The organism is Campylobacter concisus (genome assembly GCF_902460595.1).
GTDB classification, from domain to species: Bacteria; Campylobacterota; Campylobacteria; order Campylobacterales; family Campylobacteraceae; genus Campylobacter_A; species Campylobacter_A concisus_BL.
Genome location: NZ_CABPVA010000001.1, coordinates 892,009 through 941,014, shown reverse-complemented (window position 1 = coordinate 941,014; position 49,006 = coordinate 892,009). Strand labels below are relative to the sequence as shown.

At 40.5% G+C, this 49,006-nt stretch carries 47 protein-coding genes and 3 pseudogenes; 42 read left to right on the top strand and 8 right to left on the bottom strand.

The genetic code is table 11. The features are described from left to right. Positions 1–208: 208 nt before the first annotated feature. From F3G86_RS04560 to F3G86_RS04445, 24 genes are all read left to right on the top strand, one after another. Positions 209–778 carry a 4Fe-4S dicluster domain-containing protein gene (locus tag F3G86_RS04560; protein ID WP_009294859.1) on the top strand — a complete coding sequence of 190 codons (570 nt, stop codon included), beginning with the start codon at positions 209–211 and terminating at the stop codon, positions 776–778. Position 779: 1 nt separating this feature from the next. Then, positions 780–2,747: a proton-conducting transporter transmembrane domain-containing protein gene (locus tag F3G86_RS04555; protein WP_087581729.1), complete on the top strand. Its 1,968-nt coding sequence runs from the start codon at positions 780–782 to the stop codon at positions 2,745–2,747. 9 nt (positions 2,748–2,756) lie between these two features. Next, entirely contained in the window at positions 2,757–3,677 is a 921-nt protein-coding gene (locus F3G86_RS04550) for a respiratory chain complex I subunit 1 family protein (protein ID WP_002939300.1), read from the top strand. 1 nt (position 3,678) lies between these two features. Next, entirely contained in the window at positions 3,679–4,323 is a 645-nt protein-coding gene (gene hyfE, locus F3G86_RS04545) for a hydrogenase 4 membrane subunit (RefSeq protein WP_012001181.1), read from the top strand. Between the two features lie 2 nt (positions 4,324–4,325). Then, the gene (locus F3G86_RS04540; protein ID WP_021089381.1) at positions 4,326–5,807 is read left to right on the top strand and encodes a hydrogenase 4 subunit F; all 1,482 of its coding nucleotides are present in this window, start codon (positions 4,326–4,328) and stop codon (positions 5,805–5,807) included. Further along, positions 5,804–7,540 carry a hydrogenase large subunit gene (locus F3G86_RS04535; RefSeq protein ID WP_009294856.1) on the top strand — a complete coding sequence of 579 codons (1,737 nt, stop codon included), beginning with the start codon at positions 5,804–5,806 and terminating at the stop codon, positions 7,538–7,540. Before F3G86_RS04540 ends, F3G86_RS04535 begins: the two co-directional genes overlap by 4 nt. Beyond that, positions 7,537–8,076 (top strand): formate hydrogenlyase complex iron-sulfur subunit, encoded by a 540-nt coding sequence (locus F3G86_RS04530; protein WP_002939210.1) that lies wholly within the window; start codon positions 7,537–7,539, stop codon positions 8,074–8,076. The genes F3G86_RS04535 and F3G86_RS04530 overlap by 4 nt, the downstream gene beginning before the upstream one ends. After that, a complete protein-coding gene (locus F3G86_RS04525; protein ID WP_149723107.1) occupies positions 8,073–8,897 on the top strand; it encodes an NADH-quinone oxidoreductase subunit B family protein in 825 nt (274 codons plus the stop codon). The genes F3G86_RS04530 and F3G86_RS04525 overlap by 4 nt, the downstream gene beginning before the upstream one ends. Next, positions 8,894–9,238, top strand: a complete 345-nt coding sequence (locus F3G86_RS04520; RefSeq protein ID WP_021084790.1) for a formate hydrogenlyase maturation HycH family protein — start codon at positions 8,894–8,896, stop codon at positions 9,236–9,238. The genes F3G86_RS04525 and F3G86_RS04520 overlap by 4 nt, the downstream gene beginning before the upstream one ends. Next, positions 9,238–9,684, top strand: coding sequence for a hydrogenase 3 maturation endopeptidase HyCI (locus F3G86_RS04515; RefSeq protein ID WP_002939334.1), 447 nt, complete (start codon positions 9,238–9,240; stop codon positions 9,682–9,684). The genes F3G86_RS04520 and F3G86_RS04515 overlap by 1 nt, the downstream gene beginning before the upstream one ends. 183 nt (positions 9,685–9,867) lie before the next feature. Next, positions 9,868–10,728, top strand: a complete 861-nt coding sequence (locus F3G86_RS04510; RefSeq protein WP_103569455.1) for a formate/nitrite transporter family protein — start codon at positions 9,868–9,870, stop codon at positions 10,726–10,728. Positions 10,729–10,977: 249 nt separating this feature from the next. Next, positions 10,978–11,418 (top strand): isoleucyl-tRNA synthetase, encoded by a 441-nt coding sequence (locus F3G86_RS04505; RefSeq protein WP_149723106.1) that lies wholly within the window; start codon positions 10,978–10,980, stop codon positions 11,416–11,418. A gap of 49 nt (positions 11,419–11,467) precedes the next feature. Further along, on the top strand, positions 11,468–12,019 hold the full coding sequence (locus tag F3G86_RS04500; RefSeq protein ID WP_021087551.1) for a DUF507 family protein: 552 nt from the start codon (positions 11,468–11,470) through the stop codon (positions 12,017–12,019). Next, on the top strand, positions 12,019–13,137 hold the full coding sequence (gene carA / locus F3G86_RS04495; RefSeq protein ID WP_149723105.1) for a glutamine-hydrolyzing carbamoyl-phosphate synthase small subunit: 1,119 nt from the start codon (positions 12,019–12,021) through the stop codon (positions 13,135–13,137). Before F3G86_RS04500 ends, carA begins: the two co-directional genes overlap by 1 nt. A gap of 1 nt (position 13,138) precedes the next feature. Continuing rightward, on the top strand, positions 13,139–13,804 hold the full coding sequence (locus F3G86_RS04490) for a sulfite exporter TauE/SafE family protein (protein WP_223228542.1): 666 nt from the start codon (positions 13,139–13,141) through the stop codon (positions 13,802–13,804). Beyond that, positions 13,797–14,537 (top strand): sensor histidine kinase, encoded by a 741-nt coding sequence (locus F3G86_RS04485; RefSeq protein ID WP_149723103.1) that lies wholly within the window; start codon positions 13,797–13,799, stop codon positions 14,535–14,537. The genes F3G86_RS04490 and F3G86_RS04485 overlap by 8 nt, the downstream gene beginning before the upstream one ends. Further along, positions 14,530–15,213, top strand: coding sequence for a response regulator transcription factor (locus F3G86_RS04480; RefSeq protein WP_012001191.1), 684 nt, complete (start codon positions 14,530–14,532; stop codon positions 15,211–15,213). Before F3G86_RS04485 ends, F3G86_RS04480 begins: the two co-directional genes overlap by 8 nt. A 92-nt stretch (positions 15,214–15,305) precedes the next feature. Continuing rightward, positions 15,306–16,796, top strand: a complete 1,491-nt coding sequence (gene ccoN / locus F3G86_RS04475; RefSeq protein WP_103575807.1) for a cytochrome-c oxidase, cbb3-type subunit I — start codon at positions 15,306–15,308, stop codon at positions 16,794–16,796. Beyond that, a complete protein-coding gene (gene ccoO / locus F3G86_RS04470; RefSeq protein ID WP_103558642.1) occupies positions 16,796–17,461 on the top strand; it encodes a cytochrome-c oxidase, cbb3-type subunit II in 666 nt (221 codons plus the stop codon). Before ccoN ends, ccoO begins: the two co-directional genes overlap by 1 nt. Positions 17,462–17,470: 9 nt before the next feature. Next, complete coding sequence (locus F3G86_RS04465; protein ID WP_012001192.1) at positions 17,471–17,683, top strand: cytochrome c oxidase, cbb3-type, CcoQ subunit; 213 nt, start codon at positions 17,471–17,473, stop codon at positions 17,681–17,683. Continuing rightward, complete coding sequence (locus F3G86_RS04460; RefSeq protein ID WP_149723102.1) at positions 17,671–18,534, top strand: cbb3-type cytochrome c oxidase N-terminal domain-containing protein; 864 nt, start codon at positions 17,671–17,673, stop codon at positions 18,532–18,534. The genes F3G86_RS04465 and F3G86_RS04460 overlap by 13 nt, the downstream gene beginning before the upstream one ends. Next, positions 18,534–18,749 (top strand): DUF4006 family protein, encoded by a 216-nt coding sequence (locus F3G86_RS04455; protein WP_103634443.1) that lies wholly within the window; start codon positions 18,534–18,536, stop codon positions 18,747–18,749. Before F3G86_RS04460 ends, F3G86_RS04455 begins: the two co-directional genes overlap by 1 nt. A 103-nt stretch (positions 18,750–18,852) precedes the next feature. After that, positions 18,853–19,422, top strand: coding sequence for a hypothetical protein (locus tag F3G86_RS04450; protein ID WP_103607361.1), 570 nt, complete (start codon positions 18,853–18,855; stop codon positions 19,420–19,422). Beyond that, positions 19,415–19,885, top strand: coding sequence for a FixH family protein (locus F3G86_RS04445; RefSeq protein WP_149723101.1), 471 nt, complete (start codon positions 19,415–19,417; stop codon positions 19,883–19,885). Before F3G86_RS04450 ends, F3G86_RS04445 begins: the two co-directional genes overlap by 8 nt. An 81-nt stretch (positions 19,886–19,966) precedes the next feature. Here the strand turns inward: F3G86_RS04445 and F3G86_RS10935 are convergent, their stop codons facing one another. Next, complete coding sequence (locus F3G86_RS10935) at positions 19,967–20,095, bottom strand: hypothetical protein (RefSeq protein WP_258031521.1); 129 nt, start codon at positions 20,093–20,095, stop codon at positions 19,967–19,969. Positions 20,096–20,151: 56 nt separating this feature from the next. Then, positions 20,152–21,312 carry a Na+/H+ antiporter NhaA gene (nhaA, locus tag F3G86_RS04435; RefSeq protein ID WP_103590380.1) on the bottom strand — a complete coding sequence of 387 codons (1,161 nt, stop codon included), beginning with the start codon at positions 21,310–21,312 and terminating at the stop codon, positions 20,152–20,154. A 187-nt stretch (positions 21,313–21,499) separates the two neighbouring features. Here nhaA and proA point away from each other — a divergent pair. The 8 genes and pseudogenes from proA to F3G86_RS10930 all read left to right on the top strand — a co-directional run. Further along, positions 21,500–21,859 (top strand): annotated as a pseudogene (gene proA, locus F3G86_RS04430) (glutamate-5-semialdehyde dehydrogenase); the annotation flags it as partial. Between the two features lie 230 nt (positions 21,860–22,089). Then, positions 22,090–24,435: a PD-(D/E)XK nuclease family protein gene (locus F3G86_RS04425; RefSeq protein WP_149723099.1), complete on the top strand. Its 2,346-nt coding sequence runs from the start codon at positions 22,090–22,092 to the stop codon at positions 24,433–24,435. Next, positions 24,432–27,251, top strand: coding sequence for a RecB-like helicase (locus tag F3G86_RS04420; protein WP_149723098.1), 2,820 nt, complete (start codon positions 24,432–24,434; stop codon positions 27,249–27,251). Before F3G86_RS04425 ends, F3G86_RS04420 begins: the two co-directional genes overlap by 4 nt. Before the next feature lie 80 nt (positions 27,252–27,331). Then, a complete protein-coding gene (rplM, locus tag F3G86_RS04415) occupies positions 27,332–27,760 on the top strand; it encodes a 50S ribosomal protein L13 (RefSeq protein ID WP_002939292.1) in 429 nt (142 codons plus the stop codon). Between the two features lie 2 nt (positions 27,761–27,762). Further along, positions 27,763–28,152: a 30S ribosomal protein S9 gene (rpsI, locus tag F3G86_RS04410; RefSeq protein ID WP_002939337.1), complete on the top strand. Its 390-nt coding sequence runs from the start codon at positions 27,763–27,765 to the stop codon at positions 28,150–28,152. A gap of 154 nt (positions 28,153–28,306) precedes the next feature. After that, complete coding sequence (locus F3G86_RS04405; RefSeq protein ID WP_103567781.1) at positions 28,307–29,320, top strand: OmpA family protein; 1,014 nt, start codon at positions 28,307–28,309, stop codon at positions 29,318–29,320. Positions 29,321–29,393: 73 nt separating this feature from the next. Beyond that, positions 29,394–30,032, top strand: coding sequence for an HAD family hydrolase (locus F3G86_RS04400; RefSeq protein WP_149723097.1), 639 nt, complete (start codon positions 29,394–29,396; stop codon positions 30,030–30,032). 396 nt (positions 30,033–30,428) lie between these two features. Beyond that, positions 30,429–30,563: pseudogene (locus tag F3G86_RS10930) on the top strand (hypothetical protein); the annotation flags it as partial. Positions 30,564–30,614: 51 nt separating this feature from the next. Here the strand turns inward: F3G86_RS10930 and F3G86_RS04390 are convergent. Continuing rightward, the gene (locus tag F3G86_RS04390) at positions 30,615–31,754 is read right to left on the bottom strand and encodes a BaiN/RdsA family NAD(P)/FAD-dependent oxidoreductase (RefSeq protein ID WP_149723096.1); all 1,140 of its coding nucleotides are present in this window, start codon (positions 31,752–31,754) and stop codon (positions 30,615–30,617) included. Continuing rightward, entirely contained in the window at positions 31,751–33,052 is a 1,302-nt protein-coding gene (locus F3G86_RS04385) for an MFS transporter (RefSeq protein WP_149723095.1), read from the bottom strand. The genes F3G86_RS04390 and F3G86_RS04385 overlap by 4 nt, the downstream gene beginning before the upstream one ends. Before the next feature lie 112 nt (positions 33,053–33,164). On the opposite strand from F3G86_RS04385, the gene F3G86_RS04380 reads away from it, so the two are divergent. Beyond that, a complete protein-coding gene (locus F3G86_RS04380; RefSeq protein WP_149723094.1) occupies positions 33,165–33,806 on the top strand; it encodes a non-canonical purine NTP pyrophosphatase in 642 nt (213 codons plus the stop codon). On the opposite strand, the gene F3G86_RS04375 is transcribed toward F3G86_RS04380, so the two are convergent. Further along, positions 33,799–34,521, bottom strand: a complete 723-nt coding sequence (locus tag F3G86_RS04375; protein ID WP_149723093.1) for a tetratricopeptide repeat protein — start codon at positions 34,519–34,521, stop codon at positions 33,799–33,801. The two genes, F3G86_RS04380 and F3G86_RS04375, sit on opposite strands and share 8 nt — an antisense overlap. 93 nt (positions 34,522–34,614) lie before the next feature. Between F3G86_RS04375 and F3G86_RS04370 the strand changes: the two genes are divergently transcribed. Then, complete coding sequence (locus F3G86_RS04370; protein ID WP_149723092.1) at positions 34,615–35,826, top strand: saccharopine dehydrogenase family protein; 1,212 nt, start codon at positions 34,615–34,617, stop codon at positions 35,824–35,826. 354 nt (positions 35,827–36,180) lie between these two features. Next, positions 36,181–37,713 (top strand): DNA recombination protein RmuC, encoded by a 1,533-nt coding sequence (locus F3G86_RS04365; protein WP_149723091.1) that lies wholly within the window; start codon positions 36,181–36,183, stop codon positions 37,711–37,713. Positions 37,714–37,766: 53 nt separating this feature from the next. Here the strand turns inward: F3G86_RS04365 and F3G86_RS04360 are convergent, their stop codons facing one another. The 3 genes from F3G86_RS04360 to F3G86_RS04350 form a co-directional block, all read right to left on the bottom strand. Further along, positions 37,767–38,372, bottom strand: coding sequence for a DUF6803 family protein (locus F3G86_RS04360; protein ID WP_087583500.1), 606 nt, complete (start codon positions 38,370–38,372; stop codon positions 37,767–37,769). A 131-nt stretch (positions 38,373–38,503) separates the two neighbouring features. Next, positions 38,504–39,217, bottom strand: coding sequence for a TorD/DmsD family molecular chaperone (locus tag F3G86_RS04355; protein ID WP_149723090.1), 714 nt, complete (start codon positions 39,215–39,217; stop codon positions 38,504–38,506). Continuing rightward, positions 39,210–40,883, bottom strand: a complete 1,674-nt coding sequence (locus F3G86_RS04350) for a 4Fe-4S binding protein (RefSeq protein WP_149723089.1) — start codon at positions 40,881–40,883, stop codon at positions 39,210–39,212. Before F3G86_RS04350 ends, F3G86_RS04355 begins: the two co-directional genes overlap by 8 nt. 154 nt (positions 40,884–41,037) lie before the next feature. On the opposite strand from F3G86_RS04350, the gene selA reads away from it, so the two are divergent. The 7 genes and pseudogenes from selA to fdh3B all read left to right on the top strand — a co-directional run bounded on the left by selA (position 41,038) and on the right by fdh3B (position 48,984). Next, entirely contained in the window at positions 41,038–42,363 is a 1,326-nt protein-coding gene (gene selA / locus F3G86_RS04345) for an L-seryl-tRNA(Sec) selenium transferase (RefSeq protein WP_149723088.1), read from the top strand. Further along, complete coding sequence (gene selB, locus F3G86_RS04340; RefSeq protein ID WP_149723087.1) at positions 42,360–44,180, top strand: selenocysteine-specific translation elongation factor; 1,821 nt, start codon at positions 42,360–42,362, stop codon at positions 44,178–44,180. The genes selA and selB overlap by 4 nt, the downstream gene beginning before the upstream one ends. Before the next feature lie 53 nt (positions 44,181–44,233). Then, the gene (locus F3G86_RS04335) at positions 44,234–44,941 is read left to right on the top strand and encodes a thioredoxin domain-containing protein (protein WP_103649732.1); all 708 of its coding nucleotides are present in this window, start codon (positions 44,234–44,236) and stop codon (positions 44,939–44,941) included. Positions 44,942–45,219: 278 nt separating this feature from the next. Continuing rightward, complete coding sequence (locus F3G86_RS04330) at positions 45,220–45,426, top strand: twin-arginine translocation signal domain-containing protein (protein WP_009294906.1); 207 nt, start codon at positions 45,220–45,222, stop codon at positions 45,424–45,426. An 11-nt stretch (positions 45,427–45,437) separates the two neighbouring features. Continuing rightward, positions 45,438–45,698 (top strand): annotated as a pseudogene (locus F3G86_RS10755) (hypothetical protein); the annotation flags it as partial. Between the two features lie 60 nt (positions 45,699–45,758). Further along, positions 45,759–48,413, top strand: a complete 2,655-nt coding sequence (locus tag F3G86_RS04320) for a formate dehydrogenase subunit alpha (RefSeq protein ID WP_223228553.1) — start codon at positions 45,759–45,761, stop codon at positions 48,411–48,413. Positions 48,414–48,423: 10 nt separating this feature from the next. Further along, the gene (gene fdh3B, locus F3G86_RS04315) at positions 48,424–48,984 is read left to right on the top strand and encodes a formate dehydrogenase FDH3 subunit beta (RefSeq protein WP_021084543.1); all 561 of its coding nucleotides are present in this window, start codon (positions 48,424–48,426) and stop codon (positions 48,982–48,984) included. Positions 48,985–49,006 lie beyond the last annotated feature (22 nt).

Genomic DNA, 49,006 nt, shown 5'->3' with positions numbered 1-49,006 from the left:
AATATAAAATAAAAATTTAATTTCAAAAATACAAAATTTGTCAGATAGCTGACGGAATTTAATCGCCAGAAGTTATAGAATTGTTCCAAAAATTTCAGGAAGGAGCGTTTGAGATGTTAAATAAAAATTTAACTATCTCTATTCATGTGATTAACAATCACTCTATTAGTGAGCAGGGCGGTCTTGCCTTGTTTTTTAGGAGGAATTTATGAAAAAACATAAATTTGTGATTGCCGATTCTAAACGCTGCATAGGATGTGCGACCTGTATGGCTGCATGTTTTAAAAGTGCTTATGAACGTGGCAAACTATCACGTGCAAGGCTAAGCGTCTTAAGAGAAGCTAGCGGTGTTATGCCGACTCAGTGCAGACAATGCGACGATGGCCCTTGCGCAAATGTATGCCCAACTGGAGCGTTGCGATTTAACGATAATTGTATCGAGCTTCACGAGGAAATTTGTATAGGTTGCAAGATGTGCACGATCGCTTGCCCTTATGGTGCGATAAGCTCAAGTGCAGAGCTTATGCCTTCAGTAAATTACGCTGTCGAGCCAAAATACTATCTTGAAGTAGAGTCACAATCAGGCGCAAAAAACATCGCAGTAAAATGTGATATGTGCTTTGGCCGTGAAAATGGACCAGCTTGCGTTGATGTATGCCCAACAAGCGCTCTTATAATGGTAGATCCAGAAGAGGGCAAACATAAGCTTGGCAAGAGGATAGACTACGATGCAGCGAATAAATTTGCTACTAAAATTTTAAACGGACAAGGAGCATAAGATGACTACGGTTTATATGCTATTTCTTGTAAGTGCCGTCGTTAGTATCTTGCTCTACTGCGCTCCAAAAGCCGCTGTTAAAGTTGGTTTTGGACTAAGTGCTATAAGCTGCTTTTATGCGATGTGTCACTTCGTTGCAAATATGGGAGTAAGTGATAGCTTTGCTCTTATGGATGGCTTTTTGTATTCGCCAAAATTTGCGCTAAATCCACTTGGAAATTTCTTCAGCTTTGTCGTTGTTTTCATCGGATTTGCAAGTAGTGTTTATGGTATGAGCTATGCAGAAGAGTACATAAAAAAAGCAAACGTTGGTGTGTTTGCATGTTTGTTTAACACATTCATCCTTTCAATGCTTCTAGTAATCAGCGCTGATAATGTATTTTGCTTTGTTGTTTTATGGGAGCTTATGACTCTTGTATCATCATTTCTTATCATCGTCAATGACGGTAAAAATACACTTAAAGCGGTTATGGTATATCTTGGTATCGCACAAATCGGTGCATTTTGTATAACCTGTGGCTTGCTTATCACAGCTTACTATGCAGGAAGCTTTGACTTTGGTGCATTTATGGGTGTTAAGATGCCATTTGGCGCTTCTGCTGCTGTATTTATACTATTCTTGGTCGGCTTTGGTAGTAAAGCTGGTATGTGGCCATTCCATGTTTGGCTTCCACAAGCTCACCCAGCAGCACCATCAAACGTTTCAGCCCTTATGTCAGGCGTTATGATTAAAGTTGCTCTATTTACACTAGTTAAATTTACACTTTACCTACCACTTAGCACATATTTTGGTCTTACAATACTCGCTCTTGGTGCAGCTAGCTCACTATTTGGTGTTTTATACGCTCTTTGCCAACACGACTTCAAAGCTTTGCTTGCTTACCACTCAGTTGAGAACATAGGCATCATCTTGCTAGGTCTTGGTACTGGTATCTACGGCGTTGCAGCTGGAAATTTAACACTTGCAGCAGTAGGTTTTCTAGCAGGTTGCTACCACGTAGTCAATCACGCTATATTTAAAGGTCTGCTTTTCCTTTGTGCTGGTTCAGTTATCCACGCTACTCATACACAAAATATGGACATCCTTGGTGGTCTTGCTAAAAAGATGCCATGGACAAGCCTTGGTATGTTTATAGGTATCATGGGTATCGCAGCTTTACCTCCAGTAAATGGCTTTGTTTCAGAGTGGTTTACATATCAAGGTATGCTTCAAGGTGCTATGGGAGAAGGAACATTAGTTAGATATGCATTTACACTTGGCGTCGTAGCTCTTGCGCTAACAGGCGTTTTGGTCGGTATGCACCTTAAACTTTATGCTGTTATCTTTGCAGGTACTCCAAGAGATCAAAAAATTTGGGAAAATGCTAAAGAGAGTCCGATAGGTATGGTTCTTGGTATGATCATCCTAATGATAGGCTGCGTTGGCTTTGGTCTTGGCGCAAACTATATAGTTGATTACATCATGCAAGCTGTAAATTCTATCGCTATAAGCGACTATAAAGCTAGCCTTGGTGCTATAAATGTAACTTCACCTATGGGCAGCATGATCTCAACTCCACTTATCGCTTTAGTCCTATGTGCGACTATGATTTTGCCATTTATCATCCTTGCTGTTATGAAAGCAAACAGAGATAAACCACGCGAAACTGATCCTTGGGCTTGTGGCTTTAAATATAGCTCACGTATGCAAATGACAGGTGGTCCATTCACTGGCGACCTTAGAAAAATTATGCAATGGCTATTTAGAGCTGATAAAAAAGTAGTTACTAGAAATTATTTTGACGCGGTTGAGTATCACAACCATCCAAAAGATATTTGGTGGGGAATGTTTTATGAGCCAGTCATTAAATGGTGTGTGAAATTTGCTGATAAGCTAGGTATCGTTCAAAGTGGTTATACAAATGTATATACACTTTATATCTTGCTATATCTTTGTGTCATACTTGCTGTGAGCTACTTTTTAGTTTAGGAGACGAAAATGCAAACTATACTTTTAATGATATTTCAAGTAGTCGTTATCGTTTTGGTAGCTCCTTTGTTTGATGGTATGGCAAGAAAACTTAGAGCTAAACTTCAATCAAAACAAGGTAGCGATTTCTTTCAAACATATCGCGACATTATAAAGCTTTTTAGAAGAGGAAGAACCGTCCCTGAGTGCTCACACTGGGTATTTAGATGGGCTCCATTTTTCCTTTTTGCAACTTCAGCTGCAGTGCTAGCTGCTATACCTATCACTTATAGCAAAGACACTGTATTTGGAGCTTACTCAGATATATTTGTTATCCTCTATCTTGGTGCGCTACTTAGATTTGTATTTGGTGCAGCTTCAATGGATAGCGGCAACCCATTTGCAGCGACAGGTGGCGGCAGAGAGCAAATGCTTGGTGTTTATGTTGAGCCAGTTATGATTATGTGCTTAATCGTAGTTATGCTTGCAGCTAAAACATCAAATTTAGTTGAGATCCAAGAGATGGTAAGAACTGGCGTTATCGGATATCAAATTCCAAGTTTTGCCGTTGCTTCTATCGCATTTTTGTGGTGTATGTATGTTGAGACTGGTAGAAAGCCATTTGACTTAGCTGAAGCAGAACAAGAGCTTCAAGAGGGTGTTCTTGGTGAGTACGCTGGTAGCGACCTTGGCTTAGTTCAAGCATCACTTATATTAAAACAGTTTGCTATGATCGGACTTTTCCTAAGCATATTTGAGCCATGGAATTTTAGCAATCCTTTCTTAGCTATTATCGTTTTTGTGATAAAAACTGGAGTATTTTACGTCGCAGCTGTATTTATAGACAACTTTGGACCACGCTTTAAAATGACTTCATCTTTACGCAAAAATGCTCTTGGTGCACTTGCTATCTCGTTTGTTGCACTAACACTTTATGTAGTAGGAGCGTGAGATGCAAACACTAGATATATTAGCCATTTGCATGATCGTAACTTCGCTTGCGGTTTTTGGTCTTAGAAGCTTGAAACTCTCAATCATCGCTTATGCGATAGAGACACTACTTTTAGTTAGTATATTTTTCTTGCTATCTGAGAAATTTAACGCTGAGCAGCTAAAAACTTGGGCGATCGTTGCGTTTTTTACCAAAGTTCTTTTCGTGCCAGGAATTTTGTTCTGGCTTATCAAAAAACTTGGCGTAGTTAGCGAAGATGAGCCAGTTGGTGGATTTTTTGTAAGTCCTGTTATTGCTATGGGATTTTCTCTAGCTCTTTCAATGAGTATCCACCCTATATTTTTAAAATTCTCTCTTATCAAAGAAGAGATCATGCTAATCGCTGCTGGAACAGTTTTTATGATGGGAATTTTTGGCTTCATGCTAAGAAACTCATTTATAAAACAAATTCTAGCTTACTGCTTGTTTGAAAACGGTATCCACCTAAGCCTTGCTCTAATGGCTTACAACTCACATGAGCTAGTTGAGCTTGGAATTTTAACAGATGCGATATTTGCTGTTATTATCATGAGCGTTCTAGCGATTAGATTTTATAAAGCTTATGATAGCTTAGATACTTCTAAAGCTTCAAATTTAAGGGGTTAGAGATGGATAGTTTAGCTTTAATACTTATCATACCGCTCCTTGGTGCTTTGATCTTGTTTTTAAGTCCTAAAAACTATGCAGTACTTAGCGGACTTCATGTCTTGTTTTCTGCTGCGACATCAGTGGCTTTACTTAACAATGTTCTTAAAGTTTTAAGTGGCGGAACTTTTTATAGTTTTGATAAATTTTTATTCTTAGATAGCTTAGGCTGTGTTTTCTTAGTGCTTATAGCCGTAACTGGATTTATAGTAAATTTCTACTCTATCCACTATATGAGATGGGAGCTTGAAGATGGACACATCCACTTAAGTGATCTTAAAAAATACTACGCACTAAGCCATGTATTTATCTTTACAATGACTTTAAGTGTTATTTGCAACAACGTTGCGTTTATGTGGGCAGCTATCGAGGCTACTACACTAGCTTCTGTGTTTTTGGTTGCTATACACAAAGATCAAAAATCAACAGAGAGTGGTTACAAATACATCGTTCTTTGTTCAATCGGTCTAGCATTTGCTCTTTATGCAACCGTTCTTCTATATTCAGCTACATATAGCACACTAGGAGACGGCGAGGCTTCTATGCAGTTTTCAAGCATAATGGCTAACGCTAAAAATTTAAACCCAGATGCAGCAAAACTTATCTTTGTGTTTGCGCTAATTGGTTTTGGTACAAAAGCTGGTCTTGCTCCAACTCACACTTGGTTACCAGACGTTCACGCTGAAGGTCCAGCACCTATCTCAGCATTGCTATCAGGCGTACTTTTAAAATGTGCGATGCTTGCACTTTTAAGATACTACGCTATCACAGCTCAAGCAGTTGGATTTAGCTTTGTTGAAGGCGTAATGATCGTATCAGGAACTATCACACTTTTTGTAGCGGGATTTTTCCTAATAAGACAACACAACGTAAAAAGAATGTTTGCATACCACTCAATCGTTCACATGGGTGTTATCGCATTTGCACTTGGTGTTGGCGGTAAATTTGGTCTATTTGCAGCGATATTCCACTGCTTAGCTCACAGCTTCACAAAAGCTTTGGCTTTCTGCTCAACAGGTAACATAGCAAGAATTTACGGTCACAAAGATATGAGTAAGATGGGCGGCATGGTTAAGATCGCACCTATTACAACTATTATGTTTGGTGCAGCTGTCTGCTCACTAGTTGGTGTTCCAGCATTTGCTATATTTGTTAGCGAATATAACGTCTTTGTTGGAGCTATCACAAGTGGTCAATACATCGCAGTTGCGCTATTTGCTATTGCACTTGCAGTTATTTTCATAGCTGACTTTGCGCACTTTAACATGGCAAGCTTTGGCGAGCCAAAAGGTGTGGTTGTTCATAATAAAGAGATGAGTTTATTTGAAAATTTACCTCTTATAGCACTCTGTGCCCTTATCATAATCTTTGGCGTATGGCACGTAGATAGCTTTTATACGCTAGTAAATAACGGTGTTAATATAATGATGGGAGCTTTAAAATGAGAGGCGATAAATTTGTTGAAATCCTAAAAACAAAGGTAAAAATTTTAGAAGTAACTCGTCAAGCAGACGATCAGATCACAGTTTTGGTGGATAGAAACGATCTTCCACTAGCTGTTAAGACACTTTATTATGATATCGGTGGCTTTATAAGCACTATGATACCAAACGACGAGCGTCAGATAAATGGCTGCTATGCGCTTTACTATGCTATCTCAATGGAAGGTAGCAAGATGACTGAGGCGGATGATTTTGCGGCTGAGGATAAGTGCTTTATCACAGTTAAAACCCTTATCCCAGGAAGCGATCCGACATTTCCATCAGTTACTCCACTTGTACCAGCTTGTGTCTGGTATGAAAGAGAAGCTTATGATATGTTTGGCCTAGTAGCCGAGGGACTACCTGATAAAAGACGTCTAGTTTTAAGTGATGACTGGCCAGATGGACTTCATCCACTTAGAAAAGATGCTATGGACTACCGCTACCGCCCTGATCCGGTTGATCACAGAGATGAGCCTGATGCGGAGTTTTTATTTCCAACAGGCGACGCAGTAGTCGATGTGCCACTTGGACCACTACACGTTACATCTGATGAGCCTGGTCACTTTAGACTTTTCTGCGACGGCGATGAGATCATCGACGCTGATTATCGCTTGTTCTATCAACACCGCGGTATGGAGAAGCTAGCTGAAAACAGAATGAACTATGATCAAATGGGCTATCTTGCAGAGCGTGTTTGCGGAATTTGCGGTTATGCTCACGCTATAGCTTGTATAGAAGCAGCAGAAAAAGCTATAAAGCTTGAAATTCCACTAAGAGCTCAAGCTATACGCGTCATCTGTCTTGAGATAGAGCGTCTTCACAGCCACCTTTTAAATATTGGTCTAGCTTGTGAGGTTACTGGTAACTACAATGCTTTCATGCATATCTTTAGGGTTCGTGAGTACTCTATGGAGTTAGCTCAACTTGTAACTGGCGGACGTAAAACATACGGCAACGTCGTTATGGGCGGCTTAAGACGTGATATGACAAACCATGAGATCAAAAAAGGCTTAGAGATCATCAACAAACTTGATATTCAAATTTCAGAAATTTGGGATGCAGTTTTGGAAGATAAACGCCAAATCGGACGCTGGAAAGGTGTAGGTATCTTGGACCGCCAAATCGCACGTGACTTTAGCCCAGTTGGTCCAAACATGAGAGGCTCTGGCTTTAAACGTGATAACCGCTACGATCACCCATACGACTTCTTCAAACAGATAGAATTTGAAGTAGCAGTTGAGCATGGTTGCGATGTTTTTGCTCGTGAGATGGTTAGATATAAAGAGCTAAAAAGCTCTATCCATATCATCCGCCAATGCTTTGAGATGATGCCTCAAACTCCGATCATGATCGATCCTGTGACTATGATCAAGCCAGAAAATTTCGCACTTGGTCACGATGAAGCACCACGTGGTGAGAACGTTCACTGGATCATGCAAGGTAGCGCTCAAAAAGTATATCGCTGGAGATGTAGGGCTGCGACATATAACAACTGGCCAAGCTTAAGGTATCAATTTAGAGGAAACAACATAAGTGACGCTGCGCTTATCGTTTGCTCACTTGACCCTTGCTACTCATGCACCGAGCGTGTTACTTTGGTTGATGTAAGGACTAAAAAAAGTAAAATTTTAACAGAAAAAGACCTTAAAAAATTCTGTCAAGATGGCGGGGTTAGTAAGAAGGATTTAAGATGATGAAGTTATTTGACATCACAGAAAAATATGGAAAGGCGACATACGCCTATCCATTTGAGCCATATATTGTGCCTGAGAATTTCCGCGGTCAGCCAGACTATACGTACGATCTTTGCATAGGTTGTGCGGCTTGCGGTATCGCTTGTCCTAGTAACGCAATAGAGCTTAAGATGAACGATGAGCAAACAAGACTTGTTTGGCAGTTTGACTGTGGTCGTTGCATATTCTGCGGACGCTGCGATGAGGTTTGCCCAACTGGAGCTGTAAGACTTAGCGATAGCTTTGAGCTTGCGGTTAAATTTGACAAGAGCGCTCTTATACAAAGAGGCGAGCTTGAGATGCAAACTTGCAAATGCTGCGGCAAGCCATTTACACCAAAAAGGCTTATAAATTTCACTCTTGAAAAGCTTGGCACAGCAAATTTACTCCCAGGCAGACTTGAAGAGGCAAAAGAGTACCTTTTTATCTGCCCAGAGTGCAAGAAAAATCAATCTGCTGAGAGGCTAACAAAAGGCGTTGAGGAGGCTATAAAATGAGTCTATATCAAGTCCCAGAGGACATAAAAACAGCAAATGACCTAACTGCAAAGTTAGAGCATTTAAAAAATATCAAAAGAAGCTTTAGCGTTTATAGGATCGACTGCGGAAGTTGCAACGGTTGCGAGATCGAAATTTTCGCTGCTATCACTCCGATGTGGGATCCAGAGCGCTTTGGCTTTAAGCTTGTAGCAAACCCAAGACACGCTGATATCTTGCTTTGCTCAGGACCAGTCACAAGACAGATGTACTACCCACTTCTTCGTGCTTACGAGGCAGCTCCAGATCCTAAGATCGTAGTTGCTTTTGGCGCTTGTGGTAGCACAGGTGGAATTTTCCACGACGCTTACAGCGTTTGGGGTGGTATAGATAAGATAATCCCAGTTGATGTCTATATCCCAGGCTGCCCTCCACACCCAGCAAGTGTTATCTATGGTCTTGGTATGGCTCTTGGCATCATAGATCAAAAATTGCACAAAAAAAGCTATGAAAATGACAGCACTACGCCTCCACCAGTTGAGAAGTCAGTAATGGGCGATATCTTGTTTGAACGTGACTTGCAAGCTGAAAGTAAAAGGCTGATGAGCTATATCTTTGGTAGAACCCTTTACGAAAAATATATGGATGCTATCAAAGCCTCAAGCGATATCCACAACCCAGAGCTTGCACGTGAAGCGGTTGTAGCAGCTATCAAAAAAGAAGATGATCCTAGATATGCTGAGTGTATGGCACTTTTGCATAACGACATCTATCTAAAATACGCAAAAGCTGGTAAAAATTTTGCGATCGATGTTGATAGCGAGGTTTGGAGTAAAAGATGATACAAGTTTATAAGCTTACAAAAAGGCATATGGACGACAACGAGAAGCTTCCACGCGAGCTAAAAGAGATAAAAGTTTTCTCCACTTGCGTGGGACACGGCGTTGGTACGATTGATTTTAGCGAGAAGATCTTAGAGCTAAGCGATGAGGAATTTGACGAGATGATCAAAAACTCAGGCGAATATGTGAAATTTAAGATCGGAAATTTAAGCAAGTATTTTGAAGTTGAAATTTTTGCTGAGCATATCGCTAGACTCTTGCCACAGCTTTGTGAGTGTAAGCTTAAAGAAATTTTGGCAAATTTAAAAGAGGGATATATTGTGCTTAGGAAGGACTTTTGATGAAAAAGGCCATCCTTTGCATCGGTAATCCTATGCGTGGCGATGATGATGTGGGCAATGAAGTCGGCCGTATCGTAGAGCAGGAGCTAAAAGAGTGGAAAGTCTTTTTTGGGCAAGATGTGCCTGAGAATGAATTTTCAGCTATTAGAGATTTTGCACCTGATATCTTGATAGTAGTCGATGCTATGAGTGGTTTTGATGAGGATAAGATAGAGTTTTTTGATCTAAGTGACGATAGAGACTACATCTACTCAACCCACAATCTCCCAACGCCAGTGCTTTTAAGCTATTTGCGAAAAATTTGCCCAAAGACGCTTTTTCTTGGCATTAGTGTCTTGCTTGAAAATGTCCTTGACTTTGAAGAGGGCCTAAGCGAGCAGGCTAAAAAAAGTGCTAGAAAAGCATTTTTAAGAATTGTAGAGATTGATAAAAATTTAGTTGGTTAAATTTAGCAAGTGCTAAATTTAATCTGGGGTTTGCTAAAGATAAATTTGATCGTTTTGGATTTGAAATTTAGTGTAAAAAGAAGCTTTAAACATTAAATTTTAACGCCAAATCTCTATCTTTGGCACTACTTCTTTGCTTTTATTTCTTATAGATCAAAGAAGGTTAAATAAAAAGGAGACGTGATGTTAAATCCGGCAGAAACCGCTCAAGCGGTCTCAAATTCAATGGAGCATAAAGCCCATACGCCACTTGTAAGCATTATATTTCTTGCTATCATGGCTGGTGCTGCTATTGCTATGGGTGATATCTTTTGGGCTCACTCAACAGTTGGTATGGCTGAAAAACAGTCTATCGGTCTTTCAAATTTCATCGGTGGTATCACATTTAGCTGCGGCCTCATGATGGTTGTATTTTATGGCGGTCACCTATTTACTAGCTCTGTTTTAAGCGGCGTTAGTGCGTATGAGGGCAAATTGCCACTTGGCAAAACCATAAGCTACTGGGTAATTGTTTGGATATTTAACTTCGTTGGCGGTGCATTGATCGCTTATATGTATTACTACTCTGGTTTGCCACTAAAGTATGACGGCTACATCTTGCAACACTTCGTGCCAGCAGCTATTGGCAAGATCACAGCACCATTTCATGAGCTATTTCTTCGTGGTATCTTTTGTAACGTCTTTGTTTGTATGTCTATCTGGACTGCGACAAGCGAGAGCAACCTATCTGGTAAATTCTTTGCCATTATGTGGATGATCGGCGCATTCGTTGCTTGCTCAATGGAGCACTGCGTTGCAAATATGTTCATCATCACTGAAGCTATCATCTCTAAAGCTCACTATATAGCAGCAAGTGGTGGCGATATCAACGCTGCAGCAGCTTTACTTCACACTACAGCTGATAAGCTAGATGTCATCAACTGGACAAATTTCTTAAGCAAAAACTTGCTTCCAGTTACACTTGGTAACATCTGCGGTGGTCTTTTCTTTGTTGGTCTTGTTGGCTTCATGGCTAATAAATTTGATATGAAGAAAAAAGCTTAATAAACTCCCTTTTAGTCTTTGCTTTTATGGCAAAGGCTAAATTTTAAATTTCTCTTTTTTGCCTTAAAAGTTTCAAAAAAATCTCTTATTTTTCATCTAAAAAATGTCACACTAATTTAAAATTTATCGTTTTAACTCTGTTTTATTTGAAAATTTGTGACATTTTGGAGTTTAAAATTTCTTAATTAATAAATTTAGAGCAATAATAAAGCTAAAATTTAATATAATCCCACGAAAAAAGGAGAGCTTATGAAAATTTTTAATGCATTTTTTACTGGCATTATATTTGTTCTCGCTCCTATTTTTACGCTATTTGTCGGAATTTACAACAACTACTTTTCATTTTATGGCATAAATGAGTATTTCAATGTGATTTTTGTGGATAATGTGCCTTTTTTGTGGCTTTTGCCTGTGTTTTTTATATTTGGTTATTGTTTCTTTTACGCGCCATTTAGGAAAATTTTTAGAGCCTTTTATCTGCTTTTGCTCGTGCTTTGCGCACTCAGTTGGTATCCTAATTTTGGACGAAGCTTGGGCGAGGCTTATTTCATGAGTAAGCCACTTGAGATGGATCTATCTTCAAATTTACAAAGCGAGCAAAAAACAAGCGGCAAAGTCCTTTATGACGGACGAAGAGAAATTTATTTTCTAAGAAGTGACAATGATAAAGTCGTTAAAATTTCAAAGTAAAGTTTTACCTTTATTTAGTTACAATGGCATAAAAATTTAAAGGTTTAAAATGCGTATAAAACTTCCACACGTACCTTATGTATCACATAAAATAGCAATAGATCTTTTAAACTGTGGTTTTGTAAAGTTAAACAAAGGTATTGAGCCAATCGTAGCAAAAGCAAGTGAAATTTTAACTACCGATGTTCAAAAAGAAAGAGCGCTAGATGAGCGAGTAAATGAGCTTTTAGAGAAAAACGAGGACGAGATGCAGACTATGCAAATCGACCGCAAGAATATGTTTTGGCTCGTTAAAAAGAAACTTGCTGGCGAATTTGACGTCATTTTAACTCATGAAGATAGATTTAGCAATGTCGCTCACAAGATACTTGAAGCTATCTGGAAGAGCGATTTAGTTGAGTATAACGTATCAGAAAACCGCGTGAAAAATGTCATTTATAGCTCGATAGATGAGTATCTAAAAAACTACGAGAAGATAGAAGATAGCGTCTATGAGATGATGCAAAACTACAAACGCAAACTTATCCCTGGAACTGACGAATACGACCTGATTTTCGAGCGTTTGTATCAAGATGAGCTTAAAAAAAGAGGAATGCTTTAATGAAAGCTTATATTTACATTGAAAACGGCGTTTTTTTAGAGGCAAAAGCCTTTGGTGCTCACGGCGAGTGCGCAGGCGAGCTCGTTTTTAATACCTCTATGACTGGCTACGAAGAGATCATGAGCGATCCAAGTTATGCTGGTCAGTTTATCGTCTTTACTATGCCAGAGATCGGTATCGTTGGCATAAATGAAGATGATATGGAGAGCCTTAGAATTCATGCAAGTGGCGTCATAATGAGAAACTACAACGAAATTCCCTCAAACTACCGCTCGCAAAAGTTTTTAGGCAAATTTTTCGAAGAGCAGGGCAAATTTGGCGTTTATGACGTTGATACTAGATATTTGACAAAAATGCTACGTGATGAAGGCGCTTTGATGGCCTACATCTCAACGCAGATAAGCGACAAAGACGAGCTAAAACGCAGGCTTGAAAGCAGCGGACGCATAGAAAATATAAACTACGTAAAAACAGTTAGCGCAATGGACGAGTACGAGCACAAAAAAGGCGCTTGGGATAGAAATTTAAAATCATATAAGCCGCTAAAAAGTATCGGCAAAAAGATAGCTGTTTTTGACTTCGGCGTAAAGAGAAATATCCTAAATGAGCTATGTGAAACTGGTCTTGAGGTCATCGTCGTGCCACACGATACTAAGGCTGAAGTTTTGATAGATAAATTTAAAAATGGCGAGATAAACGGGGTATTTTTATCAAATGGTCCAGGCGAGCCAAAGAATTTAAAGGCTGAAATCGCTGAAATCAAAAAAATGATAGAGGCTAGGATCCCGATATTTGGCATCTGTCTTGGACATCAGCTGCTTTCAAATGCCTTTGGATATGAGACATATAAACTTAAATTTGGTCAGCATGGAGCAAACCATCCAGTCTTAAATTTAGAGACAAAAACGATCGAGATAACAACGCAAAATCACAACTACAACGTGCCAGAGAGCATCGCTGAGGTAGCGGTTGTGACACATAGAAATTTGTTTGACAACACGATCGAGGGCGTAAGATACAAGGACTATCCGATCTTCTCGGTCCAGCACCACCCAGAAGCAAGCAGCGGCCCTAACGAGAGCAAATATATATTTAAGCAGTTTTTAGAAATTTTATAATATGCAAAACATAAGCCTTTACATGATTATCTCAGTTGCGCTTTTGAGCAGCTTTAGTCATTGTGTCGGCATGTGTAGTGGGTTTTTGAGCTTGCAGGCTCTATTTTTTAAAGGCAAAAGCAAGAGTGAAATTTTAATGCTAAGTGCGCTTTATAACCTAGCTAGAATTTTTGCTTATGTGACTTTGGGGGCTTTGTTTGGCGCTTTTGGAGCGGTTATTAGCTTTGGCTTGCAAGCAAGAGGCGTGATATTTTTTATAGTTGGCTTAGTGATTGCATTTATCGGCATCGCGCTGCTTTTTAGGGGCGAGCTTTTAAAATTTGTAGAGAGCGAAAAAGCACTTAAATTTGTTGTAAAAATGGCAAAAACAAGCGTGCAAAAGAGAAATTTGGCAAATTTTTTACTGCTTGGCTTTTTAAATGGGCTTTTGCCTTGCGGAGTGGTCTATTATTTCTTAGCGCTTGGAGTTTTAAGCGCAAATGTGGCTGACGCATCTCTGATAATGCTTATCTTTGGGCTTTGCACATTACCAGTGATGCTGCTAACTAGTTTCGTCTTTGGCTTACTAAGAGATAAATTTAAAGAGATCATGTTTAAGCTCTCAGCTTGCATAATGATCTTAAACGGACTTTATCTATCATTTTTAGGATATAGAGCAAATGCCTAGTTTAAATTTAGATGAAAATTTCTTATCAAGTAGCGATGGCATGAGGATTGTTAAGCTTGCGATGATGGGCGAGATGATGGCAAATATAACTCACCAGTGGAAGCAGCCGCTAAATGAGCTAAGCTTAGTTTTATATAAGATGAAAAAGCTAGCACGCAGCGAAGATGGCGAGTTTGTAGGCTCTTATGAGAGAGCTATGCAGATCATAAAGTATATATCAGAAACTACTGATGAGTTTAGCTCGTTTTTAAATCCAAACACACTTTCACAAGAATTTAGCCTAGCAGACGCAGCTAGAGCATCGATACAGATCGTAAAAGGCGTGATGAAAAAAGAGGGCATTCATATAGAGCTTGAGGTGCTAGGGGACTCAAAAATTTATGGTCACAAAAATAGGCTCATGCAAGTCATCATAAATTTACTAAATAACGCAAAAGACGCACTAAATTTACAAAAGATAGAAGATAAAAATATAAAAATAAAGATTGATAGCGATAAAAAATTTGCTTACCTAAGCGTAGAAGATAACGGTGGTGGCATAGATAAAAATGTGATAGATGAGATATTTAAGCCATATTTTACCACCAAAGAAGATGCCAAAGGCACTGGCTTAGGACTTTATATGTCAAAGCAAATAATCGATCAATTTAACGCAGAAATAACAGCGGGCAACAGCGATAATGGAGCCTGTTTTTTAATAAAGTTACCACACAAAGGAGAGATAGATGAATAAAATTTTAAAGAACCTAACGGTTTTGCTTGTCGAAGACGATAGCGACAGCAAAAAGATCATGCACGATGTGCTAAGTGACAATTTTGAGAAAGTTTTTACTGCTCAAAATGGTGATGAAGGTTTGAAAAAATTTAAAAAATACAACCCAAATATGGTAATTACAGATGTATTTATGCCAATTAGTGATGGACTTGATATGACAAGATATATCAAGGAAATTTCTAAAGACACACCTGTCATCGTCCTAAGTGCGCATAGCGAAAAGGAGACTTTATTAAAGGCGATCGATGTTGGCGTTGATAAGTATCTTATAAAACCTATCATGGCAGACGATCTTTTAAAAACGATAGAAAATGTCGCAAAAAGCAAGATAGAAACTGCAAACATCATCCAAGTTGCAAACGGATATAGCTTTAATAAGATCAAGCGCGTACTTATCAGAGATGGCGTTGAAATTTCACTTACTAAAAAAGAGCTCGCATTTATCTCACTTTTGATAAAAAGACTTGGTACGCTCGTGCTTCACGATGAGATCAAAAGCGTCGTTTGGGTTGGCGAGAGCGTTACAGAAGCAGCTATTAGAACCTTTGTTAAGCGCGTTAGAGACAAAGTTGGCAACAATTTTATAAAAAATGTCCCAGGACTTGGTTACAAAATAGACAGAAGACTTTCTTAGTTAATGAGAATTTATATTAATTAAGTTTTTTTATAGTCCTTATACTTTAAAATAACGAATCATTAATATAAATTTAACTAGGAGGATATTTTATGCGACCATCTCAGCTACTACACTATGATTATAGTGTAGCAAAGCTATTTATGTTTGCCACGATACTCTTTGGTATCATAGGCATGGTTGTTGGCGTAGTTATAGCTTTTCAAATGGCCTGTCCAGAGCTTAACTATATAGCCGGCGAATATTCGGCGTTTGGGAGGTTGCGTCCTCTTCATACTAATGGCATCATTTTTGGCTTCATGCTCTCAGGCATCTTTGCCACATGGTACTACATCGGACAGCGTGTTTTAAAGGTCTCGATGAGCGAGTCGCCATTTTTGATGTTTATCGGCAAGCTTCATTTTTGGCTATATATGCTTGTTATGGTTTTGGCTGTTGTTACGCTTTTTATAGGCGAGAGCACAGCTAAAGAGTATGCCGAGCTTGAGTGGCCACTAGATATCGCAGTGGTCTTGGTTTGGGTGCTTTGGGGCGTTAGTATATTTGGCCTCATCGGTATCCGCCGCGAAAAGACGCTTTATATCTCAGTTTGGTACTACATCGCTACATTTTTAGGCGTTGCGATGCTATATCTTTTTAATAATATGGAAGTTCCAACAAGACTTGTTAGCGGATATGGCTCATGGCTACACTCTGTCTCTATGTATGCTGGCTCAAACGACGCTTTGGTTCAGTGGTGGTACGGCCACAATGCAGTTGCATTCGTCTTTACAGTGGCTATCATCGCTCAAATTTATTATTTCTTGCCAAAAGAGAGCGGTCAGCCGATATTTTCATATAAACTATCGCTATTTTCATTCTGGGGTCTTATGTTTATCTACCTTTGGGCTGGCGGACACCACCTAATATACTCTGCTACGCCTGATTGGATGCAGACTATGGGCTCAGTCTTTTCTATCGTTTTGATCCTGCCTTCATGGGGTTCAGCCATAAACATACTTCTTACGATGAAGGGCGAGTGGGCGCAGCTTAGAGAGAGTCCGCTTATTAAATTTATGGTTCTAGCTTCGACATTTTATATGTTCTCGACACTTGAAGGTCCGATACTTTCTATCAAGTCTGTAAATGCCCTAGCACACTTTACCGACTGGGTACCAGGACACGTTCATGACGGCGCGCTTGGCTGGGTTGGCTTTATGATCATGGCAGCACTTTATCACATGACGCCGCGCGTATTTAAGCGTGAAATTTACTCAAAGTCGCTAATGGAAGCTCAGTTTTGGATACAAACAACAGGTATCGTTTTATACTTTGCTTCTATGTGGATCGCTGGTATCACACAAGGTATGATGTGGAGAGCGACTGATAGCTACGGAAATTTACTCTACTCGTTTATAGACACGGTAGTTGTGCTTATCCCATACTACTATATAAGGGCTATTGGCGGACTTCTTTATCTAGTTGGCTTCTTGATGTTTGCTTATAATATCTACAAATCAACTTCTGCTAAAGCTATCTTAGCAGAACCAAAAAGCGCTTCGCCAATGGGTGGCGGGGCAAAAGCTAGCGCGGAGGTGATGTGATGTTTGCTTGGTTAGAAAAAAATCCATTCTTTTTTGCGGTTTGTGTATTTGTCGTTATCGCTTACGCTGGCATAGTTGAAATTTTGCCAGACTTTGCAAACAGAGCTAGACCGCTTGAGGGCACAAAGCCTTACACCGTCTTAGAGCTAGCTGGTAAAAACATCTATATGCAAAATGGCTGCAACACTTGCCACTCTCAAATGATCCGTCCGTTTAAGGCAGAGACCGATAGATACGGCATGTACTCGCTAAGTGGTGAGTTTGCATACGATCGTCCGCACCTTTGGGGCTCAAAAAGAACAGGCCCTGATCTTATGCGTGTGGGTAACTATAGAACGACTGACTGGCATGAAAATCACATGCTAAATCCAGCCTCAGTAGTGCCAGGCTCAATCATGCCAGCATATCCATTTTTGTTTAAGAAAAATGCTGATATAGAGACTGCTTACGCTGAAGCGCTAACGGTTAAAAAGGTCTTTAACACGCCTTATGATGAAAAAGATATGCCAGCACTTGGCACGCTAGAGCAGACAAATGCTAACGTCAAGGCCGAGGCTGCAGCTATCGTTGAAAATATGAAAGATGAGCAGGTAAAAAGTGCTTTTGCAAAAGGTGAAATTCGCCAGATCGTAGCGCTGATCGCTTATCTAAATAGCCTAAAGTAGGAGCGTAAGATGGAAAACATTAGAGAGTTTCAAGCTTATGGCTATTTTTTCTTGACAGTATTTTTGGCGATCACTTTGTATGCCTACTTTTTTCATCTTTATAAGAGCGAAAAAACTGGCAGAAGAAACTACGAGAAGTACTCAAAACTAGCGCTTAACGATGAGATCGGTGGCGAAATTTTAGAGCGTAAGGCTACAAAGGAGAGCGTATGCAATGGCTAAATTTAGAAGATAATGTAAATTTACTAGCTCTTATAGGAGCGGCTCTAATCATCGTGCTTACCATCGTTGTGGCTGGCAGGTACGTGGGGCAGATGAAGGTTAAAAAAGATGAGAGTGTTGAGCTTAGCGAGCACAACTGGGACGGCATAGGTGAGTACAAAAACCCTGTCCCACTTGGCTGGGCGGTCGTCTTTTTGCTAGCGCTAGTTTGGGCGGTTTGGTACTATTTGCTAGGCTATCCTTTAAATTCTTACTCACAAATCGGCGAGTATAACAAAGAGGTCAAAGAAGCAAACGCTAAATTTGAAAAAGAGTATGCAAATCCAAGCAAAGAGACGCTTCACGCTATGGGTGAGAGCATATATCTAGTGCAGTGCTCAGCATGTCACGGCATCACAGGCGATGGCATAGGCGGCAAGGCTGCAAATTTACAAATTTGGGGCAGCGAAAAAGGCATAGTTGAGACTATACTTAATGGCTCAAAAGGGCTTGACTATCCTATGGGTGAGATGCCAGCAGGTTTAGCTGACGCTGATGGCGCAAAGGCGATCGCAGCATACATAGCTAAAGAGATAAGTGCGATAAAAAGCACAAAAAATGAAAATTTAGTAGCCACTGGTAAAGAGCTTTATGCTGCATGTGCGGCATGTCACGGCGAAGATGGCAAGGGTATGGATGGCATGTCGGTTGATCTTAGCAAATATGGCTCGGCCGGTTTTGTGGCTGAGGTGCTAAATCGTGGCAAAAAAGGAGCGATCGGCACTATGCCTAAATTTAATGATGGTAGGCTAAACGAGATACAGCAAAGCGCAGTTGGCGAGTACGTCATATCGCTATCAAAGGGCGAATAATGGAAAATAAAAATAGAAACATCTTTGCCTTAAATGGCATTAGCGGGTTTTTAATAGCGGTGGTGCTTTTGCTCTCTATCCTAGCAGTGCTTACATACGTTGGCATCGGCTTGCAAAAAGAGGTCGCAACCAAACCTTACTCACTAAAAGATGCAGCTAGCATCGAGATGAAGAGCGTAGATAACGCTAAACATGTCATTGTAAAGGAGAAGTGATGCTAGGCATAATAGAAAAAGCCATTATCCTGCTAATAATCGTCGCAGGCGCCATTTGTGCGTGGTCAGTGCTTACACCAAATCACCTCTTTGTAGGCTAAATTTGAAGAAATTTGCACTCATTTTTATCATTTTGCTATGTCAAAATTTGGCTTGGGGTGCAAATTTCGTTATCAATGATGATGGAATTTTAAGCCAAAAAGTGAGCCAAAAGCTAAATGAGATAGGAGACGAGCTTTATCAAAAAAGCGGCATAAATTTAGTAGTTGGCGTATATAAAGATGGCGAGCTTGGCATGCTTTTTAAAGAGCAAAATTTAAGCTCGCCTTTTGTCTTCTTGGCGCTCATAAAAGATAAGCAAAAGGTTGAAATTTTTAGCGATACAAACACTTCAAAGCTCTTTAACAAGGAGCAAATTTTAAGCGTAAGTCCAGAATCAGGCACCATTATCCCCATTTTAGTCTCAAAAAATGGTAAAGATGTCTATAACGCCGCTATCTTAAACGGCTACGCAGATATCGCCGAGCAGATCGCTGGGAGCTTAAATTTAAAGCTAGAAAGTGGCATCGGTAGCTCAAACAAAACGACCTTAAATTTCTTGCGAATTTTCATCTACGGCTTGATCGCATTTTTTGTGCTCATCATCTTTTATAAAAAGGTAAAAAATGGCTAAAAAGAGCTTTTGGCCTTATGGCATCGTGCTTAGCATAGTAGCTATCATCTTAGCTTGCGCCGCAACCATCGTTGTTGCGATCAACAACCCAGTCGAGATGGATAGTGCCTATATGCAAAGTCATCAAAGCGTCGATGAAAACATCACTTTTATAAAAGAGAGTGAGGCTAGGTTTGATAAGAAATTTGAGCTTAAATTCGAGCCAGAATTTAAAGGCTTGCAGGGCAAATTTAAATTTCTTTTAACGCCAAAAAACGGCGAAATTTCAAGTCTTAGCTATGAAATTTTACTCACTCGCCCACAAACAAACAAAGACAACAAGACATTAAACGCCTCATGGCAAAAAAATGATCTCGTAAGTGAGAGTGTTGGCCTAAAAGAGGGCAGGTGGCAGCTATTTTTAAGGCTTAGCGACAAGCAAGATACGAGATATTATAAATTTGATTTTAATGCCACAAAGTAAGTTAAATTTGCATCTAAAAGTTTTTAGCCAAGGTCAAAATCAAATTTAAATTTTTACTTTCTAACCAGCCAAAATGCTTACTCAAACCTCTTTAAAACCAAAATTTAAACCCAAACGCTTGCCAGTTTTAACATACTCTTTAAATTTATAGATTAGAGGCGAGTATTTTTTAGTATCTAGCTTTTCGTCTTTTAACAAATTTTCATCCACAAAGATGCCAACTATCTTGCAAGTGACGATGCAAAACCACTCCTTTATCTCGCACTTTAGTTTTTGGCGCTAAATTTAAGCAATATAAACCCCGCGGCACCCGAAACTACCGAACCTAGCAAGATAGCGAGCTTGTCGGTGTAGGCAAAGGCGTCCGTGTCGTTGTAGGCTAGGCCGTTAACGAAAAGGCTCATCGTAAATCCTACGCCGCAAAGCACGGCAATGCCGTAAAGCTGGATGAAATTTGACCCCTCGGGCAGCTTGGCTAGCTTAAATTTGATCGCTAAAAAGCTAAATCCAAATACTCCGATTTGCTTGCCGACGAAAAGCCCCAGCGCCGTGCCTAGCGCGACCGGAGACAAAATCTCGTCCAGTCCGACGCCTCGCAGTGAGATGCCTGCGTTTACGAAGGCAAATATCGGCAGCACGCCAAACGCTACCCAGCCGTGCAGGTCGTGCTCGATGCTTTTTAGCATAGATTTGCCCGGCTCGTCTTTAAAGCTAAGCGGTATGAAAAAGGCCGCCACGACGCCGGCAAGCGTGGCGTGAACGCCTGATTTTAGCACCGCTACCCACATCACCGCGCCTACGATCAGATACGCCGCCTTGCTCTTTACGCCGAGTCTGTTTAGCACGAAAAGCGCGGCTAGACAAACGCTCGCGACCGCAAGCATTTGGGCGCTAAGCTCGCTCGTGTAAAATAGCGCGATAATCACGATCGCGCAAAGGTCGTCGACGATCGCTAGCGTCATGAGGAAAATTTTTAAACTAGTCGGTACGCGAGGCCCGAGTAGGCTCAAAATCCCCAGAGCAAACGCGATATCCGTCGCCGTCGGTATCGCCCAGCCGCCAAGCGCGAAGGAGTCGTGCTTCGTAAAAAGATAGAAGATAACCGCGGGCACTATCAGGCCGCCTGCCGCGCCGATCGCTGGCAGCGCGATTTGCGACGGATTTTTTAGCTCGCCCTCCAGCACCTCGCGCTTTAGCTCAAGTCCGATGAGAAAGAAAAATACCGCCATCAACCCGTCGTTCACCCACAAGATCAGGGGTTTGCTTAGTCCGTATTCGCCGAAGCTCATGGTAAATTTGGTATTTAAAAATTCGTTGTAAAAATCGCTCAAAAACGTATTTTGACACAGTAGCGCCGCGACCGTAGCGATCATCAGCAAAATCCCGCCGCTGGCTTCGTGTTTTAAAAACTCTTTTATTCCGCCCATTTTGCTTCCTTTTTATAAAATTTGGCGATTATAGCGTATTTTTACGCTCGCATAAAATTCGGGCGAATTTGGCTATAGTCAAGTCAAATTTAAAGGTAAATTTAGTAGACGCGTCGCTAAAATTTGCCATGCCGCGCTTGCGGGAGAGGGACGCTTGCGCACGGTTTTTATAGATTAAGGAGCGAAAATGAATGAAATTTTAGATATATGTAAGCGTGCAAAGGCTGTTTGCGGCGAGCTTTTGAGACTTGATAGCAGGGCTAAATTTGAAATTTTAAACGCCGTGGCGAACGAGCTGCTAGCGCAAAAAGAGGCTATAAAAGCGGCAAACGCCAAAGACCTTGCAAACGGCGAGAAATCAGGCTTGAGCGCGGCGTTGCTAGACCGCCTAAGGCTAACCGACGCTCGCATCGAGGCTATGGCGAAGGGCGTGCGCGAGGTGGCGGGCTTTGCCGAGGTCGTAGGCGAAAATTTAGGTGGCTGGAGCCATCCAAACGGCATGCAAATCAGCCGCATTCGTGTGCCGCTGGGGGTGCTCGGTATCATCTCGCCCTTTTTGATCTTTTGTAGTGGCAAGCAGGACAGGAAAGCCGTAGTAAAAGCCAGATCTGTTTAACTCTTTATGCATTTTTGCTCCTTTTTAGATTGTAGCCCTCAGCGCTTTAAGGCTTAAATTTTTAAAGAATTTAGAAAAATTTTCAAAGCTTGCTTTAAGTGAGAAAAAGCGCTCTTTTATCAGCTTTTGGCTATCATTTTTTAAAAATTTAAGAGAGTAAAATGCGCAATCTAAATCAACTTTTCGTCTTTACAAACTCGCGTAAGATCAGGGAATTTAACGCTGGTTTTAATGACGAGCTAATCCCAAAAAGTCTAAGTATCGCAGAGTTTTATAAAAAGGCCGTTTTTGTAAATGGCCGCTTTGAGTGCGATAGCACCTACGCTTTAGTGCTTATGAACAGAGCCTGTGCCAGCGTCAAAGAGGCAAACTCGGTGCTTAAAATCCCAACTGAGTTTTTTGAGTTTTTGAAAAACAACGACTATCTTTTTTCATTTTTTAAAGAGCTTGCTATCAGTAAAAAGAGCATTGCTGATATCAAATTTAACGACATTTATGCTGATTTTGAGGAGCATTTAAGCATACTTGAAGCGGTTTTAAAAGAGTATGTGAGCTTGCTTGATAAAGAAGATCTTTATGATGATATAACCCTGCCAAAAATTTACTCCATAAACGAAGCTTACATAAGAAGTTTTAGTGAAATTTCACTGCACATTGATGGCATTTTAAGTGAGTTTGAGTGGGAAGTTTTAGAAAAAATCTCAAAACTAACAACGCTAAAGATCATCTTTCAAACTAGCGTTTTTAACAAAAAACTAATAGAAAAGATAAGGCAAATCTCAGCCATTAGCGAGTTTGAAAACTATAAAAAATATGAGCTAAATTTAAACACAAACGAGCTAACCTGCCTAGAAAATATCACAAAATTTGAGCCAGTTTTAGTAAGAGAATTTGCCACAAGAAGCTTGCAGTGCGCTTACGCTATGGCAAAGGCGAGCGAGTTTGTGCGCGAGGGCATAAAGCCTGAAAACATCGCTGTCATCTTGCCAGATGAGAGCTTTAGCGAGATTTTAAGGCTTCATGATGACGCTAAAATTTTTAACTACGCCATGGGCGAGAGCTTTAAAAATACAAAATTTTATGAAGCGCTTTACTACATCACAAGAGCGATCAATGAAGAGGCAAGCCCAGTTTTTGATCAAAGCAAGTGTGAGAGCTACGAGGAGCTTGGCTTTATTTTAAGCGAATTTGGCGTGAGCGAGCAGCTTTTTGAGAAATTTAGGGCTAGCTATTTTGAGCTGTGCGAATTTGCTAAATTTAAAGAGCTAATAGATGAGCTTTTGGCGCTTGAAAATGAGCCAAGATGCGAAGAGAAGCTCGCACTTGAGCTTTTTAGGATGGAGAATTTATGCAGGTATTTTAGCTTTAGTCTAAAACAGCTAAGTGAAATTTTCTTGCTAAATATCTCGCGCCTAAGCATCGACGACGTGGGCGGCGGAAAGATCAGCGTCATGGGCATGCTAGAGAGCCGTGGGATGAAATTTGATGGCGTCATTATAGTTGATTTTAACGACAACTTTATCCCCGCAAGAAGCGCAAATGAGATGTTTTTAAACTCAAAAGTGAGGCAAAAAGCGGGGCTTATAAGCTATGTGGAGCGTGAAAATTTGCAGAGATTTTACTACGAAAGCCTCATAAATAACGCCAAAAAAGTGGCGATAAGCTGCTGTGTAAATGAAGAGAGCATACCTTCAAGATTTTTAAAAAATTTCAAAACGATAAAAGATGAGAAATTTAGCGATGAGGCCTATTTGAAGCTATTTTTAAAAGGAGAGGCGAGCTTAAATTTAAAAGACGATGAGATTATTTTGGAACATGATTTCTTCGCAAACCCACTCTCGTTTTCGACGCTAAATTTATTTCTAACCTGCCCAAGAAAATACTACTACACAAAGATAGCTGGCATAAAGCCTGCAAAAGGCGTATCAAAAGAGCTTGGCACAAAGCAAGGAAATAGCGTTCATAGCGCACTTTTTGAATACTATACGAGTGAATTTTATAAGCAAAATAACACCTTTGATCTAGCCGTTTTTAAAGAGATGCTAGCAAAGCAAAATCTTACGCCACTTGAATTTGAAATTTGGACGCATAAATTCAAAGAGTATGAAATTTGTGAAAACGAGCGTTTAAGGGCTGGTTTTAGGGTGCTTGAGTGTGAAAAAGAGGTGCAAAGCGAGTTTTGCGGCGTGCAGATAAAGGGATTTATCGATAGGATCGATGCGGATGCAAGCGGCGACGTGCTTATACTTGATTATAAAACGGGCGAGGCAAATGTAAATTCGCTCCAGCTTGCCTTTTACGAGGCGCTTTACGGTGGCAAGGTGCGAAGTGCTTACTATGCCCTAAAAAACGAGCCTAGCTTAGTTAGCTCGAAAAAAAGCGTAGAGGATCTAAACGGCGAGATAGAAAAGCTAAAAGGCATAAACAAAACCAAGATAAATTTTGAAAGAAAGAGCGGTGCTTGCGCATTTTGCGAATACGCTACACTTTGTAGGAGAGAGTTATGAAAAATTTTTTAGCCCTAAAAGCAAGTGCTGGAAGCGGTAAAACCTTTGCACTAAGCGTTCGTTACATCGCTTTGGTGCTTCGAGGTGAAAATATAAACGAGATCGTCGCTCTAACTTTTACAAAAAAAGCAGCAAACGAGATGAAAGAGCGTATAATCGCCACTTTTTTGGACTTGCAAAACAAAAAAGGCGAGCTTGAAGCGGTGTGCGCAGAACTTGATATAAGCCAAGATGAGGCGATAAAAAGGCGAGATGAGAGGCTTAGCGTCTTTTTGCAAAGTGAGCTAAAAATTTATACATTTGATGCGTTTTTCTCTGGGATTTTGAAGAAATTTAGCCAAAATTTAGGCATTAGCCCTGATTACAGCGTGCAAGATAGCTTGCAAGATCTGGCGTGGAAAAAATTTGTAAAAGAGGCGAGCAAGGATAAAAAGCTTCTTAGTGAGCTTGCCTTAATGATGATCATTTCAAGCCAAAAAGAGGCTAGCTTTTCGCAGACTTTGGCGAAATTTTATGAGAGCTTTGGTGGCGAGCTAAAAGATAGTGGCGCAAGCTATCCAGATGATAGCAAAGTAAGGGCGGCGCAAAGGGCGATAAATGAGCATATAGCCTCGCAAAATGGCGCTAGCGATGTGGCTAAAAAGACATTTGGTGAGCAGAATTTATTTGAGCTATTTAAGAATAAGGTTTTTGCTAGAGAAAGCCTAGACTACCGCACTTTTAACAAAATTTATACCCCAGAGCTTGATAGACTCTTTTTTGAGCTAAAAGAGGCAGCGAAAAACTACATTTTAGAGGTCGAAAAGTATAGACTAAGTGGCTTTAGCAAGCTATTAAAGCTTTATAAGGCTTCAAATTTAGAGCTAAACAAGGAGATAAATGCGCTAAGTTTTGCTGATATAAACAAGCTGGTTTTTAAGCTTTTGGTGCAAAGCTTAGACAAAGAGGCGCTTTATTTTAGGCTTGATGGCAGGATAAATCACCTCTTAGTCGATGAGTTTCAAGATACAAACGTGATCCAGTATGAAATCATCTTACCGCTCATCGCTGAAATCGTCTCTGGATACGGTCAAAACGGGCTTGGAAGCTTCTTTTACGTGGGCGACACGAAGCAGAGTATATATAAATTTAGGGGTGGCAAAAAGGAGCTTTTTGACAAGCTTGGAGATGATTTTAGCCAGATAGATATAGAAAATTTGCCAAGCAACTACCGCAGTTTAAAGGCTTTGGTGAAATTTAATAACGCCGTTTTTGAAGAAATTTATCATAGATATGGGCTTAGCTTTGAGCCGCAAGAGCCAGCTAAAAAAGATGAGACGCTAAGCTACGAGGTAAGTGGCGAGTGTGCGTATTTTGAAGTAGAGAAGGACGACTACGGCTACTTGCGTGTGCTAAGTGATGAAGATATCGCAGGTGCGGTCGTTTCGCAGACAAAAGAGCTTTTAAAAGCTGGCGTAAATGCAAGCGATATAACTGTGCTTTGCTGGAAAAATAGCGACATTAGCCTCATCTCAGAAGTGCTTAGTAGCGCAGGGATAAAAAGCGTCAATGAAGGCACTTTGGAGCTAAAAAGAACGCCACTTGTCGCTGTGATCATAGAATATGCGAAATTTTGCCTCTTTAAAGAAGAAATTTATGAGAAAAATGTAAAAGCGCTAGTAAATGCAAATGTCAAAAAACTAAATATAAAGCCAGAGGTGAGCGCGACAAATAGCCTATTTTACCTAGCTAAAAATCTAGGCATAAGCATGGCAGATGTTGATATTTTAAGGCTATTTGAGCTAAGCGCGGGATATAAAAATTTAAGTGATTTTATATTTAACCTTGAAAACTTTAGCTCTAAAATCAGCCCAAAAAGCAGCGACGGCGTGAGAGTGATGACCGTGCATAAGTCAAAGGGGCTTGAGTTTGCTCACGTCATAGTTTGCGACATGATGGGCAAGGGTAGGGGTGATGACTCAAATTTCATAACCGAATACAACGAAAAGGGCGAGTGGATCGTAAAGAGTAAAATTTCAGGCAGGGAAAATTTTGACAGCGACTACGCAAGCGTTTTAGAGCAGATGAAAGAGCTTGAAAAGCAAGAAAATATCAATAAAATTTACGTCGCTTTCACAAGGGCAACAAAGTCGCTCATCATCATCAAACAAGCCGTCCCAAGCGGAAATAGCCCAAGCTTTTTTTCATTTTACACAAGAAGCGACAAGAGCGAGGCAAACGACTATCTTGATCTAAAAGAGTTTAGCTTTGGCAAAATTTTACCTAGTAAAACTGAGCAAAAAGAGCTAAAAAAAGATGAAAAAATGCCTGAAATTTTAAAGATAGAGAGGCAAGAGGTTGAGGTAAAAGAGCAAAAGACGAGTGGTAAAAATTTAAGTGCGATATATTTTGGTCTGGCGTTTCACTATCTGCTTGAGATGAGCGAGAAATTTGATGAAATTTCACTAGAAAAAGCTAAAAATTTGATGCTAAATAAATTTCATAAATTTTTGCCACTTGAAGCACTTGAAGATGCCTTTTTTAGGGCAAAAATGCTTATAAGTGAGCCAAAATTTATAGAGTGCATAAAAGACAAAGAAATTTATAAAGAGCAGCCGTTTAAAGTAAAAAATGAGCTAAAGCAGATGGACCTTTTTTGCTTTAATGAGCGTGAAATTTGCGTGATTGATTATAAAACGACAGATAAAAATATAGAAGAGAACAAAAAGCAGGTAAAAGAGTATAAAGATGCGCTTTCTAAATTTTATGAAAAACATAGTATAATCGCCGTCATCTTCTATGCACTTGAAGGCAAAATTTCATATATTGAAGTTTAAATGCTACTTAATTTAAGCTTTATCAAAGCATTGTTTAAATACAATCACAACTCAAAAATTAACTTGGCAAAGGTAAGAAAATGACAAAAATAACAAAGCCAAACGAAGTTAAGCGAGACTGGATCGTAGTTGATGCAGCTGGTAAGCGCTTTGGTAGATTGCTAACAGAGGTAGCAACTATACTTCGCGGCAAAAACAAACCATGCTTCACGCCAAACGTAGATTGTGGCGACTATGTTATCATCATAAATGCTTCTAAAGTAGAATTTACTGGTAATAACAAAGCTGAAGATAAACTTTATCACAGACACTCAGGATATTTTGGCAGCGTAAAGAGCGAGAAATTTGGCGATTTGATAGCAAATAAGCCAGAAAAACTATTTAAATTAGCTGTTCGTGGCATGCTTCCAAAGACAAAACTTGGAAGAGAGATGATAAAAAAACTAAAAGTTTATGCTGGCAGTGAGCATCCTCATACGGCACAAATAGCTAAAAAAGAAGGAAAATAATTATGGCAAAAGTTTATGCAACTGGTAAAAGAAAAACTGCCGTAGCAAAGGTTTGGATAAAGTCTGGAAGCGGTAAAATCGTAGTAAATGGTATGGATCTTAACACTTGGCTTGGCGGTCACGAGGCTATCAAGCTTAAAGTTATTCAACCACTTTTAGTAACAAAACAAGAGAGTTTAATAGACGTAGTAGCTACAACTTTAGGTGGCGGTTATTCAGCACAAGCTGAGGCTTTAAGACACGGCATTTCACGTGCTTTAGCTGATATGGATGCTGATTTTAGAGCAGCTCTTAAACCAAAAGGCTTGCTAACTAGAGATTCTCGTGTTGTTGAACGTAAGAAATTTGGTAGAAGAAAGGCTAGAAGAAGCCCACAATTCTCTAAACGTTAATGGTTTTTTGCAAGTGCTTTTGCATTTGCAAAATTTAGGTTATGTAAATTTCAGATTTACATTAAGAATTTGGTTATAATTTAAAGTTGATTTATTTTTATTTAGGTAAAATTATAGTCAACATTAAAAATCCCTATTTGAAAGGAATTCTATTATGAAAAAGATTGCTTTAGCTATGGTTGCCGCAACAGCGGTTTTTGCGTCTAACGCAGCATACAACTATGAGATCACTCCAACTATCGGCGGTGTTCATCCAGAAGGAAATCTACGTGTAAAAGACCACAACTTTGTTGGTATTAGAGCGGCTAGAAACCTTGAAGATTTCTTTTTTGATCAAGTTGAACTTGGTGTTGATTACTCTCAAAAACTAAAAGAGAGAACAGGTAACGTTGTAAGAGAGGGTAGAGCTCTTAGATACCACGCAAACCTTGTAAAAAATATCGTTGACTTTGGACCAGTTAGCCTATATGGTTTAATCGGTGCTGGTTATGAAGATGTTCCAGCTATTTTTGTTAAAAACGAAGATGGCGGTTTTGGTCAATATGGTCTTGGTTTAAGATACCAAGTTACTGATAGATTTGCTCTTAAAGCAGAGGCAAGAGACGCTATCAAATTTGAGCACGCTGATCACAACCTATTCTATTCACTAGGCTTTGGCATCGGTCTTGATTCAAAAGCAGCTCCAGTTGTAGCAGCAGCTCCAGCAGCTCCAGCAGCAGCTCCAGCTCCAGTTCTTGATGATGACAATGACGGCGTGCCAAATGATATTGATCAATGCCCTAACACTCCAGCTGGTGTAGTTGTTGACGAAAGAGGATGCGAGAAAGTTATTGTCCTTAGAGATCTAGATGTTAACTTCGCATTTGATAGTTACAAAGTTGGACCAAAATATGCGGCTGAGATCAAAAAAGTAGCTGACTTTATGGGTGAACACCCAGATTATAAAGTTGTACTTGCTGGTCACACTGATAGTGTAGGTGCAGAAGCTTACAACCAAAAACTATCTGAGAAAAGAGCAAAAGCAGTGGCTGAGGTTCTTGCTGGTTACGGTGTAGAAAAAGCTAAAATTTCTACAGTTGGTTACGGCGAACTTAAACCAATCGCTACAAACAAAACTAAAGAAGGTCGCGCTGAAAACAGACGTGTTGAAGCTACTTTCAACAAATAATTTTACTATTTAAAATTACTTCTTTAGGGCTTGGCTTCGGCTGAGCCCTTTTTTTATTTCTGCGGAGATTATCATGAAAAAAACTATACTTTTTGACTTAGACGGCACACTTATAGATTCTACTTCTGCTATTTTAAAAGGTTTTGATGCGGCGTTTTTAGCTCACGACAAGAAAGAGCCTGATCATGATGCACTAAAGTCCCTAGTAGGATATCCGCTTGAAATAATGTTTGAAAAACTTGGTGCCAAGAAGAATTTAATAGGTGAATACGTAAAAGAGTATAAGGCTTGCTACGAGAAGATCTATTTAGACGAGACCGTGCTTTTACCGCATGCTATGGATGCTTTAAAAGAAGCTAGCGTGTTTGCTGATGTTGGTGTTGTTACGACAAAGACATCAAAATTTTCTATAATTTTACTTGAACATTTAGGTGTTATGAAATTTATAAAAACGGTTGTCGGACGAGATGATGTCGTTAATCCAAAACCAGATCCAGAACCTATAAATTTAGCTTTAAAGAGACTAGACAAAGAAAAAGATAATGCCTTTATGATTGGCGATACCATCATGGATCTAAAGGCTGCTAAAACTGCTCTTATAACTGGCGTTGGCCTTACATGCGGATATGGTAAAGAGTCTGATTTAAGGCAGTTTAGCGAGCATATATTTGCAAATCCACATGAGGCTGTCAGCTTTATCAAAGAAGCTTGATAGTGAAAGTTTATTAAAGTACTTGGGTCTGATACTATTTAAACATAAATTTATTCATAAATTTTTATTTTAGCTTATTACAAAATGCTTTAGATGGATCAAAAAGAATTTTCTAATTTCATATCAAAAATGCCTGCTACTATTTTGATATGATCGTTGATCTAGGCAATCCTTACTTTTAGTAAATTCTGCATTTTATTTGTTGTTTTAGATAAATTTACTAGCAAAATATGCAATTAAAATGCTTGTATTAGAATTTATTATGTAGAGATTTTGTAGGCATTGAAAAAGAGCAAGAATTTATAAATATTGCACTTAAGCGAAAGGCTGAGCTAGAAGCAAATTTTATAAAATTTAGAGATAAATTTAGTGATATAAAGTTGCTTGAGAGCTTAAAATTTGGTTAGATTTAAGATCCCATACTTCACAACTATCCGCGCAGCACTTGCAGCTGCTAAGTCTCTAAGCACAGTTCAAACTGGCAAAGCACTTGAGGTAAAAAGCTTGCAAGAGTATCTAAGCGAGAGATAGTAAATTTAGTGGCAGTTTTAGCTGCCACTAGCTAAATTTCACTCTTTAAATTTAGCTATTTTTTATTGCATTTGCCGCTTTTAGAGCGCTTGCAAATGCAAAATGCAGGTTATATCCACCAAGCATACCAGTGATATCTAAAACTTCACCTATAAAGTAAAGCCCCTTTACGCTCTTGCACTCTAAATTTTCATCTAAAAAATTAGTTTTTACACCACCTTTTGTAACTTCAGCCCTTTCAAAGCCAAATGTCCCAGCTGGGGCAAACTCATAAGCAAAAACCCTTTTTATGATGCTCTTTTCATCATCACTAAATTCATAATAAGCTCTATCTTTTAAGCCAAAATTTCTTAAAAACTCCAGCACAAATCTCTTTGGCAAAGGCAAAACTGAACTAAGCTGCTTTTTGCCATTTACTAAATTTTTCTCACTAAATTTAGGCAAAAAATTTATACAAATTCGCCCCTTTTGCCAAAAAAGTGAAGCATTTAGTATCGCTGGACCGCTTATGCCCCTGTGCGTAAAAAGCAGATCGCCACTAAATTTATAGCTCTCATTTTTGCCATTTATCACTACATCTGCGCTTAGACTAACACCGCTAAGCTCTTTAAACCAAAACTCATCTTTTTGCACGCTAAAGCCAACAAGAGCAGGAGTGGTAGGTGAGAGCTCAAGGCCAAATTCGCTTGCTATCTTGTAGCCAACGTCGCTTGCGCCAATGGCTTTGTAGCTTAGTCCGCCACTTGCGATGACTAAATTTCTAGCTCTAAATTTCTCATCTTTTGTCAAAATTTCAAAAATTTCATCTACTTTTTTAGCGCCGACAACCTCTTTGTTATAAAAAATATCTGCATTTTGCCTTTTTAAAAGCAGGCTCAAAACACTCTTTGCGCCGTTATCACAGAAAAATTGATTTTGCTTTTGCTCGCTAAATTTAAGCTCACTAAAAAATTTCAAAACTTGATCAGGGTTTAGTACTTTTAAAATTTGCTCTATAAATTTTTGCTCGCCAAGGTAGTTTTTGGCGCTTACAAAGCGGTTTGTGATGTTGCACCTGCCACCACCGCTTGCTAAGATTTTTTTGCCAGCGCTGTTGTTTTTCTCTAAAATGGCAACCTTTTTGTCCTTTAAATTTGCCCCTAAAAAGAGCCCGCTAGCACCAGCACCAACGATGATGACGTCGTAGATCAAAACTTCAAGCTCTCTTTTAAGGCCTCCTCGCTTGTTAGGCGAGAGTCAAATTTGATCACTTGATTTTTCTCATTTTTGTAATAATCAACCACGCCTTTTTGGCCGTTTAGAAGCTCTAAATTTAAGCTCGCTTCTGGGCTTAGGTAGATATTTTTAAAGATTCTTGGATCACTCAAGCTAAAGAGCAAAACAATCCAAATCACGCAAAGCACCACACAGATGGTGGCAAGCACTTTAAAGTCAAAGGCGTGCATGATGTATCCGCCAACAGCGCCCCCAACGAAGCTGCCAAAGTAGCCAAATGAGTTAAAGATGCCAAGAGCGGTGCCTTTTTGTGAAGATTTTACAAATTTTGTCGCGGTTGATTGCATGATTGGCTCGTGAAGGTTAAAACCTACAAAAAATATCGCGATGCCAACCACAAAGATAAATTTTGTAAAGCTCAAGGCAAAAATGGTGTAGGTTATGGCAAAAAGCAGCGTGCCTGCTATCAAGATGACCTTGCTAAGCCCCTTGCCATCGCCCAAAGCGCCAGCTAGCCCCATAGCCAAAAATCCAAGCACAGCGCCAAGCGTATAGACCTTGTAAAGCTCGCTGCTCTCATAGCCATACTCCCTTACCAAAACGATAGGGATCACCAAAAACGCGATGCTTGTGAGCATTTTTTGCATGAAAGAGGTGAAATTTATGATCATGTAGTCTTTTTGCAAAAAGAGCTTGCCAAATGGCACCTTCTGGGCCTTTTCGCTCACTTTTATCTCTTTTGGCACGACGGTGTAGAGTAGCACGACGCAAAGCAGGCTAAGAGCAGCGCTTAGATAAAAGAGGCTTGAAAGTCCGTAGTCTTTGGCAAGTAGCGGTCCAAGCACCATCGAAAGCGTAAAGCTAAGCCCTATAAAAGCGCCCATTATCGCCATGGCTTTTGAGCGATTTTCTTCAGCCACAAAGTCGCTTATCATCGCTGTTGCCACGGCTCCTACAGCCCCCACACCTTGTAAAAACCTGCCAAAAAGCATCGTGTAAATTTCACTTGCTAGAGCGCAGACGATAGAGCCAACCACAAAGATCAAAAGCCCGATGGTTAGCGCTTTTTTGCGGCCGATCTTATCTGAAAGAGCGCCAAAAGGCACTTGAAATATCATCTGTGAGATCGCATAGACGCCTACTATTAGCCCAACTAAAAATTCGTTTGCGCCCTCTAAATTTAGGGCATAAAGGCTAAGCACCGGTAGGACTATAAAAAGTCCAAAAAATCTGCTAGCTACAATAAAAGATAGTGGCAAAACGCTTTTTAACATAAATTTTCCCTTATTTTTAAAAGGACTAAGTTTATCATTTTAACACTAATTTAAATTTAAAAATTTAATCTACTTTTTTGTAAAATACGCCCAAAAATCAAGGAGTTTTGCGATGAAAATCGTGCTTGCGACATCAAATTTAGACAAAGTAAAAGAGATAAAAGAGTTTTTAAAAGGCTATGAAATTTACGCACTAAGCGAGGTTGTGAAGCCATTTGAGATCGTTGAAGATGGTAGCACTTTTCAGCAAAATGCGCTTATAAAGTCAAGAGCCGTCTTTGCAAAGCTTAAAGAACAGGGGCTTGAGGGCGAATTTGTCTCACTTAGCGATGATAGTGGCATCAGCGTGGATGCGCTTGGTGGCGAGCCAGGGATCTACTCAGCTCGCTACTTTGATCTTGATGAAAATGGCAAAGTGCGTGGCAAAAACGCAAATGACGCAAACAATAGAGCAAAGCTAATTAGCAAGCTAAAGGCGCTAAATTTAAAGAGCTCACTAGCTCACTACACCGCCTGTATCGCCATTAGCTCAAAATTTGGAGACTACACGACGCACGGCTTTATGTACGGCGAAGCGATAAACGAGGAGCGTGGCACAAACGGCTTTGGCTACGACGCACTTTTTATCCCAAATGGCTTTAACAAGACGCTTGGCGAGCTAGATAACGAGACAAAGCTTAAAATTTCTCACCGCTCAAAGGGGCTCGAGCTTGCAAATTTCGTGCTAAAGAGCCTAAAGAAAAACTTTAGTTAAGCTCCTTTAGCCCCTTGCTGGCTCGCTCCAAAAGACCAAGCGCACGAGGGTTTTGCTCCTTGCCTTTTAAAATTTCAAGTACTTCTTTGTAGTTTTTGGCGGCTTGATCTTTTCCATCAAGCTTTGCTAGGTCGTTAGCGACCTCTATTAAAAGCTCTGATCGCACAAGCTCGTTATTGCTTAGATCTGGCGTGATATCAAGTAAATTTAACGCTAAAATGTGGTTTTCGTAGGCTTTCGCAAAGTCATTTTTCATGTAGTAGGCGTTACCGATGGACTTTATGCAAAGCAGCTCGTCGCGCATTGGGGTATTTGGCGTGACGTCATAAATTTTTTGAGCTTCTTGAAAATTAGCAAGCGCTTCGTCATATTTGCCTAGCGCCTTTTTTGCCCCGCCTATGTTTTGATAAGAGCGCGCTAGCAGCAGTTTGTCGCTAACGTTTGCCGCAAGCTCTAGGGCTCTTTGTGAGAGCTCTAGTGCCTTTTGTGGCTCTTTATTTACTAGGCAAATACTGCCGCCATTTATGAGCGAAGTGATCGCCTGCTCAGTGTTGCCATCTTTTAAGCAGACATCAGTCGCTTGCTCGGCTAAATTTATGGCTCTCTCCAAATTTCTATCGCTTTTATAAAACTCATTCACACTCTCTTGCACCAGCTCGTCGCAGCTACTTGCAAAGAGGCAAATAGGCGCTAAAAATGGCAAAATTTTCTTCATCTTTTTACCTTTAAAATTTGGCTCATTTTACCTTTTGAAGCTAGAAATTTATATTAACTTTGCTAAAATCACTAAAATTTTAAGGAGCCAAAAATGTCAAATATCTTAATCATCGGAGCAGGTGGCGTTAGCCAAGTCGCAACCGTAAAATGTGCGATGAACTCGGATGTTTTTACAAATATCACCCTTGCAAGCCGCACAAAAAGCAAGTGCGACGCGATCGCTAAATTTATAAAAGATCGCCTTGGCGTGCAGATAAACACCGCGCAAATCGACGCTCACGACACAGAGGCTGTGGTGGAGCTCATCAAACAAACAAAGGCTGATCTGCTTCTAAACGTCGCGCTGCCATATCAAGACCTAACTCTCATGGACGCTTGCGTAAAGTCTGGCATACCTTACATCGACACCGCAAACTACGAGCACCCAGACACCGCAAAATTTGAGTACAAGCTTCAGTGGGCGAAGGATGGTGACTTCAAAAACGCTGGCACCATGGCGCTTCTTGGCTCTGGCTTTGACCCAGGCGTGACAAACGTATTTTGCGCTTATGCACAGCAAAATTTATTTGACGAGATCCACGAGATCGACATCCTAGACTGCAACGCTGGCGATCATGGATATGCTTTTGCGACAAATTTTAACCCAGAGATAAATTTACGCGAAGTTAGCGCAAATGGCCGCTACTGGGAGGCTGGCAAATGGATCGAGACAAAGCCTATGCAGATAATGTTTAAGTGGGACTACCCAAAAGTAGGCGTCAAGGACAGCTACCTGCTCTATCACGAGGAGCTTGAAAGCTTAGTAAAAAACATCAAAGGGCTAAAGAGAATTCGCTTTTTCATGACCTTTGGACAAAGCTACCTAACTCACATGAAATGCCTAGAAAACGTCGGCATGCTGCGTATCGACGAGGTAGAGCACAACGGCATGAAAATAGTGCCGATCCAGTTTTTAAAGACGCTTCTGCCTGACCCTGCAAGCCTTGGCCCGCGCACAAAAGGCAAAACAAACATCGGCTGCGTGATACGTGGGCTAAAAGATGGCAAAGAGCGCCAAGTCTATATCTACAACGTCTGCGACCACGAGGCTTGCTACGCTGAGACAGGCGCGCAGGCTGTTAGCTACACCACAGGCGTGCCAGCGATGATCGGCTCGCTAATGGTCGCAAAAGGCATCTGGAGCGGAAAAGGCGTCTTTAATATGGAAAATTTCGACGCAAAACCTTTCATGGACGAGCTAAATAAGCAGGGGTTGCCGTGGGAGGTAATCGAAATGAAGCCAGGAGAGAGATACGAAGTTTAAAATTTTTTAGACTTGTCTCGTGAGTGTCTTTTGCGGAGCTTGAAATTTTCACCCTTCGACAGACTATATGTCTAGTCTCGGGATGAAAATTTCTTCGCCTCTGCTAGCAGTTGCGACCCTTGGGGATGCAAAGCCCAAAATCCATCTCACGATACTTCGTCAGAGACTTTGTGGCATTTAAATTTAATAACACACTAAATCGAATTTCGTCTCGTCTAAGCGAAAAATACTTCACCTAAATTTATTAAATTTAACCACTAAATTTTATCTCTCCTTTTTGGTTGCAAGCTATTTTTCACAACTCTTTTACAAATTTTCAAATATAATAAAGCCAAAATTTAAAAGGAAATTTCGGTGCTAACGATAGAAAATTTATATATTTTGGTGGCAGCTCTTGCGCTTGTTTGCGTGGTGTTGGCAGCTTTTTTGATAAATGCAAAGATGCAAAATGCAAAACAAAGAGAAGCTTTAGAAAATTTACAAGATGAGTTAAAAGATAGCGAGCGGCTAAATATCGAGCAAAGAGCAAAGCTTGAGGCAAATAGCGACAAGATAGATGAGCTAGCTAAAAATTTAGACGAGTATAAAATTTCACTCAGACAAAAAGATGAAAAAGAGGACGAGCTAGAGCGTGAGTTAAGGCGTCTAAATGAGGAGCTTGGCAGCCAGACAAAGATGGCTGAGATGGCAAGGTCGCTATCTTTAAATTTACAAAGCGAGCTTAGCGCAAAAGAGGATGAACTAAAAAGATCAAACGAGAGCGAAAACGAGCTAAAACGCGCTATCGTTGCTCTAAAAAGCGAGATCGAGGCCAAAGAAAACATCCTAAGATCGCAAGAAGAGAATTTAAAAAAGGTAAAAAACGAGCTAAATTTAGAGTTCGCAAACCTTGCAAATAAGATATTTGAAGAAAAAAGTGCAAATTTCTCAAAAAACAGCAAAGAGTCGCTTGAGCTCTTGCTAACGCCACTTGGAGAGAAGATAATAAGCTTTGAAAAGAGAGTAAATGACGCCCACAGCGACTCGCAAAAGAGCGCAGGCGAGCTTAGCGCGCAGCTAAAAGAGGTGGTCGAGCTTGGCAAAAATATGTCAAAAGAGGCAAACTCGCTAAGCACGGCGCTAAAAGGCAGCAACAAGGTCCTTGGTAACTGGGGTGAGATGCAGCTTGAGCGCACACTGGAGGCTGCTGGGCTAGAAAAGGGCACGCACTACACTACGCAAGAGAGTTTTGACGTGAGTGGCAAAAAGCTCATACCTGACTTTGTCATAAATTTCCCAGACGACAAACAGATGATAATAGACAGCAAAGTCTCACTCCACGCCTACGAAAAGGCAGTCGCTGCGGCTGACCCGGCGCAGAGCAAGCTAGCCCTTAGCGAGCACATCGCTTCGATAAAAAAGCACATCGACGAGCTAGCTAAAAAAGACTACTCATCGCTTGTGAAAAGCCCTGATTTTGTGCTGATGTTTGTGCCAGTTGAGCCGGCATTTTTGGAGGCTTTGAAATTTGATCCAAATTTATTTAACTACGGCTATGAGAAAAAAGTGGTGCTAGTCTCGCACACGACGCTCATGCCGCTACTTCGCGTGGTGGCAAATTTATGGCGCATGGAGCATGGCAACAAAGAGGCAAAAGAGATCTTAAAGAGTGCAAATGAAATTTATGAGAAATTTTGCACCGTCGCTGAGAAGCTAAATAGGCTTGGAAACTCGGTGAGATCGGTAAATGATAACTTCAATGAGGTCGTTAAAAGCGTGAGTGGTCAAGGTGGGCTTGATAGCAGGCTGGAGAAATTTAAAAAGATCGCTATAAATCCCAAAGATACGCAGATAAAAGAGCTTGAAGCAAGACCTAGAGAGATCTTGCTAGCTAGCTCTAAAGAGTAAATTTAGAAATTTAGAGCAAAGGTTTTTTAGCAGGCGCTAAAGAGCCTTTAAATTTAGTGATGCATATGCATATTAGTTGAGTTATCATCACTCATCTGTTGCATATCCATCATCATCTTGTGGTGATCATGCATCGGCATATCTGCTGGCATGTTCATTGGCATGTTCATCTGCATATCCATCGCGCCATCATTAGCCTTATAGCCTGTTATAGTAGGATCAACCATACCAAATATCATCGCGACGTGTCCGACGATCAAGAAGAAGATAAGCAGGCAAAAGTGAAGCTTTAGCTTTGCCTTTTGGCTTGCGTTTTTATAGATCAAATTTAGCTCTAAAAGGGCGATGCCAAGAAGTGGGATGACGCCGATGAGATATGAGTAGATAGCGATGACATCGGCATATCCGCGCCATTTTATGGTTGGATAAATTTTTGCTATAAAGTAGATCACAAGAGCTGTAAAATAGACCCCAAGCACTATGCCAACAAATTTGCTAACGGCCTTAAAGCCAGCATTTTTGCCGCTATCCATGTGATACATCGTGAAAAACTCCATCGCGACTAAAAGCTCCGCAAGCCCCATAGGTATCACCATGTAGAGGATTAGATTGTATGGTTGATTGAGCGATAAAAGCTCCATGTAGTGTGTCATTACCATTGTAAATCCTTTGTAAAAATTTAAAGGAATTTACTACCAAAGGGTTAAGATAGTTATAAAATATTGAGAATAGTTGTGAGATCTAAGCGAATGTTAAATTTACTCCTAGCTTGGCTAAGAGTAAATTTAAGCTAGTCTTTAAACTCGTGTGAGATAACTGGGGAGAATTCCTCCCAGTGAAGCTTGGTTTTAATAGTTGGCATCTTGCTTTGAAATGGCTCTTTTTTAAGCGCTGCCATAGCGACGCTATCGCCTTGTGGCTTGGCTGGTGCCTCTAGGCTTAAAACGGCTCTTTCAAGCTCGATGAAGTCTTTTAAAATGATCGCATACGAGCGGAAGAAATTTGCATTTTTATGAGCTAAAAGTAGCGAGCCAAACTCATCTACAAATAAATTTAAAGTCTCGCCAAAGAGCTTGTCGCTGATATTTTTTGCGCCATTAAATTCATCACTTAAAAATGTTGCCATCGCTAAAAATATAAAGCCGACATAGTCCTCGCTATCCTTGCAAAGCTCTTTATCACGCCTATATGGGCTAAGTTTTAGGCAGTGTATCACCCTAAGTCTAGCCGCGCCGTTATCTCTACCCTCTTCATAAAATGAGGCGCTTAAAGGGATATTTGTAAAGCCAAAAAGAACGTCATTTTGCTCGCTTGTAAGCTCATCAAAGCTAAATTTATCTAAATTTGCAAACGCCTCTGCGCTTTGCTCGCTCAAAGGATTTTGCGCTAGGTAGCTAAGCTGCTCTTTCCATCTCGCAAACCCCTCATCACTGGTGTGAAAAAAGAGTGGATACGCCAAAAATTCGTAAAAATATGACCTTGCTTTTATGATATTTTTATCCATTTAATAAATCCTCTTTCATCGCATTTAGCTGGGCTTGCACCATGATCTTTGCCTTGCAGTCAGCGCAGCAGTAAAGTGACTTGATCTTGGCTCTGTCGTTGCCAAAACGTGGCTGCATGATCGATGCGATCTTCTCGACCGCCTTTTTAGTCGCAAACTCTTTTCCGCACTCCACGCAGGCAAATAGCTCGTCGTGCGCAAGCTCGCTATAAACGAAAAACTCAGGCTTAAGAGCGATCTTGCCGACCTCAAGTGAGATGGTGTTTTTCTCAGCGCAGCTTAGCTCGCAGTAGCCGCAGGCGGTGCAAACGCTTGGGTTAAATAAAATCGAATTCGTCTTTTTATCAGCCACCAAAGCACTTACGTTACAAGCTCCAACACAGCTAAGGCAGAGCGTACAGGTGTCAGCATTTATCGTGACTTCGCCATATCTTATCATCTCGCCGCTTTTTACGACGCCAAGATCGCTCTCTCCTACGATAAACTCAAGTCTTTTGGCAAAAATTTCTCTCTTTGGCAGCGCGTATTCTGTCATTGAATGCTGTGAGCCATCAATTAGTTTAGCTTTTTTTAGCGCATTTTCAAGGCTAGCCTTGTCTTTTGCGTGGTAGATCGCGGTCTCTTTAAATTTAAGCTCATAAATTTGATTTAAGATGCTAATGGCGTCTTTTTCGCCCTTGCCAAGGCTCTTGCTATATAAAATCACACTCGAGCCACTCTCTTGAAGAAGCGTTAAAAAGTGCGTTTGGCTTAAGAAGTGGGCGGCTGAGATGGCAAAAGGCAGGACATTTTCTGGTAGGCTCACATTTAGCTCATCTAGGCTCATCTCCTCAGGCACGATAAGCGCGGTCTTGCCTTTATAAAGCTTTGCCACAGCGGCGAATGAGCTTTGCGGCATTAGCGTGTAGTCGAGCGCGCCACTAGGGCAGACGCTGATGCAGTTTCCGCAGTTTGTGCAATCTATCTGTGAAAAGACGAGGTGCTTTGTCTCGTCCTCTTTTAAGATGGCAACCGTTGGGCAAACCTCGGCGCAACGTCCGCAAATTTCACTCCTGCGCTCGTGATACTGGCAGATTGATGAGTCGTATTGAGTAAAGCTTTTGTATCTAAATTTTGGGCTTTTTGCGTTTAAAATTTCAAGCACTTTTTCATCTTTTAGCCCTGAAATTTCGTAGCAACCGCTTTGCTTTAGCATATAGTCCCTTGCGTTTTCAACTAAGAAAAAGTCGCAATCAACCTCAAATTCGTCATTTGCTCTAAGCACCAAAACGCTTAGCTCGCCAGCAGCGCCATATATAAATTTAACCTCAAAGTGCGTAAGCTCGATCACTTTGTAGCCATTTTCTTTTAGTAAATTTGCTAGCTCTGCTCGGCCTGAGTTGCTTACTATGACGACATTTTTGCCGACCTCTTTTTCGTAATCCACATCCTTTGCCATGTCAAAGGCGCTCGCTCTTGCCTCGTAGAGTAAAAGTGTGTTTTTGGCTTTTTCTAAGACGTTTGCGGTGGTATTTTTAAGGTAGAAATTTATCTCAGGTGCGATGATGCTTGCTTTTAGCTTTGGAGAGTTTGAGACTAGATAGTCGCCATTTTCGTTGTTGATCTCTATCTGCTCATTTAGCATCAAAGCGTCGTCAAAATCGTTATAAAAGCCAAATTCTTTCATTATTTCTCCTATTATCAAAAACAGGCTTATTCTAATATTAATGGGATTAATAGACTCTGAAATTTATATCCTCTTTTTTTGCTCTAAGTTTTAATTTATAATATTTTTATGTTAAAATCACGCCTTGGTAAAACTAACTTACTAGGAGCGCAAATTGAACGATTTAAGAAATATCCCACAAGTTGATAAGATCATAAAAAACGAAGCATTTTCGGGACTTGATACGAGTTTAGTCACTATGCTTGCAAGGCAAATTTTAGATGAGGTTAGAGCTAAAATTTTAAATGAAAATGCTAGCTTTAGTGGCGAAGAGATAATAAATTTGATCCTAGATGAGTATCATAAATTTAACGCAGCAAGCCTTCAAAGGGTGCTAAATTTAACCGGCGTTGCCGTACATACAAACCTCGCTAGAAGCGTTATAGATAAAGAAATTTTAAACCGAGCGACACCTGTTATCACAGGATATTCAAACCTAGAGTACAACCTAAAAACAGGCAGCCGCGGCAATAGATATGACTACGTTGGCTCGCTAATAGCAAGAGCCTTTGGTTTTGAGGACGCCATCGTTGTAAATAACAACGCAAGCGCTGTATTTTTGGTGCTAAACACCTTTGCAAAGGGCAGAGAAGTGGTCGTTAGCAGGGGCGAGCTAGTCGAGATCGGCGGCAGTTTTAGAGTGCCAGAGGTGATGGCAAACGCAGGCTGCATCCTAAAAGAGGTCGGCACTACAAACAAAACTAGGCTAAAGGACTACGAAGAGGCAATCAGCGAAGATACGGCGATGCTGGTAAAAGTCCACCGCTCAAATTTTGACATCGTTGGCTTTAGCGAAGAGAGCTCGGCAAATGAGCTAAGCGAGCTAGCAAGCAGGCAAAATTTGATAGATTATTTTGATCTTGGCAGTGGATTTTACGGAAATTTGCCATTTAATCTTGACAAAAACGAGCCAGATCTAAAAAATTTAAAAGATGTTTCGCTAGTTAGCTTTAGCGGTGATAAGCTGCTTGGTGCGGTGCAGTGTGGCATCATTGTTGGCAAAAAAGAGCTCATCGCAAAGCTTAGAAAAAACCAACTCTTAAGGATGCTTCGGGTCGATAAGGTGATCATCTCGCTTTTAGCTGAGAGCATAAAAGCCTATCTAAACAAAGAATTTGAGCTAATCACAACGCAAAAACTGCTTCATAAAAGTGTAAAAGAGCTTGAAAGCTTGGCAAATTTTATAAATAAAAATTTAAAAACACCGCTTGAGATAGTGCGAACTTCGACCTTTGTAGGGGGTGGTGCTATGCCAAATAAAAAGATCCCAAGCGTGGCGCTTGCATTTAGTGGAGAGGCAAATTTAAACGAGCTAAAATTTAGGCAAAAAAAGGTGATCGGACGCATAGAAAATGACAAATTTATGCTTGATCTTAGATCGCTTCTTGATGATGACGTAGAGACGCTAATAAAAATAATAAATGAAACGGAAGAAAAATGAGTTTAATAATAGGAACAGCAGGGCATATCGACCACGGAAAAACCGCGCTTATAAAGGAGCTAAACGGCTTTGAGGGGGACAATCTTGAAGAGGAGAAAAAGCGTGGTATAACGATCGATTTAAGCTTTTCAAATTTAAGTAAAAATGATGAAAATATCGCATTTATCGACGTGCCAGGGCATGAAAATCTCATAAAAACGATGATAAGCGGCGCGTATGGCTTTGACGCGTGCTTGTTTGTGGTGGCGGCAAATGACGGGCTTATGCCTCAAAGCTTGGAGCACCTTGAAATTTTAAATCTTCTTGGCGTGAAATCCGTGATCGTAGCGCTTACAAAGTGCGATCTGGTCGATGAGGCCACCATAAATTTAAGAAAAAAAGAGATAAGAGATGAAATTTCTAAATTTAAAAACCTGCAAATTTTAGAAATTTTCGCCGTTAGCATAAAGGATAAGGCGAGCATCGATGAGCTTAGAAACTACCTCTTTACGCTAAGAGCCAAAAAGCGCGATGAGGAGGGCGTTTTTAGATACTACATCGATAGGGTTTTTAGCCTAAAAGGTATCGGAAATGTCGTAACTGGCACCGTGATAGAGGGAAGCGTTAGTAAAAACGATAAGCTTTTTAACTACGACGCTGGCAAAGAGGTACTAGTAAGAAGCGTGCAAAGCCACGATAAATTCGTTGATAGCGCTGGAGTTAGCAGCCGCGTGGCGCTTAATCTAACTGGCATTGAGCTTAGCGAGCTAAAAAAGGGTCAGCTGCTTAGCAAAAAGGGCTTTTTTAGGGGATTTAGAGAGGTTGATGCAGTCGTAACTGCTAAGAATTTGATACATTCACAAAGCGTGACATTTTGCGTGGGCGCTAAAAACGTCCCTGCAAAGGTGCTAATACTAAGCCAAAAAGATAATAGCTACTTTGTGAGCTTTAAATTTCAAAGCGATATGTTTTTGAAATTTGACGAGGCCTTTGTGCTCATCTCAGATGCGCGCGTGATAGGCGGTGGTAGGGTGCTAAACCCTGTGCTTGAGCCACTAAAAAAGGCTGGCAAAATTCTCTTTTTAGCCTCGCTTTTAAAGCATGATTTTGTTGAAGCTTTTTCTATCTTAAAAGAGGCTCACAAAAATGGCTTTGGCATCATCTCTTCTTATCAAAGATTTGGTCTAAATCACGAAGAGGCCGTAAATGTAGCCAAAAAAGTCTCAAATGTTTTTGTCGATGAAAAGGCTTTAAATATCTACGATCTAAGCGCGGTTGAGCGGATAAAATCAGCCATTAAATTTATGATAGAAAAGAACGAATTTGCTGTCTTTTCAGCTCAAAGTATCAGCCTAAAACTTGCTTGGGCTAGCCAAAATTTAGCCCAAAAAGCGCTTGACGAGCTTGAAAGTGCAAATTTGATCGCCAAAGATAGCGGTGTCTATACCAAAAAAGGCGTTGATCTTAGCAAGCTAAAAGTAAGGCTTGAAGAGAAAATTTATGAAATTTTAGAAAGTGGCAAGCTAGCCCCAACAGCGCCATATAATATATATGATGAGTTAGAGATCGACAGGGTTAGCGGCGATAACGCTCTTAAAAAACTCACCGCAATGGGTAGGGTCATAAGGCTGGAGCATAACCTTTTCATCACCAGAAATTCACTAAAAATGGCACTTGATAAACTAAGAGAGATCATAAAAAATCAAGGCTTTGTAAATGTCACAAACGCAAAAGATGAGCTAAATTTAAGTAGAAAATATGTAATCGCCTACCTTGAGCAGCTCGATCTTGAGAGTGACATAATGAAGCAGGGAAATGATAGGGTTTTTCGCAGTTAGTATTCATTTACAAAAAGCAAATATAATCCGCCAAATTTTTAAAAAGGATAAAAATGAAAAAAGTGATCTTAGCCTCAGTTATTGCGGCAACTAGCCTAATGGCAGCAAGCGATAAGCAAATAGAGGACTTCTACTCTCAAATGGTTGATAGCAGCGTAAAAGTAAAGGTAGCTGACCGTCACAAAGTTGCAGGCGACATCGAAGCTGTCGTTGTGAAGTTAAGCAAAGATGGCAACTCACAAGATGAGATAGTATTTACAAAAGGCGACTTCATCTTCCCAGACGTGATCGATCTAAAAGAGCAAAAATCATACCTAGCTGAAGTGAAAAAAGAGGTCATCGCAAAGGGAATTTCTAAAATTTATAAAGATGAAGACAAGGCAAACATCATCGTTCTTGGTAGCGACCCTAAAAAGCCAACTATCATAATGTTTTCAGACCCAGAGTGCCCATACTGCAGAGCTGAGCTAGCTAAAATCGAGACAACGCTAAAAGATAGCAACGTAGAGATCGTCCTAACTCCAGTGCATGACGTCTCATCACTTCAAAAAAGCTCGCTAATCTACAAAGATGCAAAAGCCGCTAAGAGTGACAGCGATAAGGTTAAAATTTTAAGAAAATACTACGCTGAAGACTACAATGTAGATGATAAGAGCGTTAGCAAAGAAGATGTCGCAAAGATCGACAATCTGCGCAAAAAATACTTTGCAGCTGGCGTTAGGTCAGTGCCATTTATCGTAAATAAAAGCGATCTAAAATAACATTTTCTAGGGAGCTCTCCCTAGAATTTCTACTACAAATAAATTTTATAAATTTAAAGTATATTTAACTATATTTTTAATAAATACTTAACATTCTTAATTAAACTTTTATATTTACTTTGCTTAACTTATAAATATGCTAAATTTACATAGTTTAACTTTAGGGTGCTAAAATGCCATAAAATAGGCTATTTGCGATATTTTAGAAATTCTAAATATGCAAATTTTACATATTATTGAACCAAATTTCTCAAATTTTTGAGGCGTAAGGAGAAAAAATGCAAGGATCAAGAAGAGATTTTCTCAAAAAATCTCTAAAAGTCGGTGCTGCCGGCGGAGTACTCGCAGTCTCAGCCGTAGCGAAAGTGACTAGTGATGACTTGGCTCCTGATGACAATGGCGTTGTCGTAGGCAAGTCAAACAAAAAAGAGGTGCTTTATAAAAAAAGCAAAAACTGGGAAACCTACTATAAAATCGCATACTAAGGGAGAAAACCATGAGTGATGCACGTATAGGAAGACGTTCATTTTTGAAGCTAGCCGCACTAGGTGCTGGCACCACAATGGCTTTTGGACAAAATGATACGATAAGACACGCTAGCGCAGAGGAGATAAAAGATCCTTTCCCTGGCTCAAAAAAGGTTAGAACTATTTGTTCTATATGCTCAGCAGGCTGTGGTATCGAGGCTGAGGTACAAGATGGTGTTTGGGTTCGCCAAGATATGGCGATGTTTCACCCGATATCTCAAGGCTCACACTGCTCAAAAGGTATCGATCAGATCGACCTTACACACAGCAAGCAACGCATCAAATATCCTATGAAAAAGGTTGATGGCAAATGGCAGAGAATTTCATGGGATCAAGCTGTAAATGAGATCGGCGATAAGATGCTTCAGATCCGTAAAGAAGACGGCCCTGATAGCGTTATATTCTTAGGATCTGCGAAATTTAACAACGAGCAAGCATATTACTTTAGAAAATTTGCTGCGTTTTGGGGCACAAACAGCAACGACCACGTAGCAAGAATTTGACATAGCGCAACAGTCGCCGGTGTGGCGAATACTTGGGGTTATGGCGCGATGACAAACCACTTTGGAGATATGGCTGCAAATTCAAAATGTATATTTATAATAGGTGCAAATCCAGCTGTGGCAAACCCAGTTGGCGGCATGAAGCACACTTTGCAAGCAAAAGATAGAAACAACGCAAAGGTGATCGTAGCTGATCCAAATTTTACAAAATCAGCCGCACACGCTGATCTCTATCTAAGACAAAGATCAGGCACAGATATAGCGCTTGTTTATGGACTTATCCACATCATCTTAAAAAATGGCTGGGAAGATAAAGAGTTTATAAAAAATAGGACTTATGGTATCGACGAGATAGCAAAAGAGGCTGAGCACTGGACACCAGAGGTCACATCTGACGTTACAGGCGTGCCAGTTGATAAGCTAATGGAAGCTGCAAATATCCTAGCTCACACCAAGCCAGGCACGGTGATCTGGGCACTTGGTATCACTCAGCACTCAGTTGGTAGCTCAAATACTAGAATTTTACCTATCCTTCAACTAATCCTAGGCAACATGGGCAAACCAGGTGGCGGCTGTAACATCATCCGTGGCCACGACAACGTTCAAGGCTCAACCGATATGTGTAACCTCTCAGACAGCTTGCCGATGTATTACGGACTAACTGACGCGGCTTGGAAGTATTACTGCCAAGGCTGGGGCGTTGATTATGACGAGTTTGTAAAACGCTTTGCAGTCTCAACCAAAGAGCCAAAACAAGGCGGCACGCCAGTTAAAAACACTGTTTTTGAAGAGTATTACTACCACGATCCTAAAAACCCAGAGGATAGAAACTGGAGAAATGAAAAAGGCTGGTCGCTTTCAAAATGGTGGCAAGGCGTCTTAAAAGAGGAAAATACCTTTAGCAGTGGTGCGTTAAGAGTCCTTTGGGTTCAAGGAACTGGCCTAACATCTATGGCGCACCTAGCTAAAATTCAAGAAGCGGCTTCAAAACTAGATATGATCGTAGTTGCTGAGCCATTTGTAAATGAAATTTCTATCCTTTCAGATAGAAAAGATGGCGTTTATATCTTGCCAGTGGCAACTGCCTTTGAAAACGAAGGTCACCTAAACGCTACAAACCGCTCAGGTCAGTGGAGAACAAAAGTCGTTGATCCACTTTATGAGAGCAAGGGCGATCACGAAGTAATGTTTGCATTTGCTAAGAAATTTGGCTTTTACGATGAATATGTAAAAGGCATGAAGATGGCTGTTGTAGATAGAGAGCTAAAACAAGTTAAAGATGACTTTGTATGGCCAGATGACGCGACAAATGAGATAGCAAGGGTTGGAAATTCTATCGGTTATGGCGGCAGAACTGCTGAGATGTTTAGACGTCACCAAGCAAACTGGGATAAATTTGACCCAGATACACTAATAGGTCTTGGTGGCGAAGTAAAAGGCGAGTACTACGGCAAGCCATGGCCAGCATGGGATGAAAAACACCCTGGCACACCGATACTTTACGATATGAGTAAGCCTTATGCAGAGGGCGGCTCTGGCTTTAGAAACCGCTTTGGCTTAGAGCATAACGGAGTTAGTCAGCTAGCTAGCGAAGAGAGCACGCTTGTTGGCTCAGCTATAAAAGGTGGCTACCCACAAATCACAAAAGATAATATAGAAAAAGTCCTAGGCATCACTCTAACAGAAGAGGAGAAGGCTAAGATAGGACCTAGCTGGAGCATGGACTACAGCGGTATCATCTTAGAAAAATGTCGTGAAAAAGGTGTCGTGCCGTATGGTAATGCAAGGGCTAGAGCTATCGTTTGGGAATTCCTTGATCCTATTCCAAAACATAGAGAGCCTATCCACTCACCACGATGGGATCTTGTCCAAAAGTATCCGACATTTGATGATCAAGCTAGAAATTTCCGTGTTTCTACTAAATTTAAGTCAGAGCAACAAGCAAAAGACTGGTCAAAAGAGTTTCCTATCGTATTTAGCACGCAACGCGTCGTAAATTTAAGTGGTGCGGGAATGATCGAAAGAACAAGTAAATATCTCTCAGCCATCACACCTGAGATGTTTGCTAATGTCCATCCTGAGCTTGCTTTAAAATATGGTATAAAAGATCGCGATATGATGTGGATCCACAGCCCACAAGGCACGAAGATCAAAGTAAGATGCTACCACAGCTATATGGTCACTCCAGATAGAATTTGTATGCCTTACAACTTCGCTGGTGTTATGCAAGGTGTCGATCTCTCAGCTCGCTACCCAGAGGGCACTAAGCCTTATGTCATCGGCGAGAGCTTTAACACAGTTACTAACTACGGATTTGACCCTGTTACTCAAATTTCAGAATTTAACGCAGGTCTTTGCCGCATAGAAAAAGCTGAGGAGAATACCTTTAAAACATCGTTTTATCACGAGTATGGCGAGAGAGACGCCTTAGGTAAAGAGTAAGGAGAGAAAAATGGCAAGAATGAAATTTTTTGTAGATACTAATAGATGTATCAGCTGCTTTGGATGTCAAGTCGCTTGCTCTTCTGCTCACGAGCTTCCAGTAGGAATTTATAGAAGAAAGGTTATCACGCTTCACGATGGCATCGAGGGCAAAGAGGTATCAACTACTATCGCGTGCCAGCACTGCACCGACGCGCCTTGCGAGCAAGTTTGTCCAGTCGATTGCTTCTACATTAGAGCTGATGGCATCGTACTTCACGATAAACACAAGTGCATAGGCTGTGGATACTGCTTATATGCTTGTCCATTTGGTGCGCCACAGTTTCCTAAAGATGGGGCATTTGGCGTAAAAGGCGTAATGGATAAATGTACTATGTGCGCAGGCGGTCCAGAGCCAACTAACTCACATGAGGAGAGAGAGCTTTACGGTCAAAACAGAATGGCTGAGGGCAAAGTGCCTATGTGTGCGGCTATCTGTTCTACAAACGCGCTTTTAGTTGGCGACGCTGCTGAGGTCTCAAATGTATATCGCAAACGCGTTATGCTAAGAAATACAGGACTAAACGTATAACACTAAGGAGGGCGTTTGCTCT

Coding starts and splice junctions, on each gene's coding strand:
- F3G86_RS04490 (WP_223228542.1), top strand. CDS start 13,139: ATGCAAAACATAAGCCTTTACATGATTATCTCAGTTGCGCTTTTGAGC.
- fdh3B (WP_021084543.1), top strand. CDS start 48,424: ATGGCAAGAATGAAATTTTTTGTAGATACTAATAGATGTATCAGCTGC.
- ccoO (WP_103558642.1), top strand. CDS start 16,796: ATGTTTGCTTGGTTAGAAAAAAATCCATTCTTTTTTGCGGTTTGTGTA.
- hyfE (WP_012001181.1), top strand. CDS start 3,679: ATGCAAACACTAGATATATTAGCCATTTGCATGATCGTAACTTCGCTT.
- F3G86_RS04525 (WP_149723107.1), top strand. CDS start 8,073: ATGAGTCTATATCAAGTCCCAGAGGACATAAAAACAGCAAATGACCTA.
- F3G86_RS04515 (WP_002939334.1), top strand. CDS start 9,238: ATGAAAAAGGCCATCCTTTGCATCGGTAATCCTATGCGTGGCGATGAT.
- F3G86_RS04560 (WP_009294859.1), top strand. CDS start 209: ATGAAAAAACATAAATTTGTGATTGCCGATTCTAAACGCTGCATAGGA.
- F3G86_RS04500 (WP_021087551.1), top strand. CDS start 11,468: ATGCGTATAAAACTTCCACACGTACCTTATGTATCACATAAAATAGCA.
- nhaA (WP_103590380.1), bottom strand. CDS start 21,312: ATGGGCGGAATAAAAGAGTTTTTAAAACACGAAGCCAGCGGCGGGATT.
- F3G86_RS04335 (WP_103649732.1), top strand. CDS start 44,234: ATGAAAAAAGTGATCTTAGCCTCAGTTATTGCGGCAACTAGCCTAATG.
- F3G86_RS04520 (WP_021084790.1), top strand. CDS start 8,894: ATGATACAAGTTTATAAGCTTACAAAAAGGCATATGGACGACAACGAG.
- F3G86_RS04455 (WP_103634443.1), top strand. CDS start 18,534: ATGGAAAATAAAAATAGAAACATCTTTGCCTTAAATGGCATTAGCGGG.
- F3G86_RS04555 (WP_087581729.1), top strand. CDS start 780: ATGACTACGGTTTATATGCTATTTCTTGTAAGTGCCGTCGTTAGTATC.
- F3G86_RS04485 (WP_149723103.1), top strand. CDS start 13,797: ATGCCTAGTTTAAATTTAGATGAAAATTTCTTATCAAGTAGCGATGGC.
- F3G86_RS04445 (WP_149723101.1), top strand. CDS start 19,415: ATGGCTAAAAAGAGCTTTTGGCCTTATGGCATCGTGCTTAGCATAGTA.
- F3G86_RS04355 (WP_149723090.1), bottom strand. CDS start 39,217: ATGGATAAAAATATCATAAAAGCAAGGTCATATTTTTACGAATTTTTG.
- F3G86_RS04460 (WP_149723102.1), top strand. CDS start 17,671: ATGCAATGGCTAAATTTAGAAGATAATGTAAATTTACTAGCTCTTATA.
- F3G86_RS04405 (WP_103567781.1), top strand. CDS start 28,307: ATGAAAAAGATTGCTTTAGCTATGGTTGCCGCAACAGCGGTTTTTGCG.
- F3G86_RS04380 (WP_149723094.1), top strand. CDS start 33,165: ATGAAAATCGTGCTTGCGACATCAAATTTAGACAAAGTAAAAGAGATA.
- F3G86_RS04350 (WP_149723089.1), bottom strand. CDS start 40,883: ATGAAAGAATTTGGCTTTTATAACGATTTTGACGACGCTTTGATGCTA.
- F3G86_RS04465 (WP_012001192.1), top strand. CDS start 17,471: ATGGAAAACATTAGAGAGTTTCAAGCTTATGGCTATTTTTTCTTGACA.
- F3G86_RS04375 (WP_149723093.1), bottom strand. CDS start 34,521: ATGAAGAAAATTTTGCCATTTTTAGCGCCTATTTGCCTCTTTGCAAGT.
- F3G86_RS04535 (WP_009294856.1), top strand. CDS start 5,804: ATGAGAGGCGATAAATTTGTTGAAATCCTAAAAACAAAGGTAAAAATT.
- F3G86_RS04505 (WP_149723106.1), top strand. CDS start 10,978: ATGAAAATTTTTAATGCATTTTTTACTGGCATTATATTTGTTCTCGCT.
- rplM (WP_002939292.1), top strand. CDS start 27,332: ATGACAAAAATAACAAAGCCAAACGAAGTTAAGCGAGACTGGATCGTA.
- F3G86_RS04360 (WP_087583500.1), bottom strand. CDS start 38,372: ATGGTAATGACACACTACATGGAGCTTTTATCGCTCAATCAACCATAC.
- F3G86_RS04425 (WP_149723099.1), top strand. CDS start 22,090: ATGCGCAATCTAAATCAACTTTTCGTCTTTACAAACTCGCGTAAGATC.
- F3G86_RS04330 (WP_009294906.1), top strand. CDS start 45,220: ATGCAAGGATCAAGAAGAGATTTTCTCAAAAAATCTCTAAAAGTCGGT.
- carA (WP_149723105.1), top strand. CDS start 12,019: ATGAAAGCTTATATTTACATTGAAAACGGCGTTTTTTTAGAGGCAAAA.
- F3G86_RS04400 (WP_149723097.1), top strand. CDS start 29,394: ATGAAAAAAACTATACTTTTTGACTTAGACGGCACACTTATAGATTCT.
- selB (WP_149723087.1), top strand. CDS start 42,360: ATGAGTTTAATAATAGGAACAGCAGGGCATATCGACCACGGAAAAACC.
- ccoN (WP_103575807.1), top strand. CDS start 15,306: ATGCGACCATCTCAGCTACTACACTATGATTATAGTGTAGCAAAGCTA.
- F3G86_RS04540 (WP_021089381.1), top strand. CDS start 4,326: ATGGATAGTTTAGCTTTAATACTTATCATACCGCTCCTTGGTGCTTTG.
- F3G86_RS04370 (WP_149723092.1), top strand. CDS start 34,615: ATGTCAAATATCTTAATCATCGGAGCAGGTGGCGTTAGCCAAGTCGCA.
- F3G86_RS04385 (WP_149723095.1), bottom strand. CDS start 33,052: ATGTTAAAAAGCGTTTTGCCACTATCTTTTATTGTAGCTAGCAGATTT.
- F3G86_RS04550 (WP_002939300.1), top strand. CDS start 2,757: ATGCAAACTATACTTTTAATGATATTTCAAGTAGTCGTTATCGTTTTG.
- F3G86_RS04420 (WP_149723098.1), top strand. CDS start 24,432: ATGAAAAATTTTTTAGCCCTAAAAGCAAGTGCTGGAAGCGGTAAAACC.
- rpsI (WP_002939337.1), top strand. CDS start 27,763: ATGGCAAAAGTTTATGCAACTGGTAAAAGAAAAACTGCCGTAGCAAAG.
- F3G86_RS04510 (WP_103569455.1), top strand. CDS start 9,868: ATGTTAAATCCGGCAGAAACCGCTCAAGCGGTCTCAAATTCAATGGAG.
- F3G86_RS04480 (WP_012001191.1), top strand. CDS start 14,530: ATGAATAAAATTTTAAAGAACCTAACGGTTTTGCTTGTCGAAGACGAT.
- F3G86_RS04530 (WP_002939210.1), top strand. CDS start 7,537: ATGATGAAGTTATTTGACATCACAGAAAAATATGGAAAGGCGACATAC.